This window comes from Halomonas organivorans (assembly GCF_014192055.1).
Taxonomy (GTDB): domain Bacteria; phylum Pseudomonadota; class Gammaproteobacteria; order Pseudomonadales; family Halomonadaceae; genus Halomonas; species Halomonas organivorans.
Genome location: NZ_JACHXM010000014.1, coordinates 1 through 56,707, shown reverse-complemented (window position 1 = coordinate 56,707; position 56,707 = coordinate 1). Strand labels below are relative to the sequence as shown.

Genomic DNA, 56,707 nt, shown 5'->3' with positions numbered 1-56,707 from the left:
TGTAGCGGGAGGCCCCGATGCCCAAGGCCCAGCCGATCAGTGGGGTGAGGCCCTCGACGACGCCGAAGATCAGGCCGGTGCGCAGCGCCTCGCGAAAGCGGGGATGATCGACGGCGGCACCCTTGCCGATGGCGGCGGCGAAGGCGTCGGTGGACATCGAGAAGGCCAGCAGGGTGGTGGACAGCAGGGTCATGGGAGTCACGGGTCCGGCCGGGCGATTTACCACGACGATACGACACGCCCGGCCTTGGGCGCCGTACCGTCGATGGTCTCGCCGACTGGCGCGGTCGCGATACGAGAGCGTATCGAGCGACGCGCCGGCGCACCTGCCACGGCATCTGGCCGACTATGTTGACAGGCGCTCTCACACATCGGTGTGAGCCAGCTACTCCCCAGCGAGGGTAGTCCGGCCTGACGGGGCGATAGCGTGAGCCCATGACCGGAATGGGCGTAGCCTACCATCGCCGCAAGGCGGATGCATCTCGCGCGTCGCTGTGAAGCGTCCGGGCGTCGCTCACACCAGCTTGCTGTTGCGCAGCTGCTGGAGGTCGACCGGGGGCGCCCAGCTGTCGGCTGTGGCCGCGTCCCAGTAGTCCGCAAACACCGGGTGTCGGGAGGCGCCGCCTTCCAGCAGTGCGTCGGGCGCCACCAGGTCGAAGAGGGTCGAAAAGCTTCTGACCTCGTGCCGCGAGACTCGGCGGATGATGTGCTCTGGGCCCAGTTGGGACGGGTGGGTCAGGCCGGCGGCGCCCAGCATCTCGCCCAGGGCCTCGCGGGTGCTGGCCTGGAAGCGATGTACTCGCTCGGCCTTGAGCGGCACGTCGAGTCGGCTGCCGCGCAGCCGGTTCTGGGTGGCCACGCCGCTCGGGCAGCGGTCGGTATGGCAGCTGCGTGCCTGGATGCAGCCCAGCGAGAACATGAAGCCCCTTGCCGAGTTGCACCAGTCGGCGCCCAACGCCAGGGTGCGGGCGACGTCGAAGGCGCTGATCACCTTGCCGGCGGCGCCGACATGGATCCGTTCGCGCAGTCCGGCACCGACCAGGGCATTGTGCACCAGCAGCAGGGCGTCGGTGAGCGGCATGCCGAGCCGGTTGACGAACTCCAGCGGTGCGGCCCCGGTGCCGCCCTGGCCGCCGTCCACCACCACGAAGTCGGGGTGCTCGCCTTCCTCGCGCATTGCCTTGACCATCGCGAACCACTCCCAGGGATGGCCGATGGCCAGCTTGATGCCCACCGGTTTGCCACCCGAGAGCTCGCGCAGCCGGCAGATGAAGTCGATCATCTCGCGGGGGGTGGAGAAGGCGCTGTGGGATGCCGGCGACACCACGTCGCGCCCCTCGGGCACCTCGCGGGTCGCAGCGATCTCTGCGGTTACCTTGGCCCCGGGCAAGATGCCCCCATGGCCTGGCTTGGCCCCCTGGGAGAGCTTGATCTCGATCATCTTGATGGCGTCGTCGGTGGCCTGCTCGGCGAAGCGCTGGGCGTCGAAGCCGCCCTGTGCGTCGCGGCAGCCGAAGTAGCCGGAGCCGATCTCCCAGACCAGGTCTCCGCCGCGGCGATGGTAGGGCGAGATGCCGCCTTCGCCGGTGTCGTGGTAGAAGCCGCCGCGCCGGGCGCCATCGTTCAGGGCACTGATGGCATTGGCCGACAGGGCGCCGAAGCTCATCGCCGAGATGTTCAGCACGCTGACCGCGTAGGGCTTCGCTCGACCGGCGCCGACGGTGACGCGAAAATCGTCGTCGTCGATCGCTACCGGCGCCAGGGAATGGTTCATCCACTCGTAGCCGGGCGCCTGCATGTCGCGCAGCGAGCCGAAGGGCTGCTTGTCGATGGTGCCCTTGGCGCGCCGGTAGACCAGGCTGCGCTGCTCGCGAGAGAAAGGCACTTCCTCGGTGTCGCGCTGAATGAAATACTGGCGGATCTCGGGGCCGAAGGACTCCAGCAGGTAGCGCAGGTGGGCGGTCACCGGATAGTTGCGGCTGACCGTGTGCCGGCGCTGGACGAGATCATGGGTGCCCATGGCGGCCAGCGCGGCGCAGGCCAGGGTGGCGAGCCCCCAGCTCCAGCCTGGTGCCAGGGCCAGGCCGAGCAGACAGGCGGCGAGCCCGAGCAGGCTCAGGGCATAGACGAGAAAGCGGCGCGGCGGTCGAGACATGTCGCACTCCATTGCGGCGGAATGCCTGCCATTGCATGCCTCGGATGCGCGGCTGTCAATCACGATGCTGTGGCGTCGAATCTCTTAAGGTTCTCTTAAGCTGGGGAGGTCCAGTGTGGGGGTAACCCGGCGTGACTTGCCGGTGATGCCCGTCACAGGAGCCAAATCATCATGCCTACCCTGACTACTTCCCCCGCACGCCTGGATACTCTCTCGGCGCACACTCCGATCGCCAAGCCGGTTCCTCCGCGGCTCTCGCCGGACAGCCCGGCACTGACGGTACTGACGGATTTCCAGCACGTCGCCCCGCTCACCGTACCGGCCGACACCTCGATCATCGACGCGCGCAAGGTCATGGAACACGGCGGCGTACGCCTGCTGCTGGTGGTCGACCACGACGGCGCCTGCGTCGGCGTGCTCAACGCCCGCGACGTGATCGGCGGTCGCCTGACCACCCAGGCCATGCAGCGTCGCGGCATTGCCCGCGAGGACGTGACCGCGCGCATGGTGCAGACCCCTTGCGCCGAACTGCGAGCGCTGTCGATGGAACGCCTGGCGACCCTGACCATCGGCCAGCTGGTGCGCGACCTGGAGACCTTCGGCGATCAGCACCTGCTGGTCACCGAGACCGATCGTCGCCATCAGCAGCGCATTCGCGGCGTGATCTCGGCCGCCGACATCGGCCGGGCGCTGGGCAGCGACATGACGAAGCTGCCGGAGGCGCGCAGCTTCTCGGACATCTGCCGCGTGGTGCTGGGTCACGAACTGTGAGATGACGCTGTGGCCTCGACCAAGGCAGCAGTGACAGGACGTTGAGGTCGCGCGACGCTGGGCGCCGGAGTCGACAAGGAGGCTGTCCCCGTGAGCGTCGTCGCGACCTTCGACCATATCATCGTGGGCGCCGGCACCGCCGGCTGCCTGCTCGCCAATCGCCTTAGCGCCGATCCCCGGCGGCGTGTGCTGCTGATCGAGGCCGGTGGCCGCGATCGCTATCCGTGGATCCACATCCCGGTGGGCTATCTCTACTGCATCGACAACCCGCGCACGGACTGGCGGTTCCGCACCGAGCCGACGCCGGGGCTCAACGGCCGTTCGCTGCTTTATCCTCGTGGCAGGACCCTGGGCGGCTGTTCGAGCATCAACGGCATGATCTATATGCGTGGCCAGGCCCGCGACTACGATCATTGGGCCGAGATCACCGGCGATGAGGCCTGGCGCTGGGACAACTGCCTGCCCGACTTCATGCGCCACGAGGATCACTACCGGCTGGATGCCGAGGGCGACGCCGATGCGGCCCACCGCGACTTCCACGGCCACGGCGGCGAATGGCGGGTGGAGCGACAGCGCCTCAAGTGGCAGGTGCTGGACGACTTCGCCGAGGCCGCCGTCCAGGCGGGCATCCCGCGCACCGACGACTTCAACCGCGGTTGCAACGAGGGCGTCGACTATTTCGAGGTCAACCAGCGTTCGGGCTTTCGCTGGAACACCGCCAAGGCCTTCCTGCGCGGCGCCGAGAAGCGCTCCAACCTGACCCTCTGGCATTCCAGCCAGGTGCAGCGGCTGATCTTCACGGCAGGGGAGGGCGGCCGACCCCGCTGCAGCGGCGTGCGCATCATCCGGGGAGGCGAGGTCGTCGAGGTGGCGGCGAACCGGGGCGTGGTGCTGTGCGCCGGGGCCATCGGCTCGCCGCAGCTGCTGCAGCTTTCCGGTATCGGGCCGGCGGCGCGGCTCGCCGAGCATGGCATCCCACTGGTGCACGACCTGCCCGGGGTAGGGGAGAATCTCCAGGATCATCTGCAGATCCGCGCCGTCTATCGGGTCACCGGCGCTCGCACCCTCAATACCCTGGCCGGGACCTGGGCCGGCAAGACGCGCATCGGCCTGGAGTACCTGCTCAAGCGTTCGGGGCCGATGAGCATGGCGCCCTCCCAGCTCGGCGCCTTCGCCCGCAGCTCGCCGGAGCGCCCGCACCCCAACCTGGAATATCACGTCCAGCCGCTGAGCCTGGAAGCCTTCGGCCAGCCGCTGCACGACTATCCGGCGATCACCGCCAGCGTGTGCAACCTCAATCCCACCAGTCGCGGCACGGTGCGACTCGCCTCGAAGGATCCGGCCGCGGCGCCGCGCATCGCGCCCAACTATCTGGATACCGAGGACGATCGCCGAGTCGCCGCGGATTCGCTGCGCCTGACTCGGCGCATCGTCGCCCAGCCGGCCTTCGCCCGCTATGCGCCCGAGGAGGTCAAGCCGGGAGCGCAGTACGAAAGCGACGAGGAGCTGTCCCGGCTGGCCGGTGAGATCGGCACCACCATCTTTCATCCTGTGGGCACCACCGCCATGGGCCGTGACACCGACCCCATGGCAGTGGTCGATTCGCACCTGCGGGTGCGTGGCGTGGAGGGGCTGAGGGTGGTGGATGCCGGCGTGATGCCCACGATCACCAGCGGCAACACCAACTCGCCGACCCTGATGATCGCCGAGAAGGCGGCCGCCTGGCTGTGTGCAGAAACGTAACGGGGTTGTCATGCGATGCAAATAGTGTTTGACCTGTGCCCCGGCAGGGCGCATGCTGGACGCAGTTGGTTGGCAAGTCGAACATCGCAAGTGGTCATCGAAGGCTGAATAGCGTCGGTCGCCCGGTGAAAGTTTCTTGTTTACCCACTGCAACTCGGGTATTCCCCCGGCTACAAATCACGCTATTCGAGGCATTCGAAACATGGCTACCGGTACCGTCAAGTGGTTCAACGACACCAAAGGCTACGGCTTCATCTCTCCGGACGACAACGGTGACGACCTGTTCGCTCACTTCTCCGAGATCCAGGCCGATGGCTTCAAGTCCCTGCAGGACGGCCAGAAGGTTTCCTTCGACGTCACCCAGGGCAAGAAAGGCCTGCAGGCGTCCAACATCAAGGTCATCGACTAAGCGTCTGACCGCGATGAGCGCTACTCCCGGGTAGCGCAAGCCAGGGCCCGCTTCGGCGGGCCCTGTGCGTTTTGGCCTCGTCTCACACTCTGCCCTTCCCCCTTCCCCCTTCCCCCTTCCCCCTTCTCTTTTTTATCTCCTTTTCTTCTAGATCAATTTCTACAAATAACTTTCAGGCATATTCGCGTGCCGTCACAATGGGGCGATTTCTCATTTTGTACGTGGATGCCTCATGTCTGTGGATGCCTGGCTGACGATCGCCGTGGTGGTCGTCGTCTTTACCCTGATGGCGATGACGCGGATCGGAACCGACATGATCCTGCTCGGTGCCGTGATCGTGCTTCTGACCCTGGGGGTCATCGACCCGGACCAGGCTCTGGCGGGTTTTTCCAACAGCGGCCTGTTCACCGTGGCCTTCATGTACGTGCTGGTGGCCAGCATTCGCGAGACCGGCGGTATCGACCTGATCATCCGCTACGTGCTGGGACGGCCCGCCAGCGAAGCCGGGGCGCAGTGCCGGCTGCTGTTGCCGGTGGCCTCCATCAGCGGCTTTCTCAACAACACGCCCGTCGTGGCGACCTATATTCCCGCGGTGCTCGGCTGGAGCCGGCGCTTGGGGCTACCGGCCTCACGCTTCCTGATGCCGCTGAGCTTTGCCTCCATCCTCGGCGGCACCGTGTCGCTGCTCGGTACCAGTACCAACCTGGTGGTCAACGGCCTGCTGATCGAGCGCTATCCGTCGCTGGCCATGGGACTCTTCGATATCGCTTGGGTCGGGGTGCCGGTGGCGGTGGTCGGCGTCGTCTACCTGCTGGTGGCGGGTCGCCACCTGCTCGCCCAGCGCGGCAGCGCCACCCAGGTGTTCGAGAATCCTCGCGAGTTCACCATCGAGATGGAGGTCGACCCAGAGGGGCCGATGGTCGACCGGACGGTCGAGGAGGCCGGCCTGCGTCATCTCCAGGAGCTGTTCCTGGTCGAGATCGAGCGTGGCGGTAACGTGGTCAGCGTGGTGGGCCCCGGCGAGAAGCTCAAGGGCAATGATCGCCTGGTGTTCGCCGGGACCTCGGCGGGCGCGGTGGAGCTGCAGCAGATCCGCGGCCTGATGCCCTCCCACCAGGGCGAGTCGAGCCTGGAGAAGGACTTCAAGGAACGCCGCCTGGTCGAAGCGGTGGTCTCGGATCAGTGCCAGTTCATCGGCCAGCGTATCCGCGAGGGACACTTTCGTACCCTCTACGGGGCCGCGGTGCTGGCGGTGTGTCGAGGCGGCGAGCGCGTCGCCGGCAACCTTGGGCAGATTCGCCTGCAGCCGGCGGACGTGCTGTTGCTCGAGGCGCGCCCGCCGTTCATCGAGCGCCACCGTCAGTCGCGGGATTTCCTGCTGATCAGTCAGGTCAACGGCTCGGCGCGCCCCAATCACGAAAAGGCCTGGCTGGCGTGGAGCATACTGCTCGGCGTGGTGATGCTGGCCACCCTCGGCGTGATGAGCATGCTCAACGCCGCCATGCTCGGGGCGGCGGCCTCGGTGCTTACCGGCTGCTGCTCGGTGGGCGCTGCCAAGCGCGGCATGGATACCCGGGTGCTGCTGACCATCGCCGCCTCCTTCGGATTGGGAGCGGCGCTGGAGAGTTCCGGCGCCGCGGTGAGCATGGCCACTGCCGGCCTGGCCTATGTCGATGGCAGCCCCTGGCTGCTGCTGGCCGGCGTCTACGTGATGGTGGCGCTGCTGACCTCACTGGTCACCAACAATGCCGCGGCGGTGATCACCTTCCCCATCGTCACTGCTGCCGCCGAGAACCTGGGGGTCAGCATCATGCCCTACGTGGTGGCGGTGATGTTTGCCGCCTCGGCCAGCTTCCTGACGCCGATCGGCTATCAGACCAACCTGATGGTCTATGGCCCCGGGGGCTACCATCTCAAGGACTACCTGCGTGTGGGCGGGCCGCTGAATCTGCTGACCGCGGCGGTGGCGCTGGTGTTGATTCCCATGGTCTGGCCGTTCTGACACCCCTCGCCGACGTGGGCGCTTTGCGCTAGGGTGTCGCTTTTGTGCTGGAGACGAGCCCATGAGTACACCCGACGAGCTGATCATCGAGCCGCGTAGCGGTCGACCCGCCGATGCCTGCGTGTTCATCCTTCATGGCCTGGGGGCCGACGGACATGACTTCGAGCCGCTGGTACCCGCCCTGGGGCTGCCCGAGGGGCTCGACGTCCGCTTCATCCTGCCTCACGCGCCGCGCTTGCCGGTGACCATCAACGGCGGCATGGTCATGCCGGCCTGGTACGACATCAAGGAAATGAGCCTTGATCGTCGGGTCGACGAGGCGCAGCTCAAGGCCTCCGCCGAGCGTATCCAGGGCCTCGTTCGCGAGCAGATCGCGCACGGTATCCCCGCCGAGCGGATCATCGTGGCCGGCTTCTCCCAAGGCGGTGCCGTGGCATACCAGGCGGCGCTCACCTTCCCCGAGCGGCTGGGCGGGCTGCTGGCGATGTCCACTTACCTGGCCACCGTGGACAGTCTCGAGCCCGCCGAGGCCAATCGCGATCTGCCCGTCGAGATCCACCACGGCAATCTCGATCCGGTGGTGCCCGAGGCCCTGGGCCTGGCCGCTCGCGACCGTCTCGAGGCCATGGGCTATCCCGTCCACTATCGCCAGTATCCCATGGCCCATGCGGTCTGCCCGCAACAGGTCGCCGATATCGGTCGCTGGCTGGCCGAACGATTGACGCGCTGAGACGCACCAGCTCAGCAACCGCGGCCCCTTCAGCTGGCCGGGTGGTGCCCTGTGCGAGCGTGTCGAGACGGGACTCCCTGCAGCGACTGAGCGATGGTGAAGAAATCCAACGTCTCACTCATTGCAAGGGAGTCTCTGGATATCGTGCCAGCACGATAGGCGTCACCGACCCGTTGGCTCACCGCTGGCCCAATGCACTATCGGCTGGCCGGTGCCGCGTGAGCATGGGGCATGAGAGGGCGGCGTCACCCATGCCAGCAAGGAGGTGCCGCAGAGGTCTAATGACTGACTTTCTATCCAAGTAGTGTTGGTCAATGGATATCGTAATTCGCATAGAGAATGCTTGTTCTTCTTTCTATTCACCGAAACGTGACGCCATTGCATTAGTGAACTATTATGAACTCGGCCGCCTGATACATCGTGAGGGGGGCGAGGAACATTTTGCAGTGTCATCTTCCTGCTTCACCTGGATGACCGACTCCTTACGGTTTGAAGGCTGTCCTGGCGAGGTGAGTGGGAAATTTCGGTTTCAAGACGAAGACGGAAGAGGCGTCGAGGCTTTCCGGCTTTTCTCATGCGCCATTTGACACTATGGATGGGTGGTGAGGAGTCTTTTGCCATGGGAACGGATGCCAAAACGGTGCTTCCTGATATTTTTCAGGAGAGGTTGGATCGTTTCGCTCACGATCTTATAGAACAGAATGATAACGGAAAGCACCTGGTGTTGGGAAAGCGGCCCTCCCGAAATGATATCGTGCTGCAAAGCAATGATTATCTTTGCCTGGCCAATCACACCTCGATCCAGGCTCGTTTGAAAGGTGCGATTGAGAAGAGTCAGGATAGCGTGTTCATGTCCGCTGTCTTTCTGCAAGATGAGGCGTCAAAGCCTGGCCTGGAGCATCAGCTTGCCGACTATGTGGATTTCGAGTCCTGTCTCCTCTCGCAGTCGGGGTGGAATGCCAATGCCGGGCTTTTGCAAACCGTGTGCCCTCCCGGATGCAATGTCTACATAGATTTTTTTGCGCATATGTCGATGTGGGAAGGGGCGCGCTATGCCAATGCCAGTATCCATCCATTCTTGCATAACAGCTGTGATCACTTGATAAAACAGATCAAGCGCCATGGCCCTGGGTTGATCGCAGTCGACTCTATCTACAGTACTATTGGCACGGTTGCACCCCTCGTCGATCTGGTGAAAATTGCCAAGGATAATGGCTGTGCCATTCTGGTGGATGAGTCGCATTCCCTTGGCACGCATGGCGAAAAAGGGGCTGGCCTGCTCTCTGAGTTAGGGCTTTCTCGCCAGGTCGATTTCATGACAGCCAGCCTTGCCAAGACATTTGCCTATCGCGCGGGCGCGATATGGGTCAACAACAGTGCCAATCAATGCATTCCCTTTGTCGGATTTCCTGCCATATTCAGTTCTTGCATATTGCCCTATGAGATAGAGGTCATAGAGGAAACGCTCGATATCGTCAAGAAATCGGATGAAAGAAGAAGTCGGCTTTTCAATAACTCACGTATGCTGGTCGAAGGGCTGAAGGGGATAGGTGTCGAGACTCGCAGTCAGTCACAGATCGTGGCCCTGGAGACGGGGGAGAGAAGAAACACCGAAAAAGTGAGGGATCATCTGGAGGATAGCGGTGTCTTTGGGGCGGTTTTCTGTAGCCCCGCTACTGCCGAGAAAAAGAATCTCATTCGTTTTTCATTGAACAGCTCTGTCACCGATGCCCAGATTGACCATATCCTGTCGGTGTGCCAAGGCATAGCGAATGACAGCGACCTGTTTATCAAGACATCGGCAGGGTAAGTCCATTCGTTGGTTCAGGCCTGGGGATAGACATGACGCGTCCCATCGTTGCTGACGATGGCTGGCGTTCATGGCGCGGGATGGCTCCGGAGCCTTGGATGATCGGTCGATGCCCACCATGGCCGGGAATCGACATCGGTCGTCACCGCCGGCTCCTGTCATTCGCGCACACGAGCTTGCACGCCGGTGCCCACAAGGGGAGAGCCATTGCGGCGACCGACTTCCTCGTCTCCAGGACGAGACGACTGGCCTATGCGGTGTGGGCTGGGGCAGGATAGGACGGTGTGATCCATGTCGACGAGGAGGAGCCGATGACACTCTCCGAGGATTTTCGCTTGCCCGTGGCCTGCCCCAACTGCGGCAGCCACCGAATGCGAGTCTCCAGCGTGAAGAACCCCGATGACCACGTGCACTGCGCTTCCTGCCAGCGCTTCGTGTGTCTTTACCATGAGGCGCAGAAGGTGCTGCGCAAGGGGCCCGGCAGCGAAAGCGAGGCGGTGATCGAGAAGGCGGTCAACCGCGGCGGCTGACCGATTCGACGTCTGTTGCCTGCGCGACCTTGGCCGTCACGCAGACGGGCCGGCGCCCTTTCGGCGTCGGCCCGTATCGTTTCAGTAGCGGAGAGTGGGACTAGAGCAGTTCCTCGCCGGCCAGCGCCAGGCGTGAACGTTCCACGCTCTTCAGGGTGACATGCCCGGCGTGGGGCCAGTCGCGGAAGCGCTGGACCACCGCCGCCATGCCGCAGGTGTTGGCAGTGAGGTAGGGCGTGTCGATCTGTCCCACGTTCCCCAGGCAGACGATCTTGGTGTTGCGCCCGGCGCGGGTGAGCAATGACTTGAGCTGCTTGGGCGTGAAGTTCTGAGCCTCGTCGATGATCAGGAAGGTGTCGTTGAGAGTGCGGCCGCGCATGAAGCCCGGTGCGCGAATCTGTACCCGCGAGCCGAGCAACTGGCGAGTGGCTTCCTGGTTCCAGGCGGTGCTGCCGTCGTGCTCGTCGCGCAGCAGGTTGTCCATGTTGTCGTGGAAGGCGCCCATCCAGGGCGACATCTTCTCCTCCTCCGTGCCGGGCAGGTAGCCGATGTCCTCGCTCATCGAGATTGGTGCCCGGGTGAAGACGATGCGCTCGAAGCGCTTGGCGTCCAGGGTCTGCTGGAAGGCGGCGGCGAGCGTCATGAAGGTCTTGCCGGTGCCGGCGCTGCCGGCGATGGTGACCAGGTCGATGTCGTCGTCCATCAGCAGGTTCAGGGTGAAGTTCTGCCGGCTGTCATGGGCGTGTACCCCCCATACGCTGGCGCCGTGCCGATAGTTGGTGAGCAGCTCGAGATGGGCGTGTTTCGGTCCGAGCTCGCGGATTACCGCCTCGAAGCTGGCCTCGTCGTCGCTGTCGGAGACCAGCATGCCCAAGTGCCAGTCGGCGGGGATCTCGCCGGCCAGGCGATAGACCACGCGGCCGCTATCCTCGCGATCGACCTTTACCTCAGTCTTGAGGCTTTCCCACAGGCCGCTGCCGTCGTGGCCGGCCTCGGGATAGATGCGGGCGCCGCCCAGCATGGCATCGCTGTCGTCGAAGGCGCGATCGGTGAGATAGTCCTCCACCGGCACGCCCACCGCCGCGGCCTTGACCCGCAGGTTGATATCCTTGGTGACCAGGATCACCGAGGCATCGGGGCGCTCGTCGCGCAGGCGGCAGGTCTCGGTGAGCAGTCGGTTGTCGGGGCTGTCCTCCAGATGGTCCGGGGTCGAGAGGTCGTCGTAGCAGAGCAGGCGCAGCCGGCCTTCGGGGCCGGTAAGGCGCGGAATGGGAATGCCATCGCGGATCTGGCCGAGATCGACGTTGGCGGTGAGGTCCGAGAGGGTCCGGCTGACCTGCCGGGCGGTACGGGCGATCTCGCGGATGCCGTTCTTGTGCTTGTCGAGCTCCTCGAGCACGGTCATCGGGATGACCACTTCGTGCTCATCAAACTGATAGAGGGCGGCGGGGTCGTGGATCAGGACGTTGGTGTCCAGCACGTAAAGCCGGGTGGCTTTCTTGTCGATGCGTACCATCGGCGCAGCTCTCCTGATAGTCACCGGATCGACGTCAAAAAACGATGACGCCTCGATGTCGACACTGTCAGCGCGGGGTGTCAGTTCCGTGACAGGCGCGACGTGCAGGGCTGTGGGATAGTGTCGTGCTCACCTCCGTTTTCATGGGACCGTCACAAAGGGATTACGCTCCAAGCATGGCCTAATCCCGCTGCTTTGCACAATCGTTCGACTCAACGCTGGAAGTGTACGAGTGCTGTACGAAACGTCGGCGAGCGGCGCCCAGGGCTAGGCCCGTCCCCTACGGGCCAGCGCATTTGCCGCATCCGTGTGGCTCGCTAGATGAAAGCGATCGAAGAACGGGCCGGGCTCGCGCGCGAGCCGATTTCAACGCCGCATCATCGAGCGCAGACGGTCTTCGTACAGCGCCTACGGCCGGTGGCCGTTTACGCCAGGATCTCCACCTTGTCGCCGTCGAGGCGCAGCGGCCAGGTCCTGAGACGGACCGTTTCATCCTCCAGGCACTGGCCATCGGTGAGGCGGAAGTGCTGCTTGTAGAGCGGCGAGGCCACCACCGGCTCGCCCTGGACGTCGCCGACGATGCCGCGGGCGATGACGTTGGCCCCGGAGAAGGGATCGTGGTGGTCCACGGCGTAGAGCTCGGGCGAATGGCCGGGCTGCGGCGTGTTCGAGCCGGGTACTGTCTTTTCCGGCGTGTTCGGGCCGGGTAAATAGAACAGCGCGACCTGGGCCGGACCGTCGGCGGTCTCGATCCAGGCGGCGACGCCGGAGTGGGGGACCAGGTCGGCCTTGGTGCACAGGGTCTGCCAGGTCTGGGTCATGGTCGGTGCTTCTGCGGTTGCGGTGGACATTAGGGATTCCTCGTAACTCACTGCCGGAAGTCAGGGAAATGAGCGCCGGGGACAAGCCTAAGCGAGGGGTTTTTGGCCATGGATGGCCAAAGTAGCGCCCATGGATGGGTTCATAGCGCCCTCGCGGTGGTCCGGCACTCCGGGGCTTGTCGCCGGGCAAGCTCATCCCGGTGATTGCACGATTGATGCCTTACGCGGGTCGGAGCTGGCCGCGCTCCTCGGTCACGATGATGTCCGGGTCGGGACGCGCGTCGTTGACGAAGCTGCGGAAGCGCTTGAGCTTCTCCGGATCGTTGATGGCGCCGGCCCACTCGCACTCGTAGTTGTCGATCACGGTCTGCATCTGTGCCTCGAGCTCGTCGCCGATTCCCAGGCTGTCCTCGAGCACCACGGCCTTGAGGTAGTCGAGGCCGCCTTCCAGGTTCTCGCGCCACACCGAGGTGCGCTGCAGGCGGTCGGCGGTACGCACGTAGAACATCAGGAAGCGGTCGATGGCCTGGATCAGCGCCGCGTCGTCGAGGTCGGTGGCCAGCAGTTCGGCGTGGCGCGGGCGCATGCCGCCGTTGCCGCACACGTAGAGGTTCCAGCCGTGCTCGGTGGCGATCACGCCGACGTCCTTGCTCTGTGCCTCGGCGCACTCACGGGTGCAGCCGGAGACCGCGAACTTGAGCTTGTGCGGCGAGCGCAGGCCCTTGTAGCGGTGCTCGAGCTGGATCGCCATGCCCACGCTGTCGGCCACCCCGTAGCGGCACCAGGTGCTGCCCACGCAGGACTTCACGGTGCGCACCGACTTGCCGTAGGCGTGGCCGGTCTCGAAGCCGGCCTCGATCAGCTCGCCCCAGATGTCGGGCAGGTCCTCGAGGCGGGCGCCGAACAGGTCGATGCGCTGGCCGCCGGTGACCTTGGTGTAGAGCGCGTACTTCTGCGCGACCTGGCCGAGCACCACCAGCTTGTCGGGGGTGATCTCACCGCCGGGGACCCGCGGCACCACCGAGTAGGTGCCATTCTTCTGCATGTTGGCCATGAAGGTGTCGTTGGTGTCCTGCAGCGGGATGTGCGCGGCGTCGGTGATCGGCTCGTTGAAGCAGGAGGCCAGGATCGAGGCCACCGCCGGCTTGCAGATGTCGCAGCCCAGGCCTGGCGATTGCGGAGAGCCATGGCCGTGCTTGTCGATCAGCTCGCCGAAGGTCTTGATGCCCTCGACGCGGACGATGTCGTAGAGCTCCTGGCGAGTGTGGGCGAAGTGCTCGCAGATCGACTGGTCGACCTCCACGCCGCGGGCCTCGAGCTCGTGGTCGACCACGCTCTTGAGCAGCGCCGCGCAGCCGCCGCAGCCGGTGCTGGCGCGGGTGGAGGCCTTGACCGCGCCAAGATCGGTGGCGCCGGCGTCGATGGTCGCGCAGATCGCCCCCTTGGTGACGTTGTGGCACGAGCAGATGGTCGCGCCGTCGGGCAGGGCGTCGGCGCCCAGGGTCGGTGCACCCTCGGTGGAGGGCAGGATCAGCGCCGCCGGGTCCTCGGGCAGTTCCATGGCGTTGGCGTAGTACTGCATCAGGGTGTCGTAGTAGGCGTTGTCGCCCACCAGCATGGCGCCGAGCAGCTTCTTGCCGTCGCTGGAAACCACCAGCTTGCGGTATTCCTGCTTGATCTCGTCGAGATAGCGGAAGGTCCGCGCGCCGGGGGTCTGGTTGCCGTGGGCGTCGCCGATGGCGCCCACGTCGACGCCGAGCAGCTTGAGCTTGGTGCTCATGTCGGCGCCCTCGAAGGTCAGCTTTCCGCCCAGCAGGGTATCGGCGGCGGCCTTGGCCATCTGGTAGCCAGGGGCCACCAGGCCGAAGATGCTGTTGTTCCATAGCGCCACCTCGCCGATGGCCAGGATCGCCGGGTCGCTGGTCAGGCAGCGGTCGTCGATCACCACGCCGCCGCGCTCGCCCATTTCCAGCGAGCAGTCGCGGGCCAGCTCGTCGCGAGGCCGGATGCCCGCGGAGAACACGATCAGGTCGGTCTCCAGCACCTTGTCGTCCTGGAACACCATGCGATGGAAGCTGGCCTGACCGTCTTCGATGTGCTGGGTGGCGCGGTCGGTGAGCACTTGCACGCCCAGGGATTCGATCTTCTCGCGCAGCAGCTCGCCGCCTTCGGCATCGACCTGCATGGGCATCAGTCGGGGAGCGAATTCGACCACGGCGGTGTCGAGGTCGAGCCCGCGCAGGGCATTGGCTGCCTCGAGGCCCAGCAGGCCGCCGCCGACCACCACGCCGGTGGTGGCGTTCTCGGCCGCGGCGCGGATGGCGTCCAGGTCGTCCAGGGTACGGTAGACCAGGCAGTTGTCGCGCTCGTGGCCGGGGATCGGCGGCACGAAGGGATAGGAGCCGGTGGCCAGCACCAGCCGCGCATAGGGATAGCGGCCCTGGTCGGTGACTACCTCGCCGACATCGCGGTCGATGGCGGTGACCGACTCCGAGAGGCGCAGCTCGACGCCGCCGTCGGCATAGACGTCGGCGTCGCACATGGCCAGCGACTCGGCGTCACGGCCGGCGAAGTATTCGGAGAGGTGGACGCGGTCGTAGGCGCGATGGCGTTCCTCGCCGAACACCGTGATGCGGTACTGCTCGGTGGCGCCGCGTTCGATGAGCTGTTCGACCAGATGATGGCCGACCATGCCGTTGCCGATGATGATCAGCTGGGGTTTCGCTTGACTTGGCGTGTTCATGCGGCTTCCTCCTGCGGGGAGCTGTCCTGGTGATGAGGCGTCTTGGATGTCGTGTCGTCGAGCAGGGCCTTGGCATCGGCCTGGCCGAACAGCAGCGCCTGGCGACAGGCGGAGAGGTCGCGGCCGGCCAGCGACTGCTCGAAGTACCAGGGGCCGGCGGCGGTGTCGCCGTAGAGCACGGCGCCCTCGAGGCGACCGTTGCGCAGCAGCAGCCGGCGGTAGTCGCCGTGTTCGGGATCGTGATAGGTCAGCACTTCATGACCGTCCTCGGCCTCGATGGCGCCGAAGGCGTACAGCGACACGCCGCTGACCTTGAGCTTGGTGGCGCATGGCTTCTCGACGTAGCGGGCCTGTGCGTCGTCGCCGGCGTTCTCGCCGGCCAGTCGGGCGGCGAGCACCTCGACCTGGCGCCAGATCGGCTCGACCAGCCCGTAGGTCTGGCCCGCGAACTCGCAGCATTCGCCCAGCGCGTGGATCGCCGGGTCTGAGCTGGTAAGCAGGGCGTCGACCACCACCGCGCGGTTGACGTCGAGGCCGGCGGTTCGGGCAAGCGCTACGTTGGGCGCGATGCCGATGGCCACCACCACGCACTCGGCGGGCAGCCGGCGGCCGTCGGCCAGCAGGGCGGCGGTGACATGACCTCGGCCGTTGTCTTCCAGATGGTCGAGCTGGGCGCCGGTGACGATCTCCAGGCCGCGGCCGGCGAGTTCGCGCTCGAGCAGGTCGGCAGCGGTGACGTCGAGCTGGCGGTTCATCAGCCGGTCGTCGCGCTGGATGATACTCACCGTCATGCCGCGCTTGCGCAGGCCTTCGGCGGCCTCCAGGCCCAGCAGGCCGCCGCCGATGACCACGGCGCGGCCGCCGTTCTCGGCGCGGCGGGTCAGCGCGGCGGCGTCGTCGAGGTCGCGAAAGGCATGCACGCCGTCGAGCTCGAGCCCGGGAATCGGCGGCATGGCGGGGCGCGATCCGGTAGCCAGCACCAGGCGGTCGTAGTCGATCTCGCGACCGCTCGTGGTGGTCAGGCGCCGCGCCACGCGATCGATGGTCTCGACCCGCTCGCCGAGCACCAGCTCGACGCCGTGTTCGACGTACCAGTCCGCATCACGAAGGGTCAGGTCCTCGCGTTCCATCTCGCCGGCCAACAGCGGCGAGAGCAGGATGCGGTTGTAGGCGGGGCAGGGTTCTTCGCCGATCAGGGTGATGCGACGCGGGGCGCCGTTCCGGCGGACCAGGCTTTCGACCAGCCGCTGGCCGGCCATGCCGTTGCCGACGATCACCAGGTGATCGATGGGGCCTGACGTTGCCTGAGGGCTTGAGGAGCCATCGGGGCACATGGGATGTCCTCCTGAAACGCAGAAGACGCCTCGACGCTCCCCGGCAGTGGGGAGCGTGGAGACGTCTTCGTCTGGCATTCGATGTGCGATCGCCGTTGACCGCCGGGGGCACTGGCCCTCCGTTCGATCAGTACCAATCAATTATCGGGCCAGTTTTTGGTAAATCCCTTTAAATACAGATTTTTGTAGGGATGATCGGTTTGAGTGAGGACCAGTGGCGTCGCCTCGATTCGGACGTCATGCACATCCCTGGTGCGTGGCGGCATCGAAATGCACGGGGCTGTAGCAGGCATCGATCCGGTCGCGATCGAGGGGGCCGTCGAGCTGCTGGGCCAGGTGCTGCACCACGGAACGCAGCTGGTTGGCCTCGGGGCGCAGGCTCGTGAAGCGCTGGTCGACCGGTGCCTCGCCCAACGGGAGTGTCGGCAGGTGGTCCAGGGCGCGATCCAGATAGGGCGGCAGGGCCAGCCAGTCCCGCGCCTCACGGCGATGCTCCGGTGCTGTGGCCAGCCAGTCGGCGGCGGCGACCAGGGCGCGGATCATCGCCGTCAGGGTGGCCGGGTAGCGCTCGGCCCAGTCACGGGTCACGCCGAGCATCTTCTCGGGATGGCCGGGCCACAGCTGGGCACCGGTGGCGACGATATGGCCTCCGCCGCGATGGGCGGCCTGACTGCCCCAGGGCTCGCCGACGCAGAAACCGTCGATGCGCCCCTGCTCCAGCGCCTCGACCATCCGCGACGGCGGCAGGGCCACCAGCTCGGCCTCGGTATCGGGGTCGATGCCACCCTGAGCCAGCCAGTCGCGCAGCTGGTAATGGTGGCTGGAGAAGGGGTGCACCATGGCCAGCCGTGGGCGCATCGGTCCGCGGTGCTGCAGTCGGGCGGCGAAGTCCCGGGCGTTGACGGCGGGATCGCGCCCCCCGGGCGTGTCGTCGAAGGGGGCGGCCATGCCCTCCGCCCAGCGGTGCGACAGCACCAGGGTGTTGCCGTTGCGACCGAGCACCAGCGGGGCCAGGGTGTCACAGCGAGACCCCGAGGCGCCCAGGCTCATGGCCAGCGGCAGGGGGGCCAGCATCTGGGCGCTGTCGATCAGGCCGGCGGCGAGCTTGTCGCGCAGGGTCGACCAGGCACTCTCCCGTGACAGGGTGACATCGAGCCCTTCGGCGGCGAAGAAGCCGCCTTCCCGGGCGATGATCGGCAGGACGGCGTCCAGTAGCGGGACGAACCCCAGGGTCAGGCGGGGGCGCTCGGGGGCGTGGGACATGCTCATTGGCCTTTCTCCAGTCCTTCGAGGATATCGATCACGTTGGCGGCCACTTCGCCGATGCGCTGGCCGCGGTCCATGGCCAGCTTGCGCAGCATCTGGTAGGCCTGGGGTTCGTCGCAGTTCTGGTGCTTCATCAGCAGGCCCTTGGCGCGTTCGATGCGCTTGCGGTCGGCGAGCTGGTTGCGCGCACGGTCGAGCTCGGTGCGCATCGATTGGAAGGCATCGAAGCGCGCCACGGCGACCTCGAGGATCGCCTTGACCCGGCTAGGTACCAGGCCGTCCACCACGTAGGCGCTGACGCCGGAGGCCAGCGCGGCCTGCATGGAGTCGGGGTCGTGCTGATCGGCGAAGAACACCACCGGGCGCGGGTTCTCGCGGTTGAGCAGCGACATGCTGTCGAGGGTGTCGCGGTCGGGGGATTCCATGTCGATGATCACCACGTCGGGGGCATGGCGGGCGACCATCTCATTGAGGCTGGCCGGGCTCTGTAGGTGGCAGATGACCTCGTGTCCTTCCTGGCCGAGGGCCTCCTCGACCATGGCGGCGCGAACGCTCTCATCGTCGACCAGCAGGATTCGCAGTGGCTGGGGCATGGGGTCTGGCTCGTGATGGCGGAGATTTCCCAGGAGGATGCAACTTTCATTCCAGGCGGTGCGGGCGCCGGTTTCGGCGGTCCACTCTCTCCGGATTGCACCGTCGGGGTGCGTGGCGTGCGTTCGGCGCCGCCGGTTGGTGCAAGATGCTGCTTCGGGGACAGAGGCAGCCCCGTCATGGCGGGGCTCGTCGAAGATGGCACGCCCTTTGCTTCAATCTTGTCAGATCAGGTATACCATCCCGGGCCGCCGTGTCGGTGGTCCATGGCAACGACGCCCACCCTCGCGCTTACCCGGCGCGGCGGTGGGCGTCGTCGTTTCGGGATCCGCGATGGCGATCGAGGAGCGCACTTTTTATGCATCAGGCTCGAACCACTTGCCCCTACTGCGGCGTCGGCTGCGGCGTGAGGGCCGACATCGAGGATGGGCGCCTCACGGGCGTGGAGGGCGACGGCGACCATCCGGCCAACTACGGACGGCTGTGCGTCAAGGGCTCGGCGCTGGCCGAGACCCTGGGCCACCACGGCCGCCTGACCCAGCCCCGGGTCGACGGCGTCGAGGTCGACTGGGACACCGCACTCGACGCCGTGGCCGAGCGGATCCAGGCGGTGCGTGAAGACGCCGGCGATCATGCAGTGGCGGCCTATCTGTCCGGTCAACTGCTCACCGAGGACTATTACGTCGCCAACAAGCTGTTCAAGGGCTTCCTCGGTACGCCGCACCTGGATACCAACTCGCGGCTGTGCATGGCCTCGGCGGTGGCCGCCTACAAGCGTTCGCTGGGCGCCGACGCCGTGCCCTGCAGCTACGAGGACCTGGAGGAAGCCGAGCTGGTGGTGCTGGTGGGGTCCAACCTGGCCTGGAATCACCCGGTGCTCTACCAGCGGCTGCGCACCGCCAAGAGCCGCAACCCGCTGATGCGGGTGGTGGTGATCGACCCGCGGGTCACCGACAGCTGCGAGATCGCCGATCTGTACCTGGGCCTGGCGCCCGGCAGCGATGCCCGGCTGTTCAACGGCCTGCTGGGATGGATGGCCGACAAGGGCAAGCTCGACGACATCTACCTGGAGCACCACACGGAGGGGCTCGACGCGGCGCTCGCCGCGGCCCGCGAGGACGACTGCCGCATCGAGGCCATCGCCGCCGACTGCGACGTCGACGCGGAGCGCCTGGAGACCTTCTTCTACTGGTTCGCCAGCCAGCTGCACGTGGTGACCCTCTACTCCCAGGGGATCAACCAGTCCTCGAGCGGTACCGACAAGTGCAATGCCATCATCAATTGCCACCTGGCCGGCGGCAAGATCGGCCTGCCCGGCGCCGGTCCGTTCTCGATCACCGGCCAGCCCAATGCCATGGGCGGTCGCGAGGTGGGGGGGCTTGCCAACCAGCTCGCCGCCCACATGGACTACCACACTCCAGGCGCCATCGACCGGGTGACGCGCTTCTGGACCACCGAGACCCTGGTGCCGAGCCTGCCCGAGGCGCCCGGCCACAAGGCCGTCGAGCTGTTCGAGGCCATCGAGCGCGGCGAGGTCCAGGCGCTGTGGGTGATGGCCACCAACCCGGCGGTCAGCCTGCCGGACGCCAATCGCGTGCGTGCGGCGCTCGAGAAGTGCCCGCTGGTGATCGTCTCCGAGTGCATGGCCGACACCGACCTGCTGCCCTATGCCGACATCGTGCTGCCGGCCTCGTCGTGGTCGGAGAAGGACGGCACCGTGACCAACTCCGAGCGACGCATCTCGCGCCAGCGCGGCATGCTGCCGCCGCCCGGGGAGGCGCGCCACGATTGGTGGATCGTCAGCGCGGTGGCGCGTCGCCTGGGCTATGGCGAGGCCTTTGCCTACGACCATCCCGCCGAGATCTTCGCCGAGCACGCGCGGCTGTCCGGCTTCGAGAACCGGCCCGATGCCCCGGACTCGCGGGTGTTCGATATCTCGGCGCTGGCCGAGCTCGATCGCTCGGGCTACGACGCCCTGGCGCCGATCCAGTGGCCGGTGACCGCCGAGTCGCCACGCGGCACTGCCCGGCTGTTCGAGGACGGCTGCTTCGCGACCCCCAGCGGCCTGGCCAAGTTGATTCCGGTGCGCCCGCGCGGCCCCGAGCAGGCACTCTCCGAGGCTCGACCGCTGCGCCTCAACACCGGCCGGGTGCGCGACCAGTGGCATACCATGACCCGCACCGGTCGCGCCCCACGGCTGATGAACCACCGTGCCGAACCGTTCATCGAGATCACCCCCGAGGATGCGGCGGCGCTCGGGGTTGGCGATCAGCAGCTGGCGCGGCTGACCGGGGCCGGCGGCGAATACCGTGCCCGGCTGCGGCTGACCAAGAGCCAGCGTCGCGGCGAGGTGTTCGTGCCCATGCACTGGACCGACCGCTTCAGTGGGGCGGCGCGCATGGGCAGCCTGCTGGCCGCCCACCTCGATCCATTGTCAGGCCAGCCGGAATCCAAGCACGGCGCGGTGGCGCTGGAGGCGCTGGAGGTCGGCTGGGAGGCCACCCTGCTGGTCGCTTCCGACGAGGGCGGCGACTTCGCGGGCCGCGACGACGGCAGCTATTGGGCGCGGATCCCGCTGTCCCACTGCCAACGCTGGCAGCTCGCCGGCGGCGACGCTCCCCGCGACTGGCTGGCCTGGGCGCGGCAGTGGCTACCCACGGCGCCGACCCTGTGGAGTGACGACCCGACCGGCGGCCGCCTGCGTGCTGCGGGCATCGAGGAGGGGCGACTGCGCTGGTGGCTGATGGTGGCACCGCCCGCCGAGCTGCCGGGCCTGGCCTGGCTCGACGAGCGCTTCGCGGAATCGCCGCTGGGGAGTGACGTTCGTCGCCGCCTGCTGGCCGGCTGTGAAGCCGGGGAGGCGGATGCCGGACCGCTGGTGTGCAGCTGTCACCAGGTTGGCCAGAAGGCCATCGTCGAGGCCATCCAGTCCGGTGACGCCAGCGTCGAGGCGCTGGGTGCGCGGCTCGCCTGCGGCACCCAGTGCGGCAGCTGCATTCCCGAGCTCAAGTCCCTGATCGAAGACAGTGCTGACGTCAACGCTGAACCCAACATCGAAGAGGTGAGTGGCCATGCGCACGCTGGACAAGCCCCGCAAGCCGTTCAAGTTGCTTGATGGCATCCGCCCCATCGCTGCCTTGGCGCGCCTGGGGCAGGGCGCCTCGCGCTGGCTGGAGGGGCTCAAGACCGGTCAGTCCGACGACGATGCCGCCCGCCTCTCACTGTACGGCGAGTGTCGCCCGGGGCGCGTCTACCTGGTCGGTGCCGGCAGCGGCGATGTGGAGCTGTTGACCCTGAAGGCGGCACGTCTGCTCGCCCAGGCCGATGCCGTGGTCTACGACCGGCTAGTGGGGGAGGAGGTACTGGCGCTGATTCCCGCCGGGCGCGAGCGCTACTACGTAGGCAAGGCTCGCGGCCACCACAGCGTGCCCCAGGCCGAGATCGGCGCGCTGTTGGTCGAACTGGCGGAGCAGGGCAAGTCGGTAGTGCGCCTCAAGGGCGGCGACCCGGGCGTGTTCGGGCGCATGGGCGAGGAGCTCGCTGCGCTGGCCGGGGGCGGGGTGTCGGCGGAGATCGTGCCCGGCATCACCGCCGCCTCGGCGGCCTGCGCCGGCATGGGTATCCCGCTCACCGATCGTGCTCACGCCCAGCAGCTGCGCTTTATCACCGCCCAGCTGTGCCGCGAAGGCGGTGCGCCCGACTGGGACGCGCTTGCCCGCCGCGACGAGACCCTGGTGTTCTACATGGGGCTGGCCAAGGTCGAGGCGATCTGCACCGGCCTGCGCGGTGCCGGGCTGCCCGACGACTGGCCGATCATGCTGGTGGCCAACGCCAGCCTGCCCGAGCAGGCGGCGCTCGCCGGCACCCTGGCCGACATGCCGGGCAAGCTGGCCGACACGCCGCTGCCGTCGCCGTGCCTGATCGTGGTGGGCAGCGTGGTGCGCATGGTCGAGACCAGCCCGGCGGCGCCACGGGTCCGTGAAGACGCCGCCTGAGCCGTTTGGGCATCAGGCTGGCTCAGCTCAGCCGTAGCCCCATGCTGATGCGTTCCTCGGTGGCGAAGCCGAGCCGGCGGTAGAAGTCCGCCACCTCGTCGTTGCCGCCGCGGATCTGCAGGTTGACCTTGACGCAGCCCATGGCCCGCAGCTGCTCGATGGCGTGCTCGACGATCCGCTTGCCGAGTCCTTGCCCCTGTCTTTCCGCCGCCACCGCCACGGCATACAGCCAGCCGCGATGGCCGTCGTAGCCGACCAGGCAACTGGCGACGAGCTCTCCGGCGTCCTCGATCACGTAGACGTGATCGTCCACGGCCAGCTTGGCCGCGAGGATGGCCTCCGGGGCGTTGTAGCCGGTGTAGTCGGGAAAGCTGGCCTGCCACAGGGCGGCCAGTCGACGGGCGTCGCTCGGGCGGTACTTCCTGGGTGTCATGGGTCGATCCTGGCGGCGGTGGGACATCGGCGCGGGCGCGTCGAAGGCGCAGCATAAACGCAGTACCCGAGGACTGCCAGCGGCTTGGTGGGGCCTCTGACGCGACGGCCAGGCGGTGAGCGCTAACTCGCTCGAGGCGGCCCCGATGGTATGGGGCCGCCTCAAGTGTCAGGTATCGCGACGCTCGAAGGCCTCGAACACCTCGCGACCGGTAAGATCCTTGGTGGCGTTGCCGAAGTGGTACCAGGGCGGTTTCTCGTCGATGAAGATCTGGCTGTCGAAGGTCCAGGCCTGGCCCTCGTCGACCAGCCCTGCCGGCACGGCATAGTGCTCGCCAGTCTTGAGGCGGTAGAAGAGATGGGTGCCGCAGTGGCGGCAGAAGGCGCGCTCGGCCCAGTCCGAGGAGGCGAAGACGGTGACGCTGTCCTCGCCCTCGACGCTGACGCGTGAGACCGATTCCAGCGCCAGCAGCGGGCCGCCGCCCCAGGTGCGACACATCCGGCAGTGGCAGGCGCCGATGTTCTGGCGCGAGGCCTCCACGGCAAGGGTCACGGCGCCGCACAGGCAGCTGCCGGTCAGGGTCATGGCATCCGTCATGTCTCGCCTCCCGGTGCGGGGATCAGCCCTTGAGCTGGTTGAGGATGGTGTCGGCGCTGCTGGCCTCGATCACGCCCTTCTGGGTATCGACGCCGAGGTATTCCACCACGCCGTCGTTGGCGATCAGCGCGAAGCGCTTGCTGCGGGTGCCCATGCCGCCGGCGCTGGCGTCCATGTCGAGTCCCAGGGCGCGAGTGAACTCGGCGTTGCCGTCGGCCAGCATGGTCATCGCCTGGGCGTTCTGGTCCTGCTGCCAGGCGCCCATCACGAAGGCGTCGTTGACCGCCAGGCAGCCGATGGCATCGGCGCCGGCGGCGAGGATATCGTCGGCATGTACCACGAAGCCGGGCATGTGGGTGTTGGAGCAGCCGGGGGTGAAGGCGCCGGGAACGGCGAACAACACCACCTTGCGGCCGGCGAAGAAGTCGCCGGTGGCGAGATCCTCGGGGCCCTTGGGACCGTTGGTCTTGATCGTGATGTCGGGCAGGCGGTCACCGATGGCGATCGTCATGGGGAAACTCCTTTTCGGTCGGATGAAGTGGGGTCAGTCCTCGGCCAGCGGCGGCGTGGGGCGCACCAGGATCTCGTTGACGTCCACGTGGTCGGGCTGGCCCAGGGCGTAGAGCACGGCCGCGGCGATGTCCCGGGCCTCCAGGGCATGCTCGGGCGCCTCGTCGAAGAAGGGCGTGTCGACCATGCCGGGCTCGATCAGGGTCACGCGAATACCGCTGCCACGCAACTCCTCGCGCAGATTGTAGCCGAGTCCGGTCACCGCCCACTTGGTGGCGCCGTACATCGAGCCGGGAATGGTGGCGCGCCCTGCGGCCGAGCCGGTGAGCAGCACGTGACCACGCGTCTTGCGCAGCGCCGGCAGGGTCGCCTGCACGGTGAGCCCCACGCCGTAGACGTTGGTCAGGATCATCTCGCGCCAGGCCTCGTGGTCGGCGCCGCTGAAGCCCCCCGGCGAGCCGCCGCGGCCGGCGTTGGCGAACACCGCGTCGAGACGGCCGAAGCGCTCCAGGGCCTGTTCCACCATGGCCCGCTGGGCGCCCATATCGGTCACGTCCATGGCCACGCTCTGCACGTTCTCGGGGCCGAGTTCCTGGCAGAGCCCCTCCAGGCGTTCGCGCGAGCGGGCGGCCAGCACCAGCTTGTAGCCCTCCCGGGCAGCGGCTCGGGCCGTCGCCGCGCCGATGCCGCTAGAGGCACCGGTGATCAACAGTACGCGTTGCATCCGGCTCTCCCTGTCTGGGGTCACATCGCCTTCAGCATGGCCACAAGCGTGATCGCCTGCAAACGTTGGCGCCCCGTCGCGGAACGACGGGGCGCCAGTCAGGCAGCGGGCCGATGGGATCAGCGCAGCGACAGGGCGTCGCCGTCGTGCACCGCCCCGACTGCATCGCGGTAGGCCTCGGCCTCGCGGGCCTCGTCGGCCGCGGAGAAGCGCACCAGCAGGGCGCAGGAGGCCAGGACCAGCACCACCAGCCCGAGGATGAACAGCCCCTGCTGGTAGCCGATCGCTTCGTTGCGCAGCAGGAAGGCGGCGGCCACCGCGCCGACGTTGCCGCCGGCACCGACGATACCGGCTACCGTGCCGAGCCCTTCGCGGTTGAGGAACGGTACCACGCCGAAGGTCGCCCCGGAGGACATCTGCGAGCAGAGCCCCAGGACCATCAACAGGGCGATAGCCAGCGGCAGGTACTGGGCCTGGGAAAAGGCGACCAGGGCGATGCCCGAACAGCTGAGGGCCACGAACAGCCAGCGTACTCGTCCCTTGAGGCCGGCCTGGCGGGCGCTGAGGTCGGAGACGATTCCCCCGAGGGTGCGGGCGAACAGGTTCATCAGGCCGAACAGGCCAGCGATCAGGCCGGCGCTGGCCAGGCTCAACTCGAAGTGATCGAAGAAATAGATGGCGCCGATATTGTTGATGGTCAGCTCGACGCCGAAGCTCAGCGCATAGGCGAGACCGAGTGCCCAGATGCGTGGATCCCGGGCCACGCGCAGGAAGCCGGGCTTGGTCGCGGCAGGCGCCTCGCCTCGCTCATCGGCGCGCTGCAGGTCGCTGAAGTCGCCATCGGGAGCGTCCTGGGTGAAGCGCCAGTAGGCCAGCCCGGTGATGACCATCACCACGCCGGGCACCAGCATGGCCAGCCGCCAGCCGAGGGTCTCGCTGACGCCCAGCATCATCAGGCCGGCGAACAGCAGTGGCATCAGGATCTGGGTGGTGCCCCCGCCCAGGTTGCCCCAGCCGGCGGTGGTGGCGTTGGCGGTACCCACCACGTTGGGCGCGAACATGGTGCTGGTGTGGTACTGGGTGATAACGAAGCCCGCACCGATGGCGCCGATCGCCAGTCGAGCCATCAGGAAGGCCTCGAAGCTGTCGGCCAGGCCGATGGCCATCACCGGCACTGAGCCGAGCAACAGCAGCCCGGTGTAGGTGCGTCGTGGCCCCAGGCGATCGCACAGCACGCCGATCACCAGGCGCACCAGCACGGTGATGGCCACCGAGGCGATGATGGTGTTGCCGATCTGGGTCTTGGTCAGGCCCAGATCATCGCGGACCACCGCCATCAGCGGCGCGATGCCGAACCAGCCGAAGAAGCAGACGTGAAAGGCGAACCACGAGAAGTGGAAGGCACGCATCTGGGGGGAGGTGAGGCTCAACAGGCGAATGCGGTTTGCCTTGTGGCGGATCTGCATGGACAACCTCGTGACGTGACGAATACGGGAACGGTGCCACCGGCGTTGGGGCGCGGTTCGACGCACTCGTGCTCCAAGGAGCCTGGTCCACGTCTTGCCTGGTCTCGATGTCCGTTGTTAAGCAAGAAAATTGCCAGATTTAAAAAATCTTTTTATGTCAGTGGGTTGTTTTTTAGGGCTGGCCAGAATGGCGAGGCCCCGACCTGGGCCGGGGCATCGGGATGGTGCAGCTCGAGTACGCGGGGCCCGTCGATGGTGCGGCCCCGTAGACTCAGCGCAGTGACAGCGCGGCGGAGGGCGTGCTGCCGGCGGCATCGCGGTAGGCGGCGCCTTCCTCGGCTTCTGCCTCGGGCGAGAAGCGGACCACCAGGGCGCACAGCGAGGCGATGATCACGGCGATGCCGAGGTAGAACAGCCCCTGCTGGTAGCTGAGCTCTTCGGAGCGGAACAGGAAGCCGGCGGCCACGGCCCCGGCGTTGCCACCCGCGCCGACGATGCCGGCTACGGCGCCCAGCGCCTTCTTGTTGATGAAGGGTACTACCCCGAAGGTCGCGCCCTCGGCCATCTGCACGAACAGGCTGAACACCAGCATGATACCGATGGCGAGCGCCAGTACCTGCATCTGGGAGAAGAACATCAGCGCCACGCCTTCGCAGAGCATGGCGATGAACAGCCAGCGCACGCGGCCCTTGAGCCCGCCGTTTCTGGCGAACAGGTCGGAGAAGATGCCGCCCAGGGTGCGGGCGAACAGGTTCATCAGGCCGAACAGGCCAGCGATCAGGCCGGCGGTGGCCAGGCTCAGGTCGAAGTTGTCGAAGTAATAGATGGCGGCGATGTTGTTGATGGTCAGCTCGACGCCGAAGCAGGCGGCGTAGACCACGAACAGCGCCCAGACCCGGATGTCCTTGGCGGCGGCGGCGAAGCTGGCACCCATGCCGTGCTCACCGCTGGCGGCGGGCAGCTCGCCGCGGGCACGCAGCTCGTCGAAGTTGCCGTTCGGGGCGTCCTGGGTGAAGCGGTAGTAGGCAATGCCGGTGAGGAACAGCACCACGCCGGGCACCACCATGGCCAGGCGCCAGCCGAGGGCCTCGTTGACGCCGAGCATCATCACGCCGGCGAACACCAGTGGCATCAGGATCTGGGTGGTGCCGCCGCCCAGGTTGCCCCAGCCGGCCGAGGTGGCGTTGGCGGTGCCGACCACGTTGGGAGCGAACATCACCGAGGTATGGTACTGGGTGATCACGAAGGAGGCCCCGATGGCGCCGATCGCCAGGCGCGCCAGCAGGAAGCTCTCGAAGCTGTCGGCCAGGCCGATGGCCATCACCGGCAGCGAGCCCAGGCACAGCAGCCAGGTGTAGGCACGGCGGGGGCCGATCTTGTCGCACAGCACGCCGATCGCCAGGCGCACGACAACGGTGATGGCCACCGAGGCGATGATGGTGTTGCCGATCTGGGTCTTGGTCAGGCCCAGGTCATCGCGGACGACCGCCATCAGCGGCGCAATGCCGAACCAGCCGAAGAAGCAAAGGTGGAAGGCGAACCAGGAGAAGTGGAAGGCGCGCATCTGCGGCATCTTCCAGTTGAGCAGTCGAATCCTGTTGGCCTTGTTGTGGATTTCCATGGGGATACCTCGTCGAATGACGTTCGAACACACGATCTCTTGGGCCTTCGCCGTTGAAGGTCGGGTCCGACGCACTCGTACCCCAGGGGCCTGGTCCACGTCAGGGTGTCACTGTCTCCTGTCATGCATATGTATTGCCATGATGATGAAAATCTTTATTTTTCATGTGATTACGTCTACGAAGGGCGGAAAGGGGCCGTCGCCCAGGGTGACGCTTGCTGCATGGCAGCTCATGGGCACCGAGGCGTGCCCCGCCTTGGTGCCCGATGCCGCCCGCCTGTGAAGGCCATCCTGTCGGTGGAGTCAGCGCTGCATGGCCAGATGCTGGCCGTCGCGGGGGCAGCGCAGGAAGGCCGATTCGGCCAGCCATTCGGGGTCGGGGTAATAGGTGAACAGGTACTGGCTGTCCTTGAGGCTGTCGATCAGCGGCACCGCGATTTCGTCGCGTACTGCCGGGCAGCCGTAGCTTCGACCCAGGCGACCGGTGCGTTCGATGAAGGACTTGCTGACGTAGTCGGCGCCGTGGATGACGATGGCGCGCTGGAAGGCCAGGTCGTTGACGCCCGGCTCGAGGCCTTCCAGGCGCAGCGAATAGCCGTTGCTGCCCTCATAGCTGTTGAGGGTACGAAACAGGCCGATGCTGGACTGGTGGCTGTCCGGGATATTGGAAAACTCGCTGGCCATGGCGTCACCGGAGCCCTGGCCGTGGGAGACCAGCTCGCGGAACAGCAGCCGATCTCGCGCCAGGTCGAAGACCCACAGGCGTTGCTCGGTGGACGGCAGCGAGAAATCGATCACCGCCAGGCGTTCGGCGCCGGGATCGGCGCAGCTCAGGGCTCGGGCCGCCAGGCGCAGCACCTGGGGATCGGCCCGGGGGGCGAGGCGAATCAGACGGCTCGCCAGCGGTGACGGCGGGCTCGAGGGCGTCACCGCCCGGGAGAGAAAGTCCCGCGCCGAGGTGGGGGCGGCCTGGAGCAGCAGCGTGGCGGCCATTAACACAGCCGCGGTGAGGCCTGGTAAACGCAGCGATGGCATGCGAAGTCCCATGGAGTGATGGCTTGCGAAATCGGTGGTGTTCTTGTCGTCGGGCCCTGGCGCGACGGCGCGTGAGCCTTCCGTTTTGACGTATTATGGTCGTAACGGTCAGGAAGACCAGCCACATTAGACGAATGCCAGGAGGCCGAGTCATGCGAACCGCGGATACCCTAACACGAGGCATGCAGCGTAGCGGTATGATCCTTGTGATGACGCTGCTGCCGCTGGTCGCGGGCGCCGACACGACGCCTCCAGACGTGGCGTCCGCCGAGGCGCTCCCGGCGCCGGCCGTCGATGCCGTTACGACGCCTGGCGTCGCGGCACTGGCCGACCGCCTGAGGGGGGCGTCGCCGCGATTGGCGCGTTTCTATGCCCTGAACGGCGATGCGATGGTTTGGCAGGATCGCGACAGGGTCGCCAGTCTGATCGAACTGCTGAATGCTCTGGAAGAGGATGGGCTGTCCCCGGCGGACTATCGTCCCGGGGAATTGGAGCAGGAGGCGCGGGCTGCCCTCGATCCGGCCGCCGACGCCGACGGCCGGGCCCGCTTCGACCTGGAGGCCAGCCGGACCCTGCTGACGGCGCTGACCCATCTGCAGCGTGGCCGGCTCGATCCCCATCGCGTCTATCCGGATTGGGAAATTCCCGTGGCAGCGCCAAGGCTGGACCTGGTGGGCATCAGCCGGGCCCTGGACGCCGGCGATGTGCCGGCGGCGCTGGCCCTGGCGCGTCCGTCCGGTGACGCCTACTCGTCATTGCATCGTGCCCTGGTGCGCTATCGCCACATCGTGCGCCTGGGCGGCTGGCCGACGCTGCCGTCGCGGGAGGCGGCGCTGCGCCCGGGCGATACCGACCCAGACGTGGCCTTGCTGCGTCAGCGGCTGGCGATGATCGGCGAGCTGGAGGTGATGGCCGCCGATGTGACGCACTATCCGGACATCGCCCTGGAGGCACCGGCCCAGAATCGCTATGACCCCGCCCTCGAGGCCGCGGTGCGCCGCTTCCAGCGCCGCCACATGCTCGCTGACGATGGCGTGATCGGGCCACGCACCCGGGCGGCGCTCAACGTACCGGCACGGCTTCGCGTGGCCACCCTGCTCGCCAACCTGGAGCGGGCGCGCTGGCTTTCCGGCAGCGGCCCCGAATGGCGGGTGAAGGTGGACCTGGCCGGCCAGCGCCTCCGCTATCGCCGTCCCGATGGAGAAACCTGGGAGTCGCGGGTCATCGTCGGTCAGTCGGGGCGTCCCTCGCCGGTACTGCAGTCGTCGATCACCTACCTGACGCTCAATCCCACCTGGACGGTGCCGCCGACCATCCTGCGCGAGGATGTGTTGCCCAAGCTGCGTCGCGATCTCGGCTACCTGGCGGAGCACGATATGGAGGTGCTCGACCCGCAGGGGCGACGACTGGATCCCCGGGAGATCGACTGGCGTCGCCCGGGGGCGGTGATGCTGCGTCAGCGTGCCGGTGCCCACAACCCGCTGGGGCGGCTGGTGCTGCGCTTCCCTAACGACCATCTGGTCTATCTCCACGATACCCCGGCGCGATACCTGTTCGGCGAGCCTCAGCGAGCGCTGAGCTCCGGCTGTATTCGCGTCGAGGGCGTCGCCGAGCTGACTCGCATGCTGATCGCCGACAGCGGCTCCGCCATCGACATGGACGGGCTGCTTGCCAGCGGTGAGACGCGCAACGTTTCCCTGGCCCGGCCGGTGCCGCTGGCCCTGCACTACTGGACCGCCAAGGGCGAACCGGGCGGCCTGGCGAGCTTCCGGCCCGATGTCTACGACCGTGACCCGGCGCTGATCGCCGCCCTGGCCGGGCCGCCGACGGCACTGCAAGCGAGTGCCCCGTCAGACCGCTGATCCGACATGCCAGCCGGCGGCGGTACGGCGCAGGATCTCGCAGAAGCCGCTGACCGGCTCGCCCTGGAAGGTGTCCTTGCGAGTCAGCAGGCCGAAGGGGGTCAGGGCGCGACCCAGCGACAGCGGCAGGCGAGTAATCAAGCCCGCGTCGAGATGATCGCGCAATACGGTTTCCGCCATCACCATCAGGCAGTCGCTCTGCTGCACCAGCTGCAGGGCGGCGAAGATCGAGCCGCACTCGATGATGTCACGGGGCGAGACCAGCCCCGCTGATTCGAACTCCTTCTCCAGCGCCTGGCGGGCCGGCGTGGCCATGGGCTGCAACAGCCAGGGCCATTCCTCCAGCAGCCTTGCCAGCGGCGGCAGCGGTTCCCGACACAGCGGATGATCTCGACGCACCACGGTGACCAGGGTCTCGTTGCCCAGCGGTTCGAAGTCGAACTGGTTGTGCTGGATAGAGGTGGCATAGCGGGCAATGGCGATATCGATCTTGCCCTGCTCGAGCAGCTCGACGAGCTGGTCGCTGGTCTCGCCCATCAGGCGGATCTGCAGCATCGGACGTTCACGCTTCATCTGGATCACCGCCTGGGCGACCAGGTCAGGGGCAGCGCCCATGATGGTGCCCACGGTCAGCTGTCCACGGCCGCCGAGCTGGTAGCGGTGAATCTCCTCGGCGCAGCGGTCGAGGCGCGTGAGGGCGTTGTCGGCGAAATCGATGAGCATCTCGCCCACGGTGGTGGGCGTCATGCCGCGAGCGGTGCGCTCGAAAAGCCGGCAACCGAAGACCTTCTCGATCTCGCTCAGCATGCGGGTGGCTGCCGGCTGCGACATGTGCATGACGGCCGACGTCTGGTGCAGGTTGCGCAACCGCCCCAGCGTCGCCACCAGCAGCAGGTGCTTGTAGCGCAGTCGCGCCAGCAGTGCCTGGTAGCCTTCCATGGTGAGACCTCATCGATACCTGGAAATTATGGCGAGGCGCCAAGGTTGGCGGCTACGACATTGGTCGAATGTCGAAAGATCCGCCATCTATCCGCAACCATCGCCAACCAGCCTAGCATGCGGGATTCGGCTTTCCGATAACGAAAAGGTATCAGGTGGGCCGTGATTCTCATTGGTCGACCTCGACACCCTTGGGTAGAACTTCCCCCAGCACCTACTTGCGTCCAACTCCAGAGGGGAAGCCCATGAGCGAGGTCACCATCAAGCAGGTTCGCGCCTTCACCGTTCGCGGTGGTGGGGCGGACTATCACGACCAGGCCGAAGGACACTGGATCGACTCCCAGATCGCCACGCCGATGAGCAAGTATCCGGAGTACCGCATGAATCGCCGTAGCTTCGGCCTCAACGTGCTCGGCACTTTGGTGGTGGAGCTGGAGGCCAGCGACGGGACCACCGGCTTTGCGGTGACCACCGGCGGCGAGATCGGGGCCTGGATCGTCGAGAAGCACCTGGCGCGCTTCATCGAGGGCCAGCGAGTCACCGACATCGAGAAGATCTGGGACCAGATGTTCAATGCCACGCTGTTCTACGGCCGCAAGGGGGTGGTGATCAACACCATCTCCTGCGTCGACCTGGCGCTGTGGGACCTGCTGGGCAAGGTGCGTGGCGAGCCGGTGCACCAGCTGCTGGGTGGCCCGGTGCGCGACGAGCTGACCTTCTATGCCACTGGTGCGCGGCCTGATCTGGCCAAGGACATGGGCTTCATCGGCGGCAAGATGCCGCTGGTCCATGGTCCCGCCGAGGGCGAGGAGGGGCTCCGCCGCAACCTCGAGCACCTGGCCGAGATGCGCAGCGCCGTGGGCGATGACTTCTGGCTGATGTACGACTGCTGGATGAGTCTCGACCTCAACTATGCCACCCGCCTGGCCCAGGGTGCCCGGGAGTACGGCTTGAAGTGGATCGAGGAGGCACTGCCGCCCGATGACTATTGGGGCTATGCCCAGCTCAAGCGCGACGTGCCCAAGGGCATGCTGGTCAACACCGGCGAGCACGAGGCCACGCGCTGGGGCTTCCGGATGCTGATGGAGATGGACTGCTGCGACGTCATCCAGCCCGATGTCGGCTGGTGCGGCGGCATCACCGAGCTGATCAAGATCTCGGCACTGGCGGATGCCCACAACAAGCTGGTGGTGCCGCACGGCTCCTCGGTCTACAGCTACCACTTCGTGATCACCCGCCACAACAGCCCCTTCGCCGAGTTCCTGATGATGGCGCCCAAGGCGGACGAGGTGGTGCCGATGTTCAATCCGCTGCTGCTCGACGAGCCGGTGCCGGAGAACGGCCGCATGGCGGCGTCGAAGCTGGACAAGCCCGGCTTCGGCGTGCGCCTGAATCCCGAGTGCGAGCTGGCAAGGCCCTACACCCACTGAGCCGCCACGACAACGACGAGCAGGAGAGGACGACATGCCGATCCACGCCTTTCGCATGACCCTGCATCCCGGCCAGGAAGCCGAGTACCGGCGTCGGCATGATGCCCTGTGGCCGGAGCTCGCCGCGGCGCTGGGCGAGGCCGGCATCGAGGACTACCGCATCTTCCTCGACGCAGAAACGCAGCACCTGTTCGCCATCATGGTGCTGCGCGAGGACCACCGCGTCGACGCGCTGCCGGACCTTCCGGTGATGCGCCGCTGGTGGGACTACATGGCCGACATCATGGACACTCATGAGGACAACGCCCCCGTCAGCGTGCCGCTCGACGAGGTATTTGCGTTCCGACCCGGAGACCAATGATGCAAGTGATCGACCCCCATGTGCACTTCTGGGACCTCGCCCAGGGCAATCAGCCCTGGCTCGAGCATCCATCTCCCAACCTGCTCGGCGATTATTCGCCCATGGCCCGGGACTATGGGCCGCGGGACCTGCTGGCCGACGCCGCTGACATCGAGCTGCTCGGCGCCGTGCACGTCGAGGCCGATGCCGTCGATCCGCTGGCCGAGACCCGCTGGCTGGCCGGGCTGGTCGAGGAGAGCGCTGCGCCGGTGCTGCCCACCGCCCTGGTGGTGGGGGCCGACCTGTCCCGGTCCGATGCCGGCGAGCTTCTCGCGGCCCAGTGCCAGGCGTCGGACCGGGTGCGAGGCGTGCGCCAGATCCTCAACGTCCATGCCGACCCGCTCTACGACTATGTCGGCCGCCACTACATGGGCGAGTCGGTCTGGCGCGACAACTTCGCCCTGCTGGCGCGTCATGGGCTGTCCTTCGACCTGCAGCTCTACCCGTCGCAGATGCCGCAGGCGGTGCGTCTGGCCGAGGAACATCCCGAGATCCCGCTGGTGATCAACCATGCCGGCATGTACGTGGATCGCCATGGAGTGACCGGCTGGCGCGAGTGGCGCGACGGACTGCGCCGGCTGGCCGCGCATGACCACGTCAGCCTCAAGCTCAGCGGTTTCGGCATGCTCGATCACCGCTGGACGGAGGGCAGCATCCGCCCGCTGATCCTCGAGGCGCTCGATGCCTTCGGGGTGGAGCGCTGCATGTTCGCTTCCAACTTTCCGGTGGATGGCCTCTATGCCCGCTATCCGGCGATCTGGCGGGCCTATGCCGAGATCGTCGCCGACGCCTCGCCTCACGAGAAGCACGCGCTGTTCGTGGGCAACGCTCAACGCACTTATCGCCTCTAGAAACGACAACGCCCTTGCATCCGGTCCCGCCTCCGCGAGGTGGAACCGGCTTAAACCGACAATGTCAGGAGCCCGTCATGCTGCTCAACGATAAATCCGTCATCATTACCGGCGCCTCGCGTGGCATCGGGCGGGCCGCCGCCCTGGAGTGCGCCCGCCAGGGCGCCAACGTGGTCATTGGCTACAGCGGCAGCGCGTCCAGCCGCCCCGGGGTCGAGGAACTGATCGCCGAGATCGAGGCGCTGGGCCGCCGTGCCTGCGCCGTCGGCGCCCCGGCCGGAGATCCCGATACCGGCGACAAGCTGGTCGAGGCGGCGGTGGAGCACTTCGGCGGCGTCGACGTCTTCGTCAACAACGCCGGCATCTGCCCCTTCCATGCCTTCCTCGACATGCCGAAAGAACTCTACCTGGAGACGGTCAACACCAACCTCAACGGCGCTTTCTTCGCCGTCCAGGCGGCCGCCAACCAGATGAAGCGCCAGGGGCGCGGCGGCGCGATCATCGCCGTGAGCTCGATCAGCGCCCTGGTGGGCGGCGGCATGCAGACCCACTACACGCCGACCAAGGCCGGGCTGTTGTCGCTGATGCAGTCCTGCGCCATCGCCCTTGGGCCCTACGGCATCCGCTGCAATGCGCTGCTGCCCGGCACCATCGAGACCGACATCAACAAGGACGACCTGGCCGACGTCGAGAAGCGTGAATACATGGCCAGCCGCACACCGCTGGGACGCCTGGGGCGCCCGGACGACCTGGCCGGGCCCATCGTCTTCCTGGCCTCCGACATGTCGCAGTACGTCACCGGCGCCTCGCTGCTGGTCGATGGCGGCATGTTCGTCAACCTGCAGTAAGCCTGTCGCCCCGTCTTACCTTCGCTCATTCGCTGGCCGCGCGCCGAGGACACCCGATGCAGATGCCCCCCAACGCTTTCAAGGCCGCCCTGACCCGGGCGGACACCCAGTTCGGCCTGTGGGCCGGTTTCGGCACCGGCTATGCCGCCGAGATCTGTGCCACCACCGGCTATGACTGGTTGCTGATCGACGGCGAGCACGCCCCCAACAGCGTGCCCTCGGTCCTCGCCCAGCTGCAGGCCGTGGCGCCCTATGACACGGCGCCGGTGGTCCGCACCGTCAACCAGGATCCCGCGCTGATCAAGCAACTGCTGGACATCGGGGCCCAGACCCTGATGGTGCCGATGGTCGAGAGCGCCGAGCAGGCCGAGGCGCTGGTGCGCGCCATGCGCTACCCGCCCCATGGCATCCGCGGCGTCGGCGGCGGGCTGGCGCGGGCCACGCGCTGGGACGGGGTCGCCGACTACCTGGCCAACGCCCACCAGGAGCTGTGCCTGATCGTGCAGGTGGAATCGCGGCTCGGCGTAGAGAACGCCGAGGCGATCGCCGCCGTGGAAGGTGTCGACGCGGTCTTCGTCGGCCCCGCCGACCTGTCCATCAATCTCGGTTATCCCGGCGATCCGGGGCATCCGGCGGTGCAGGAGCAGATCGCCCATGTCATTGGCGTGGGCCAGGCCGCCGGCAAGGCAGTTGGCATCCTGGCGCCCCAGGAGGACGACGCTCGCCACTACGCCTCTCAGGGCTGTCGCTTCATCGCCGTGGGCATCGACATCAGCCTGCTGCGCCAGGCCGCCATCGCCAACCTGGGACGCTACCGGGAACAGGGCGAGGCCGCAGCGCCTTCGCGCCTGTACTGAAGCCGCAACGTACCACATCCGCCAACAACGCCAACGGAGACTTCGTCATGTCCAGCCAGCAACCGGTCTACCAGAACTACATCAACGGCACCTTCGAGGCGGCCAGCGAGCACCTCGAGGTCTTCAACCCCGCGACCGGCGAGACGCTGTCGCGGGTCCCCGAATCGCGCGCCGAGGACGTCGAGCGTGCCCTGGCTGCGGCCCGCGGCGCGCAAAAGGCCTGGGCGGCCAGGCCCGCCGTCGAGCGTGCCGCCTACCTGCGCCGGATCGCCGCGAAGATTCGCGAGGACGTGCCGCGGCTGGCGCGCATCATCACCCAGGAGCAGGGCAAGGTCACGGCGCTGGCCGAGACCGAGGTCAACTTCACCGCCGACTACCTCGACTACATGGCCGAATGGGCGCGGCGAATCGAGGGCGAGATCATCGAGAGCGACCGCCCCAACGAGAACATCTTCCTGTTTCGCAAGCCGCTCGGCGTGGTGGCCGGCATCCTGCCCTGGAACTTCCCGTTCTTCCTCATCGCCCGCAAGATGGCGCCGGCGCTGGTGACCGGCAACACCATCGTCATCAAGCCCAGCGAGGAAACCCCCAACAACTGCTTCGAGTTCGCCAGGCTGCTCGACACGGTCGGCCTGCCGGCGGGGGTATTCAACGTGGTCAGCGGCAGCGGTGCCACCACCGGCAACGCCCTGACCGCCAGCCGCGAGGTCGACATGATCAGCTTCACCGGCAGCGTCGCCACCGGTTCGCGCATCATGACCAGCGCCGCCGACAACATTACCAAGCTCAACCTGGAGCTGGGCGGCAAGGCGCCCGCCATCGTCCTCGACGACGCCGATCTCGACCTGGCGGTACAGGCGATCCGTGGCTCGCGCATCATCAACAGTGGCCAGGTCTGCAACTGTGCCGAGCGGGTCTACGTGCAGCGCGGCGTCGCCGACGAGTTCATCGAGCGCATGGCCCGGGCGATGGGAGCGACCACCTACGGCGATCCGCTGGCCCAGCCCGACGTCGAGATGGGACCGCTGATCAACCAGGCCGGGCTCGACAAGGTTGGCGCCATGGTCCAGACCGCGCTGGCCGACGGCGCCGAGCTGGTCACCGGTGGCGGCCTTGGCGATCGGCCTCGCGGCTATCACTACCAGCCCACCGTGCTGACCGGCTGCCGGCAGGACATGCAGATCATGCGTCAGGAGGTGTTCGGACCTGTGCTGCCGATCCAGGTGGTCGAGGACATGGACGAGGCCATCGCCCTGGCCAACGACTCCGACTATGGCCTGACCTCGTCGATCTACACCCGCAACCTGGCCAGTGCCATGCGCGCCTGTCGCGAGATCGACTACGGCGAGACCTACATCAATCGCGAGAACTTCGAGGCCATGCAGGGCTTCCACGCCGGGGTGCGCAAGTCGGGCATCGGCGGCGCCGACGGCAAGCACGGCCTCTACGAGTACACCCACAGCCACGTGGTCTACCTCGAAGCCTGAGCTCACGCCTTCCCAACAATAACCAGAGGTGCACGCCATGAGTGACGACATGCAGGCGTCGGCGGCGGGTGAGACCCCCGCCGTCGGCGGCGAATACGAACGACATCCCGTTCCCGGCCAGGCGCGGATGGGCTTCAAGAGCTTTCTCGGCATGTACGCCGGCGAGCATACCGCTGGCACCGAGCTGATGATCGGGCCGCTGTTCGTGCTGGCGGGCGTGGCCGCCTTCGACGTGGTCATGGGGCTGCTGATCGGCAACGCCCTGGCGGTGCTGAGCTGGCTGCTGCTTACCGCACCCATCGCCACGCGAGTGCGCCTGACGCTCTACTATCAGCTCGAGAAGATCGCCGGTCGCTACACCGTGATCCTCTACAACCTGGCCAACGGCCTGGCCTTCTGTTTCCTGGCCGGTGCGATGATCACGGTGTCCGCCACGGCCGTGGGGGTGTGGTTCGGCTTTCCGCTGCCGACGCTCTCGGACCTGATGCCCAACAGCGTCGGCTGGGTACTGAGCGTGCTCGGCGTGGGCATCGTGATCACCCTGGTGGCCGCCTACGGCTATCGTTTCGTCTCCTGGTTCGCCAACATCGCCGCGCCCTGGATGGTGCTGATCTTCCTGGGCTTCGGCATCGTCTCGCTGAAGTGGTTCATCGATGCCACGGGCACCGGGGTGGGATCTCCCGCCGACCTGTGGGCGCTGGCCGAGACGGCGATCTGGACCGGCGTACAGGTGCCCGGGCAGCCGGATTTCACGATCTGGCATGTGATCTTCTTCGCCTGGTTCGCCAACATGGCCATGCACGTTGGCATGTCCGACCTCTCGGTGCTGCGCTTTGCCCGCAAGAGCTGGTACAGCATCGCCTCGGCGGCGGGGATGTACGTCGGCCACTTCATGGCCTGGCTGGCCGCCTCCATGCTGTTCGCCTTCCAGATGTACGAGGCGGGGTTGACCTCCGACCGCGCCATGATCGCCGCGGCAGAGGCCGGGCAGATCCCCAATCCGCTGCCCGGCCCGCTGGCCGATCAGGCGTTGGGCGTGGCGGGACTGATCTGCGTCATCATCGCCGGCTGGACCACCGCCAACCCGACGATCTACCGCGCCGGGCTGGCCTTCCAGGCGGTGATTCCTCGGGTCTCCCGTTTCAAGGTGACCATCGGCACGGGTCTGTTGACCACCTTCGTGGCGATGTTCCCGGGCGTGGCGATGCAGCTGCTGGGTTTCGTGGCGCTCTACGGCCTGCTGCTGATGCCGATCGGCGCGGTGATCTTCATCGACTTCTGGGTGCTGCCGAAGCTGGGGCTGAAGAGCTTCTATGCCGAGCATGCCGGTCGTCGGATCACCTATCCGGTACTTGGCACCTGGCTGATCACCCTGGCGATCTGTCTCTTCCTGGTGAAGTTCGCCGAGATCGAGATCTTCTTCGTCGCTCTGCCGGGCTGGTTCATCGCCGCGGCGCTGTTCATCGGCCTGAGCCTGCTGGCGCAGCGATCGAACGCTCGCCCTGCCGGCGAGGAAATCCGGGTCGCCGGCAACGCGTCTGCCATCGCCACGAACGCCTCGGGAAAGGAGTAACCTCATGCGCAAGCTGCTTCAGACCATCTCGATCGCGATGCTGGTGTTGACCGTGCTGTTCCCCGTGCTCTACCTGGTCGACACCATGGGCGAAACGACGATGAAGTGGGCCATGCTGGTGGTCACGGTCGTCTGGTTCGCTGTCACTCCCCTGTGGATGGGCAGGGAAGAACGCTCCGACGCTGTCTGAGCGCCTACCGCGGAATGACCGCTCCGGGATCGCCGTCATCACGGCGTTTCCCGTTTGCCAAGACTCTCGCTCATGCCCTCGCCAACACGGCGAGGGTAGGGGCCGCTGTTGCCATGGAACGCCAATAACGCATTACTGGAGCACCACCCATATGGAAATCATGCATTTGGCGATCGCCATCGCCCTGATCCTGCTTTTGATCCTGTACGTCAAGTTGAATGCTGCCATCAGCCTGATCATCGGCAGCCTCTATCTGGGGCTTGCCATGCAGCTGGGCATGACCGGCACGGTCGATGCCATCAGCAGCGGTTTCGGCGGCATCATGGCCGGAATCGGGCTGCCGATCGGCTTCGGTGTGATCATCGGCCAACTGATGAGCGACTCGGGCTCGGCCCACAAGATCGCCCACACCCTGGTGGCGAGCGCGCCGCGCAGTGCGGGACTCTATGTGCTGGGGCTGACGGGCTTCCTGCTGTCGATCCCGGTATTCTTCGACGTCACCTTCGTGATCCTGGTGCCGCTCGGAGTGGCGTTGGCCCGAACCCTGGACAAGCCGCTGCCCTATGCCATCGGAGCCTTGGTCATCGGGGCTGCGACGTCGCATACCATCGTGCCGCCCACGCCCAACCCTTTGGCCGCCGCCACGATCCTGGACTTCGATATCGGCGTCATGACCTTCGCCGGTCTGGGGGTGGGGCTCATTACCTCGCTGATCGTGATGAAACTCTATTTCCTGCTGCTGGACTGCGGAATCTGGAATCGGCACAAGGATGAAATGGGCGTGGCCCAGCAAGCGCCGCAAGACGACAGCCGTCGGGAGATTCCCGATATCCCGCTGTGGATGGCCCTCACGCCGGTGGCACTGCCCATCCTGTTGATCCTGAGTGGCACCGTCTACGACTACTGCCAGCAACTGGGCCTGGTGGCGGGAGACGAGCTGCCCGCGTTCATCGCCTTCCTGAGTGACCGTATCGTCGCCTTGATGGCCGGCGCCCTGGCGGCCTATGCGGTGGCGGCGCGCGACATGGGTCGCCAGGCACGCGACGATTCGGCCTCGCGCGGCCTGCAGACTGCCGGTGTGGTGCTGCTGGTCACCGGCGCGGGAGGCTCTCTGGGCAAGGTGATCGAGACCACCCAGATCGGCCAGATGCTGGTCGATGGCCTCTTCCAGGAGACCCAGTCGGCGCTCGGCATGATCCTGCTGACCTACGCCCTGGCCGCCATCTTCCGCATCGCCCAGGGGTCCGGTACCGTCGCCGGCATCACCGCCATGACCATCATGGCCGGTGCAGCGTCGACGGGCGTCGTCGATCCGCTGTGGATCGCGCTGGCGGCCTTGTCCGGCGGCATCAGCATCGGCCACGTCAACGACAGCGGCTTCTGGATCACCACCCAGCTTGCCGGGTTCAGCGTCCGCGGTGGCTTCAAGACCTACACCTTGGGCGAGGCACTGGTGTCGCTGATGATCCTGGCGCTGACGCTGGTCGGAGCCACGCTCTGGCCTTGAGCCTGTCCAGCCTCGCCGAGCGGTCGACCGGGACGCTGAAACGGCTTCAGGGAAGGAGGCTTCCTTGGAGCCGTTTCAGGGGAGCGAAGCCTGGACGGTGGCTGCCTTTATCCTCCATCACAGTCTGGCGAAGTCGGGCCGGAATCGATTCAGGAAGGCCATGATTTCCTCGAGATCGGAGAGCTCGACCTCGTCCAGGATAACGTTGAGATTCGGCTTGCGAGGGGCCAGCCACTCGAACAGGAAAGCATAATCCAGCAGGCCCTGGCCGACGGCAGCAGGCTTCAGAGCGCCCCCCGCGACTCGAACGTCCTTGGCATGCATGACGGCAATGCGGTCTCCCCAAGAATCGAATGCCTCGCGGAAGATATCCCGCTGTCGTTCGTAGTTGTCGATAGTGAGGAAGTTGACTGGATCGAAGATGATCTGCAGGTTAGGGGAGTCCACGCTGTCCAGCAACCGCCTGACGGTCTCGGGTGAATAGATGGGGTGATTGACCCCGGGTTCGATGCCGACGACCACACCGAAGCGTTCCGCCTCATCGACCAGCTCCCTGACACTGTCGATGACGGCTGTCAAAGGAGCCTCGTGGAAATTTTCTTCGGTATAGATGATGTCGGCATTGACGTTGCCCGTCTCCGTGCCCACGATGCCGCAGCCGAAGTCGCGGGCATGGCGCAAGTGTTCCTTGAAGCGATTCAAGGCACGGCGTCTCTCGTCTGGATCGGGATGAATGATGTTGACATAACATCCCAGCACAGCGATCTGTACATCCTGACGACGAAAGGCGCTGGCGATACGATGCGCCAGGCCTGGCGTCAGGCTTCCCGGATGAGCAGGAATATCGAATGATTTGCTCGGCGCCAGCTGCACCGAACCGAGTCCGCGTTGCGCGATGTCCGCAACCAGGTCGTCAAGAGGTTGTGTCTTCAGGTCGTGTGCCCGAATACCAATGTTCACGCTTTTCTCCTGTTGGCTTGTGATGATGTCGTGGTCGATGTCAGCGGATGGAAAGGGCGCATTCGGTGCCGCGCTGGCTGAATGCATCTCGAAGGGCATGCATCACTCAAGGCGAAGCTCATGCCGTGGGGAGTGACGGAGGGCTGCCGAATGATACGGGCAGCCCAGGTGCGCGGCGTTACTTGTTGCTTAACTCCTTGATCTGTTGATAGAGCGCATATTTCTCGGGTTCATCCTGAAGACGGTCGTACATCGGCTGAACGGCTTCCTGGAAGGGGGCGATATCGACGTCATTGATCTCGACCCCGAACTCGTTACGGATCCGGTCACGTGCCGTGTCGACGGCTTCCGACCAGCGCTCGATCTCGAACTCGGTCGATGCCTCGATAGACTCCATGACGGCAGACCGCTGAGCGTCCGATAGCCTGGAGAGCGTGTTGTTGTTGAACAGGATGATGTCGGGAATGCGGGTGTGACCATCCAGCGAGTAATGGCTGACTACTTCGCCATGACGTGCCGTGGTAAGGGCAAATTCATTGTTTTCGGCTCCGTCCAGGATGCCCTGTTGGAGCGCTGTGTAGACTTCCTCCTGGGACATCACGACCGGTGAGGCGCCCAGCAGCTTCATGGTGTCCACCGCGGTCTGGCTCTGCATGACCCGAATCTTCTTGCCTGCAAGATCCGAGACTTCATTGATCGGGGTTTCTGCGGTGTAGAAGTTGCGCTGACCCGAGTCGTACCAGCCGATACCGACGAAGCCTTGATCCTGGGTAGATTGGTAGACGTCATCCATGATGGCATCGCTGTCCATGACCCTGTAGAAGTGGTCCTGGTCATCGAACAGGTAAGGCATGGAGAAGACTTCATAGACTGGTGAGAAACTTCCCATCAGGCCACCGGAGACCTTGGTCATGTCGATAGCGCCGGTTTGTAACATCTCGACCAGCTCGCTTTCGCCACCCAACTGGCTATCCGGGAAGTAGGTGACCGTGATCGAGCCATCCGATTTCTCTTCCACGAGTTCACCGAACCTGGCCAAGGCATCCTTGACCGGCTGTGAGTTCTGGGCGTAGGCCAGCTTGATGTTGACGTTGTCATCGGCCTGTGATGAAACAGATCCCAGCGAAATGGTGGTGATAGCGGCAGCCAGAATGGCCTTGGTGTGATATGGCGTGCTCATGGTCAACTCCTTGGTTTGGTCTTGTTGGATCGAGCAGGACTCCTCTCTGGCTCGGAGAGAAGATCAGAGATATGTTCTCATGTATTCGGAAAGACACAGGATGGCCATGGCCTGGCCATAGGGCATGGAAGTCAGGGGGATGCTCCGGTAGTAGTCGAGGTCATCCCCCATGGCGGTGCCGAAGGATACCTGGGCAAGCTCGCCGTCTTCATTGATGTTGGCGATCACGCCTCTAACGGCCTTCTCCGCCATGTGGTAGTAAGAGGCATCGAGGTATCTCATCCGCACGCCCTTGAGAATGCCGTAGGCGAAACCAGCCGTAGCGGAAGCCTCCTGATAGGAAGACGGATCATCGAGAAGCGTGTGCCAAAGGCCTGAATCTGCCTGCCACTTGGCCAGCGAATCGACCTGTGACTCCAGGACCTGCAGCAGGTAGCGGCGAATGGGATCGTGGGTCGGAAGATCGAGTAGTTCCAGGAACTCGGGAATGACAATGGTAAGCCAGCTATTGCCACGTGCCCATCGAGCGTTGGCAAAATTATGGTGACCATCGAATGTCCAGCCATGGAACCAGGCTCCGGTCTCGCGATCCATCAGATACTGTACATGGACAAGAAACTGGTACTTGGCCTCCTCCACGTAGTCTTCACGATCGAGCAGGCGTCCGATCTTGGCCAGCGGAAGCACGCTCATCATCAGTGTGTCATCCCACAGCTGCTGGTGGTTTTCGCTGTTGTAGACAACGTGTTGCAGACCGCCCTTGTCGGTGCGAGGCATATCATGCATGACCCAGTCAGCCCAGGCCTCGAGGTAAGGCAACCACTCCTTGCGACCCGTTTCCTCATAACGGTATGCGAGAGTCAGAAACGGGCAGACAGTATTGACATTCTTGGTAGCCAGGCGCTCCGCGAATCGGTCATGGAACCAGGCATCGATAATGGAGAGGGCCTCTTTATCGTTGGTTTGCTCATAGTACTTGTAGATGCCGTACAGGCCGATACCATGTGTCCATTCCCAGCCGGCCCAGCCCTTGGTATCGATGGTGCGTCCATCGTCAAGGTGAAGCAGGAATTCTCCACTCTCATCCTGGATGTTGATCAGGTTGTCGATGGTTGTCTTGATCAGTGCTGTTACTTCATCTCGGCTGATGAAGCGATCTTCCTGCCTGAGCAGTGGGCTATGGTTAACGCTGAATATTTTCATGTGTTTCTCGCATGCTGTGTGAATTAATCGAGATTTACAGTCCCATGGCACGGGGAAGGAACATTGTGATCGAGGGTACGTACGTGATGAGCAGAAGCGTGACCAGAATTACCAGATAGAATGGAAGCAGTGGGAGTAATAGATTCTCGACTTTCTCTTTGGCGATCCCAGCCCCGATAAACAGTCCTGTTCCAACGGGAGGGGTTATGGTTCCTATACAAAGGTTGAACACCATGATGATGCCGAAATGCACCGGATCAACGCCAATCGCAGAGGTGATTGGTAGCAGGATCGGTGTGAAAATCAGGATGGCCGGTCCAATATCCATGAAGCAGCCTATAACCAATAGCATGGCAGTGATGATAAGCAAAATGATGACGGGATTGTTGGAAACTCCCAGGATCATGGCGCTTAGAGTGGCAGGCAACCCGGTGATGGACATGGCAAAAGACATCGCCGAGGAAGCGGCAAGCAATAGCATGATAACGCCGGTCGTTTCGATGGCCTTGATCAGCGAGCCTATGAAAGCCTTGAAGTCGATGGTCCGATAGATGAGTATCGTCAAGAACATCGTATAAAGAACCGAAATGGCTGAGGCCTCGACCGCCGTGAAAATGCCGAAAACGATACCGCCAATGATGATGGCTATCAGCGCCAGGCTGGGAAGAGCCTGAACAATGATGGCCCGTACCGAGCGGTCTCGAAGGTCCAGTCTGGTCGTATAGTGCCGAGACTTGGCAACCAGGTAAGCAACTAGCATACAGCCGGCGCCCCACAGACACCCTGCGATAAGACCTCCGGCAAAAAGTGCCGATATTGAGGTGCCGCCACTAGCCAAAGCGTAGAGAATGAAGGCGGTCGTCGGAGGAATCAACATGCCGGTCGGTGCCGATGCGATATTGGCTGATGCCGAGAAAGGACGGCTGTAACCCTCTTTTACCCCCATGGGAACCATGACGCCCCCTATGGAAGTCGAAGCGGCGATTGCCGAGCCGGAGATAGCCCCGAACATCATGTTACCAACGATATTGGTATGGGCCAGGGATCCAGGGATCTTGCCACTGAAAAGCTTGGCAAAGTTGACTAGCCTCAGGGCGATACCGCCATTGTTCATCAATACACCGGAGAGGATGAAGAAGGGCACTGCCAGTAAGGTGAAGCTGTCGAGGCTGGAGACCATCTTCTGTGCCGTGGTGAAGATGGCAATATCCACAGGAAGCGCCAGCAGTATAGTGACTGCTGATGAGGCCGCGATGCAGATCCCGATGGGGATCCCGGCGATCAGGAATCCAAGGAATGAGAGAATCAATACTAGTCCAGCATTCAGCATCATTATGATTGGCTCCTGAAGCTATAGGAGTCTTGAAGTATCTGCTGGCAGTTCATCAGGCAGTAAATAACGATAATGGATCCCGAGACAGGCAACGACATATAAAGGACCCCTTTGGGGATGCCGAGCATGGGATATATCTGGCTCATGGTGTTGTAAGCTGCCTGTGTTCCGCCATATATCATCACGAAAACGGCGAAAAAAATGAACAGGATCTCTATCGAAATTTCCAACATGACTTTCCAGAGGCCATCCAGCTTGTCGATAAACAATGTCAGGCTGACATGCTCACGAAGGCCTGCTACGTAAGCGATGGCGATCATCGACATCCACACCAGGGAAAATCGAAGAAAAGCTTCCGAAATGGTGCTGGGGCTGTTGAGGGCATACCGGCTGATGACCTGCCAGCTGGCCGCCATCACCATGGTGATAAAAAGTCCGCAGCAGACGGTCAGGATGACCCTGTCGAGCAGGGTACGTACGTGTTCCATTTCGACTTCCTCATTGATCGGGAGTTTTGGTATGTCTATTGTCTCGTAACATAACACCCTATCTCTGGTCCATCGCCTGAGTTCAAGGGAAGGGATATCCTCCCCTCCCTGGTCGATCGAGATCAGAATTTATATTGGTAGCCGATCAGCCATGAGTTGACACGCTGGTCAGGATCCGTGCTGGATTGACTGCTGTTAGGTGCGCGACGAATGTAGCCACCGAAGAGGGTGTTATTGGCATTCAGCTTGCGAAAGGCCAGAAATTCCTGCTCCAGATAGTCGCGGTCTCCGGTGCCAAAATCAGGAGAGTCGTTCTCTTGCTTGAAGTGATAGTGGGGGTTGTAGAGAAGCGTCCAGTCATCAGTGATGGCGTAGCTGGCATAGAGGTCGACGCGCCCGGCTCGACCTTCGACTGCTGTTTCATGGGTCGTTTCATGTTCGTAACGATAACGACCCGACAGGCTCCAGCCGTCACCTCGAAAGCCGAGCTTGAGGGCGGCCAGGGCTCGAGTCACGTTGGAGCGAAACTTGGCGCCAAGCTGAGGCGTCAGTGTCCAGCGATCCTGGCTGCCGAACTTCCAGCCGGGCAGAGAGTAGTTGACGAAGCCTTCGTCATGCTTTGGCCAGCCGCTCTCATGCACTCCTTCCTGCCAGAACCATGATTTCTCCAGGGTAAGTGACGAAGCATCGTCGAATACTCGAGTGATGGCGATCTTGGGCAGGGTCAGTGCATGGTCATTGGTCGTGTGCTCGAGCTTCATCGTCAGGATATTTTCGGCGGCGACCGCAGGACCCGTCAGGGTTAGGGCCAAGCAGGTCGCGGCGGCACCGGTAACGCGTTTCGATGTGTGGATGGCTCGCATGTCGTCTCCATTGTTGTTTCTTGTGGGTTGTCCGAGCTGCGACTCCCGCTGTACCTGCGTGGAGCGGGTGTGCTCATTTTCGGTATTGTGCTTCAAATAAAATGTATCGCAGTGCCAATAAAAATGAAACGGTGTTCCTGATAGACTTTGGTCGATGATCACCTGGCCTCTCGGGTGACCCGAAGCATGGGAGGAGTAGCGGGAGAAGGCGTTTTGCGTTAAATTTAGACCGATATTCCGATTTTTATGAAACGAGGTGCTCAGGGTTATGGCTACATCGCAGAAACCCGACAATGTGGCGGCCGTCATGAAGGTATTCTCGATTCTCGAGGGGCTGGCCGAGCAGCGAGATATCGGCCTTTCCGAGCTGTCTCAGCGCACCTTCATGTCGAAGAGCACGGCCTATCGCTTCCTGCAGACCATGAAGGAGCTGGGCTACGTGACTCAGGAGGAAGAATCCGAGAAGTATGCGCTGACTCTCAAGCTTTTCGAGTTGGGGGCCACGGCGCTGCAGAACGTGGATCTGACCCGCCTGGCCGATGCCGAGATGCGCGAGCTCTCCGAAGCGACCCACGAAGCGATCCACCTGGGTGTGCTGGATGACGATCCCCGACAGATCATGTACATCCATAAGTACAACTCTCAGTTCAACCTGTGCATGCAGTCGCGCATTGGCCGTCGGAACCCCGTTTATTCCACTGCCATGGGCAAGACCCTGTTGGCGTGGATGGATCCCGAGCGTGCGCGCAAGGTGTTGAACACGGTCGACTTCGTGCCGCATACCCAGCACACCCTTGCCAGCGTCGAGGCCGTGATGGACGAGCTGCCGTCGATTCGGGAGGAGGGGGTTGCCGAAGACCGGGAGGAGGCAGAACTCGGCGTACGCTGCCTGTCGGTACCGGTATTCGACCGCTTCGGCCAGGCAGTGGCGGCACTCAGTCTGTCGTTCCCGGTAGTTCGTTATGACGAGCAGAAACGGGCGGAGTACGTGCGCTTGTTGCACCGGGCCGGTAGGCGGGTTTCCGCTGGCCTGGGCTTCCATGACTATGCCTTCCCCGGTGATGTCGAGACGGACTGACTCGACGACTGACGATAAAAAACAGGACGCGGCCCCGGGGCCGCGTCCTGCTATATGGGAAACTCAGAAAAGGTGCATGGCGTTATCGTGCCAGCCAGCCACCGTCCACGGCTAGGGTATGGCCGTGGACGTAATCCGAGGCCGAGGAGGCCAGGAAGACAGCGGCCCCGGCCAGGTCCTCGGGGTCGCCCCAGCGTCCGGCCGGAATCCGGCCCAGTATTTCGCGGCTGCGCTCGGGGTCGTGGCGTAATGCCTCGGTGTTGTTGGTGGCCATGTAGCCGGGGGCGATGGCATTGACGTTGATGCCGCGGCTGGCCCACTCGTTGGCCATCAGACGTGTCAGGCCCAGTACACCGCTCTTGGAAGCGGTGTAGGAGGGGACTCGTATGCCGCCCTGGAACGACAGCATGGAGGCGATGTTGATGATCTTGCCGCGGCGACTGCCGTCGATGCAGTGGCGGGCAAAGGCCTGGGAAAGAAAGAACAGGCTCTTGAGATTGACATCGAGGACCTCGTCCCAGTCCTGCTCTGTGAATTCCAGGCTATCGGCACGGCGGATGATGCCGGCGTTGTTGACCAGGATATCGGCACCTCCGAAGCGAGCTTCGGCCTGTGCGAGGATGTCGTCGATTGGGGCGGTGCTGGCCAGGTCGGCATCCACGGCCAGAAAGCCTGTGCCCAGCTCCTCGACGCGTCGCCGAGTCTCCTCGGGGGCGCGACGGTTGACCGCGACGATGTTGCATCCGGCAGCGGCCAGACCCAGGGCCATGCCCTGACCCAGGCCGGTGTTGCTGCCGGTGACAATGGCGGTCTTGCCGCGCAAGTCGAAAAACGATGCACTCATGGATCCTCCTCGCGGTTCAGCGCAGGTCCGCCATGGCGACATGATCCATGTCGGGAAAAGTCTGGTTTTCGCCGACCATGGCCCAGATGAAGGTGTAGCTGCCGGTGCCGACGCCGGAGTGCAGCGACCAGCTCGGCGACAGCACTGCCTGACGGTTGCGCACAATCAGGTGCCGGGTCTCCTGGGGTTCGCCCATCATGTGGAAGACCAGATTGTCGTCTGCCATGTCGAAGTAGAAGTAGGCTTCCATGCGCCGCTCGTGGGTATGGCAGGGCATGGTGTTCCACAGGCTGCCTTCCTCGAGCCGAGTCATGCCCATCAGCAGCTGGCAGGTGGGCAGTACATCTGGCACCAGGAACTTGTAGATGGTGCGCTTGTTGCTGTTGGCGGCGTCGCCGAGGGTCTGGGGCGAGGCGTCTTCGAGGGTGACCTTGCGTGTGGGATAGGCTTGGTGAGCCGGGGCGCAGGCCATGTAGAAGGCCGCCGGGTTGGCTGGGTTAGTGCTCTCGAACTGGATGTCCCGGCTTTCCTTGCCGATGTAGAGGCCTTCGTGGGTGCCGATCTCGTGACGAGTGCCGTCGACGATGATCGCTCCGGGACCGCCGATGTTGATGGTGCCGAGCTCGCGGCGCTCGAGGAAATAGTCGGTACCGGTCTGCTTGCCCATCGAGGTGGGCACAACCACGGTTTCCCCGACGGGCTGAGCCCCCCCGACGATGATACGATCGATGTGGCTGTACACCAGTTTGAGCTCGTTCTCGACGAATAGCTCTTCGATCAGGAATTGGTCGCGCAGGCCCTGGGTGTCCAGGGTCTTGGCGTGTTCGCTGTGAATCGCCTGACGAATTTCCATGCGGCCTCCAGAACCATTGGTTTTATAAAATCAAAACGAAGGTTCAAAATACCATCGGCGCTGTTTTGCTTCAAGCGTGCTACCGACTCGTCACCGATCGTCGTTCGATAGCGCCGGGATGGCTTGGCAAGACGGTCGAGCCGGCTTGGCGTGCCGCGGTGAGAGGGTGGGGGGACGCTGGCTCCCTGAAAGGAAGATCCTGCGTCCTGGAATTGCGGGTCAGCGGTAGCCCTGGGCCTGCAGCCGGAACAGCCGCGCATAGCGGCCGTCGAGTTCCATCAGGCTGTCATGGTCGCCGCGCTCGAGAATGCGCCCACCGTCGATGACCAGTATCTGGTCGGCGGCGCGCACGGTGGAGAAGCGGTGCGAGATCAGCACCGTCATCTTGTCCCGGGCGTGGTCGCGGAAGTCGGCGTAGACCGCGGCCTCGGCGGCGGCGTCCATGGCGGCGGTCGGCTCGTCGAGCACCAGGATATCGGCCTCCTCGCGCATGTAGGCGCGGGCCAGGGCGACCTTCTGCCACTGGCCGCCGGAGAGCTCCTGGCCGCCCTTGAACCAGCGGCCGAGCTGGGTGTGGTAGCCACCGGGCATGTCGGCGATGAAGTCCTCGGCCAGCCCGCGCCGAGCCGCTTGCTGCCAGCGTGCTTCATCCTCGAAGGCGGCTACGTCGCCGGCGCCCAGATTCTCGCCGACCTTGAGCTGATAGCGCACGAAGTCCTGGAAGATCACGCCGATGCGTCGGCGCAGGACCGCCAGGTCCCAGTCGCGCAGGTCGCTGCCGTCGAGCAGGATGCGCCCCTCACTGGGGTCGTAGAGTCGGGTGAGCAGCTTGATCAGGGTGGTCTTGCCTGAGCCGTTGACCCCGACCAGCGCCAGGCTGAGGCCGGGGGCCAGGTGCAGGTCGATGTCGTCCAGTGCCGGCCGCTCGGCACCGGGATAGGTGAAGCCCACGCCCTCGAAGCGGATGCCGTCACCGGGCCGGGTGCCGACGGTGAGCCGGCCGGGCTCCTCGGGCACCGGCTGCTCCAGGTACTCGTAGAGGTTGGAGAGGTAGAGGTTATCCTCGTACATGCCGCCGATGGCGGTGAGACTCGCCGATAGTGCCGCCTGTCCCTGCTTGAAGACCATCAGGTACATGGTCATCTCGCCCAGCGTCAGTCGGCCGGCCACGGTGTCCGCCACCACCCAGGCGTAGGCGGCGTAGAAGGCCAGGGTGCCGAGCAGTCCTAGCAGGAAGCCCCAGGTCTCGCGACGGATCGTCAGCCGCCGGTCTTCGGCGTAGAGGGTCTCGAAGATGCGCCGGTAGCGGTCGAGCAGCAGCGGCTCGAGGCCGAACAGCTTGACCTCCTTGATGCTGTCCTCTCGGGCCAGCACGGTCTCCAGGTACATCTGCATGCGGGTCTGCGGCGAGCGCCAGCGGAACAGCCGGAAGGCGTCGCCGGAGAAGCGTGCCTCGGAGAGGAACACCGGCAGGGCGCCGATGACCAGCACCAGCAGCGCCCAGGGCGAGAAGCGCACCAGCAGCACCGCGAAGCTCGCCAGCGAGATGGCGTTCTGCAGCAGCGAGAAGGTCTTGTTGACCAGCCCCAGGGGGCGGGTCGAGGCCTCGCGTCGGGCGCGGGTCAGCTTGTCGTAGAATTCCGAGTCCTCGAACTGGGCAAGCGACAGGGTGCCGGCCTTCTCGAGGATCATGACGTTGACCTTCTGCCCGAGCAGGGCGCGCAGCAGCGACTGCTGGGCCGCCAGGCCGCGCTGGGCCAGTGCGATGAGTGCCACCACCGCGGCTTCAAGCAGCACATAGCGCAGCACCGGCCACAGCAAGTCGGTCAGCGGCGCCGCGCCTTGCTCGTGTCGATCCATCGCCGTCACCACGCCGTCGACGATCAGTTGGCCGACCCAGGCGACCACGGCAGGCAGCACGCCGGCGACCAGGGTGCACAGGGCGAGGCCGAGGGTCAGGCGACGCGAGGTCCGCCAGACCAGCCCCAGGGCCCGATGGCTGTAGCGAAAGACGCCCAGCATGGCCAGGGGCGAGGAAGTGGATGGCGCGGCGGGGCTGGGCAAGGGGGGCTCCGTGACGAGAAGAAAGGTCCAGTCTAGCGGAAGGGGCCGTCAGTGGGAGAGGGCTGAAGACGACGACGCCCCGCGTAGGGCGGGGCGTCGTGCGGAGCGGCGAGCGCCGAGGTCAGCTTTCGTCGTCGGGGCCGGCGACCTCGGTGTCGGTGCTGGCCACTCTGGTACCGGTCTCGCCGCTTTCCAGCGCCGTCAGCATGGGGCCTGCCTCGCGCTTGAAGTCGGCCAGCGCCTGGCCGGTGAGACCCTGGTGCTCCGGTAGTGCCACCTTCATGGCATCCACCTGGTTGTCGTTGACCAGGATCTCGTAGTGCAGGTGGGCTCCGGTACTGCGGCCGGTGTTGCCGGACATGGCGATCCGTTCGCCGCGGGTCACCCGGTCCCCGCGGCTGACCAGCGGGCGGGAAAGGTGGAGGTAGCGGGTCTTGTAGCCGTTGTCGTGGCGGATGACGATATAGCGGCCGGCCAGGGGGTGGTTGCCCACCAGCTCGACGCGTCCGTCGGCCGGGGCGTCGACGGGGGTACCGGCCGGCATGGCGAAGTCGGTCCCCTTGTGCGGGCTGATGCGGCCGGTGATCGGGTGATGGCGCCGTAGGTTGAAGGGCGAGCTGATACGGTAGTGGCCGGCGAAGGGATAGCGATCGAAGGCCGGGTCCAGGCTCTCACCGTCCGGCGTATAGAAACGGTTGTCCTCGGCGTTGCGCACCAGGGTGAGATCCATGCGCGAGCCTTCGTAGCTGACCGCCAGCACGCGCGGATCGAGGTGTCTGCCGTCGATGAGGTCGGATTCCACCAGGACCCGGAAATGATCGCCGCGACGAGTGTCGCGGCGAAAGTCCAGTTTCTTTTCCAGCACGTGGGAGAGTTCGGCCACCTCGGCGCTGGTCAGGCCCGTGGACTGCGCCGAGCGCGCGAAGCTGCCGCTGATCGTGCCGGCATAGAGGCGCTGAGTGGCTTCGCCGGCCCGCTCGATGGTGGCCACGTCGAGGCCGTCATCGCCGCGCTTGATCAGATAGCCGTCGCGGGCGTTCTTCATCAGGCGCAGGGCGAGCAGTTCGCCCTGTTCGTCAAGCTGGTACTCGAAGTGATCGCCCGCACGCCACTGGGTCAGCAGCTCCGGCTCGGGCATTGCCTCGAGCAGCGACGTCACTTCGCTGTAGCCCATGCCCAGGTTTTCCTGGGCCATGATCGCGAAGGTGTCGCCGGATTCGACGGTGTAGGCCAGCCACTCGGGAACGTAGGGTTCGTCGGCGTCGATCTCTTCCTCGAGCACGATCGGCCCGTCGTCGAAGAGCTCGAGCTCATCCTCGGAGACGTCCTCGTAGGAGGTGGCGCTGGCGACCAGGCGTTCATTGGCGGCCAGCATGCCGCTGGCTACCGTGCCGATCACGATAGCCAGGTGGCGGGCGCCGTCGTCGAGTCGAGGGCCATCGTCGCCCGCGGGAGTGGCGTCGGAGGAGGCGCGGTTCGGTGTCTCGAGATAGCGTACGTCGACGATCTCTGACGCGGGCAGCTGGGAAAGCGGCACCGGGTCGCGGGTCGCATCCATGGCCCGGGAAGCCAGCTGAATGGCCTCGGCGACCGGTGCACGGTCCAGGCTCAGGGAGGGAACCCCGGGGGAGGTGTCAGCGCCGAGGGGCACCAGGACGGTATCCTGATTCTGCCGGTCATGCCGGGCATCCTCGACGGTCGTGAGAATCTTGTGGGCGCCCAGCACGGTGACCATGGTGGCAACGGGTAACAGCAGTAACTTGTGCGTGCGGGGCAGCGAACGGAGGATTCGCATCATTTAATCGGCCGTGGTGAATAGATGTAAAAAGAATAAAAAAAGGCAGTAGAACCTTAACCCATGATCATTAAGGTGCCTAGTCTGTACATCTATACAGCACGCATTGCCCCGGCCCTCTGTCGCGAGGACCGGGATCAGTGAACACTGTTTACTAACTGTACGATGCCATGCGATGTCGATGCCTGGCAACCCCGGCGGTCAGTCGGTGAAGGTGCCGTCGCGATAGTCGCGCAGTGCCTGATCGAGCTCGTGGCGATGGTTCATCACGAAGGGACCGTAGTGGGCGATCGGCTCTCCATGGGGCTCGCCTGCCAGCAGCAGCGCCTGGCCACCCTGGGGACTTTCCAGGTACAGGCGATTGCCCGGCCCCAGCCGTGCCAGCTCGCCTCGGCCGATGCCTTCGCCGGCTACCGCCAGCTCGCCGTCGAAGACGAACACCAGCAGGGTAGTGGCATCGGCTTCGAGCGATAACGTGCCGTCGGGCTCGATCGTGGCGTGTGCCACGCCTGCCCGACCCGCCAGGGCATCGAGTGGCCCGCTGACGGTGTCGCCATCGGCGAGCTGCCAGGCGCCGCCGAGCGCCGTCAGGCGGGCGCCTGGCCGGTCCAGGCTCGGCATTTCATCGGCGCGCACGTCACGGTAGGTGGGAGCGCTGAGCTTGTCAGAGGCCGCCAGGTTGAGCCACAGCTGGAAGGCGTGGAGCCCCCGATCGTCGGCGAAGGGCGTTTCGCCGTGGATGATGCCGCGGCCTGTGTGCATCCATTGGGCGTCACCGGCGCCGATGCTGCTGTGATGGCCGAGGTGATCCTCGTGACGCAGGCCGCCATGCAAGGCGTAGGTCAAGGTCTGGATACCGCGATGCGGGTGGGGCGGGAAGCCACCGATGTCGTCATCGTCAGGCGCCGCGACCAATTCATCAAGCATCAGGAAGGGATCGAGGCCGCCGCCGAAGTCGTGCAGGCGCCGGATGGCGACGCCGTCGCCGTCCTGGCTGGGTTGGCTGTGCAGCCGACGCTGGATATGGCGAAGTTGGACGTGGGTCATGTCGGTTTCCTCGAACGGGACGCGAATGACTGGCATTCTAGGCCGATTTTTTCGAAAATTAAGCGCAACATTTCGCGCGTTTTTTTCGAGGAAATCGAATATGTCCCGCGTCACCCTCGCCCAATGGCAGATGCTCGCCGCCGTGGTCGACCATGGCGGCTTCTCACGGGCTGCCGACGCCATCCACAAGAGTCCCTCGACGCTCAACCATGCGGTGCACAAGCTCGAAGAGCAGCTCGGCGTCTCGGTGCTGGAGCCTGTGGGGCGCCAGGTGCGCCTGACCGAAGCCGGCGAGATGCTGCTGCGACGGGCGCGACAGTTGCTGGAGAATGCCGATTCCCTGGAGGATGTGGCGTCGCGGCTGGCCGAGGGGCTGGAAGCCGAGATCGCGCTGGCCATCGACCAGATCTTCCCGCCGGATGCCCTGGCTCGAGCGCTGGATGTTTTCTCCGCGGCCTTTCCCCATGTCCGTGTGCAGCTCCACGAGACGGTGTTGCACGGTGGCGTCGAGATGCTGCATGACGGCCAGGCCGACCTGTTGATCTCCGGGCTTGGCGCCCAGGGCTTTCTCGGTGAGCCGCTGGTGTCGGTGCGCTTCATTGCCGTGGCGCACCCCGAGCATCCCCTGCACGGGTTGGGGCGGGAGCTGGACCTGCGTGACCTGGAGCAGCATCGCCAACTGGTGGTGCGCGACTCCGCCCAGCGTCAGTCGCTGGATTCCGGCTGGCTCAAGGCCGAGCAGCGCTGGACCGTGAGTCATCTCGATACCTCCATCGGCATGCTGGAGCGCAACCTCGGCTTCGCCTGGGTGCCCGAGACGCGCATCCGCGATGCCCTGACGAGCGGGCGGCTCAAGCCGCTGCCCTTGGCGGCCGGTGGGGTGAGAGAGGTCCCCATCCAGCTCATTCACCGCGACCAGGATCGCGCCGGCCCGGCGACCCGCGCCATGGCCCAGCAACTGCGTGACAGTGTGGCGCTGTGTGCCGCCTCATCATTCGATAAAAACGAATAATAGCGGCCAAAAAGTGCGCTGGATCGTCGATTTTATCGGTTTACTCTAGGGATAGATGCTTCAACCGAGGAGACCGGCATGGGACTGTTGATCGATGGCCAGTGGCACGACCATTGGTATGACACCAAGGCGCACGGAGGCGAATTCGTACGCGAGTCCGCCAAGCTGCGCGACTGGATCACCGTCGATGGGGCGGCGGGGCCGGACGGCCAGCCTGGCCGGCCCGCCGAGGCCGGACGTTATCACCTCTACGTGTCGCTGGCCTGCCCGTGGGCGCATCGTGCCCTGATCATGCGTCGCCTCAAGGGGCTCGAGTCGTTGATCGGCGTCTCCCACACCAGCCCGTTGATGCTCGATCAGGGCTGGAGCTATCGGCGCGACGAGGGATCGAGTGGCGATGCGCTGAACGGCGTGGACTTTCACCACCAGCTCTACACCTTGACCGATCCTCACTACACCGGCCGGGTCACGGTGCCGGCGCTGTGGGACGGGCAGGCCGGCGAGATCGTCAACAACGAGTCGGCGGACCTGGTGCGGATCCTGAATGGCGCGTTCGACGATCTGACCGGCAACCGCCTGGATCTATACCCGCAGGACCTGCGTGAGACCATCGATGCCGTCAATGCCGATGTCTACGATCACATCAACAACGGCGTCTACAAGACTGGCTTCGCCACCGATCAGGCCGTCTACGAGAAGCACGTCGAAACGCTGTTTGCCGCCCTTGATCGCCTGGAAACGCGGCTGGCCGAGTGGCGCTACCTGGCCGGCGAATGGCTGACCGAGGCCGACATTCGGCTGTTCACCACCCTGGTGCGTTTCGATGCCGTCTATCACGGCCACTTCAAGTGCAACCTGCGCCGCCTCGAGGACTACCCGAATCTCGCGAACTACGTGCGCGAGCTCTACCAGTGGCCGGGCGTGGCCGAAACGGTCGACATGGACCACATCCAGCGCCACTACTACATGAGCCACGCCAACATCAATCCCAACGGCATCGTGCCGGCGGGCCCGCTGCTCGGCCTCGACCGGCCCCACGACCGCGAGCGGCTGCCGGGGCGGGGAATTCGCGAGAAGGGCTGATCAGGGGCAAGCCACGGGCTTCGAGCTTCGAGCAGTTGGCAGCCAGCCCGTTATGTCTGAGACTGCCCGCAGCCCGCAGCCCGCAGCCCGCAGCCCGCAGCCCGCAGCCCGCAGCCCGCAGCCCGCAGCCCGCAGCCCGCAGCCCGCAGCCCGCAGCC

Annotated in this window: 49 protein-coding genes (1 of these 49 cut by a window edge); 22 read left to right on the top strand and 27 right to left on the bottom strand. The window is 65.1% G+C overall.

The genetic code is table 11. The features are described from left to right. Both mntP and FHR96_RS13750 read right to left on the bottom strand, forming a co-directional pair. On the bottom strand, nt 1-193 hold the 5' portion of the coding sequence (gene mntP, locus FHR96_RS13755) for a manganese efflux pump MntP (protein WP_183388262.1). 386 nt of this gene lie to the left of the window's left edge; the window shows 193 of its 579 coding nt (coding positions 1-193); the start codon lies at nt 191-193; the stop codon falls past the left edge of the window. Between the two features lie 321 nt (nt 194-514). Then, nucleotides 515-2,155: an FMN-binding glutamate synthase family protein gene (locus FHR96_RS13750; protein ID WP_183388261.1), complete on the bottom strand. Its 1,641-nt coding sequence runs from the start codon at nt 2,153-2,155 to the stop codon at nt 515-517. Nucleotides 2,156-2,326: 171 nt separating this feature from the next. On the opposite strand from FHR96_RS13750, the gene FHR96_RS13745 reads away from it, so the two are divergent. The 7 genes from FHR96_RS13745 (at nt 2,327) to FHR96_RS13715 (ending at nt 10,150) form a co-directional block, all read left to right on the top strand. Further along, nucleotides 2,327-2,926 (top strand): CBS domain-containing protein, encoded by a 600-nt coding sequence (locus tag FHR96_RS13745; RefSeq protein ID WP_183388260.1) that lies wholly within the window; start codon nt 2,327-2,329, stop codon nt 2,924-2,926. A gap of 90 nt (nt 2,927-3,016) precedes the next feature. Further along, a complete protein-coding gene (locus FHR96_RS13740; protein WP_183388259.1) occupies nt 3,017-4,669 on the top strand; it encodes a GMC family oxidoreductase N-terminal domain-containing protein in 1,653 nt (550 codons plus the stop codon). Nucleotides 4,670-4,871: 202 nt separating this feature from the next. Next, a complete protein-coding gene (locus tag FHR96_RS13735; protein ID WP_183388258.1) occupies nt 4,872-5,078 on the top strand; it encodes a cold-shock protein in 207 nt (68 codons plus the stop codon). A gap of 232 nt (nt 5,079-5,310) precedes the next feature. Beyond that, nucleotides 5,311-7,080 carry an SLC13 family permease gene (locus FHR96_RS13730; protein WP_183388257.1) on the top strand — a complete coding sequence of 590 codons (1,770 nt, stop codon included), beginning with the start codon at nt 5,311-5,313 and terminating at the stop codon, nt 7,078-7,080. A 61-nt stretch (nt 7,081-7,141) separates the two neighbouring features. Then, nucleotides 7,142-7,810, top strand: coding sequence for an alpha/beta hydrolase (locus tag FHR96_RS13725; RefSeq protein WP_183388256.1), 669 nt, complete (start codon nt 7,142-7,144; stop codon nt 7,808-7,810). A 619-nt stretch (nt 7,811-8,429) separates the two neighbouring features. Further along, complete coding sequence (gene cqsA / locus FHR96_RS13720; protein ID WP_183388255.1) at nt 8,430-9,620, top strand: alpha-hydroxyketone-type quorum-sensing autoinducer synthase; 1,191 nt, start codon at nt 8,430-8,432, stop codon at nt 9,618-9,620. A gap of 311 nt (nt 9,621-9,931) precedes the next feature. After that, a complete protein-coding gene (locus FHR96_RS13715) occupies nt 9,932-10,150 on the top strand; it encodes a hypothetical protein (protein ID WP_183388254.1) in 219 nt (72 codons plus the stop codon). 100 nt (nt 10,151-10,250) lie between these two features. On the opposite strand, the gene FHR96_RS13710 is transcribed toward FHR96_RS13715, so the two are convergent. The 6 genes from FHR96_RS13710 to FHR96_RS13685 form a co-directional block, all read right to left on the bottom strand. Next, nucleotides 10,251-11,666 (bottom strand): PhoH family protein, encoded by a 1,416-nt coding sequence (locus FHR96_RS13710; RefSeq protein WP_183388253.1) that lies wholly within the window; start codon nt 11,664-11,666, stop codon nt 10,251-10,253. Between the two features lie 425 nt (nt 11,667-12,091). Continuing rightward, a complete protein-coding gene (gene nirD / locus FHR96_RS13705) occupies nt 12,092-12,517 on the bottom strand; it encodes a nitrite reductase small subunit NirD (RefSeq protein WP_183388252.1) in 426 nt (141 codons plus the stop codon). A 190-nt stretch (nt 12,518-12,707) separates the two neighbouring features. Further along, complete coding sequence (gene nirB / locus FHR96_RS13700) at nt 12,708-15,230, bottom strand: nitrite reductase large subunit NirB (RefSeq protein ID WP_183388251.1); 2,523 nt, start codon at nt 15,228-15,230, stop codon at nt 12,708-12,710. Then, entirely contained in the window at nt 15,227-16,564 is a 1,338-nt protein-coding gene (locus tag FHR96_RS13695) for an NAD(P)/FAD-dependent oxidoreductase (RefSeq protein WP_183388250.1), read from the bottom strand. The genes nirB and FHR96_RS13695 overlap by 4 nt, the downstream gene beginning before the upstream one ends. A 237-nt stretch (nt 16,565-16,801) precedes the next feature. Further along, the gene (locus FHR96_RS13690) at nt 16,802-17,833 is read right to left on the bottom strand and encodes a CmpA/NrtA family ABC transporter substrate-binding protein (RefSeq protein WP_183388249.1); all 1,032 of its coding nucleotides are present in this window, start codon (nt 17,831-17,833) and stop codon (nt 16,802-16,804) included. Continuing rightward, a complete protein-coding gene (locus FHR96_RS13685; RefSeq protein ID WP_183388248.1) occupies nt 17,830-18,423 on the bottom strand; it encodes an ANTAR domain-containing response regulator in 594 nt (197 codons plus the stop codon). The genes FHR96_RS13690 and FHR96_RS13685 overlap by 4 nt, the downstream gene beginning before the upstream one ends. Nucleotides 18,424-18,779: 356 nt before the next feature. Between FHR96_RS13685 and FHR96_RS13680 the strand changes: the two genes are divergently transcribed. Further along, nucleotides 18,780-21,536 carry a nitrate reductase gene (locus FHR96_RS13680; protein WP_183388247.1) on the top strand — a complete coding sequence of 919 codons (2,757 nt, stop codon included), beginning with the start codon at nt 18,780-18,782 and terminating at the stop codon, nt 21,534-21,536. Next, entirely contained in the window at nt 21,493-22,416 is a 924-nt protein-coding gene (gene cobA, locus FHR96_RS13675) for a uroporphyrinogen-III C-methyltransferase (protein WP_221195829.1), read from the top strand. The genes FHR96_RS13680 and cobA overlap by 44 nt, the downstream gene beginning before the upstream one ends. Nucleotides 22,417-22,438: 22 nt before the next feature. Here the strand turns inward: cobA and FHR96_RS13670 are convergent, their stop codons facing one another. The 7 genes from FHR96_RS13670 to FHR96_RS13640 form a co-directional block, all read right to left on the bottom strand. Beyond that, a complete protein-coding gene (locus FHR96_RS13670) occupies nt 22,439-22,849 on the bottom strand; it encodes a GNAT family N-acetyltransferase (RefSeq protein ID WP_183388246.1) in 411 nt (136 codons plus the stop codon). A 168-nt stretch (nt 22,850-23,017) separates the two neighbouring features. Then, nucleotides 23,018-23,446, bottom strand: a complete 429-nt coding sequence (locus FHR96_RS13665) for a GFA family protein (protein WP_183388245.1) — start codon at nt 23,444-23,446, stop codon at nt 23,018-23,020. Between the two features lie 22 nt (nt 23,447-23,468). After that, entirely contained in the window at nt 23,469-23,957 is a 489-nt protein-coding gene (locus FHR96_RS13660; protein WP_183388244.1) for a peroxiredoxin, read from the bottom strand. A gap of 33 nt (nt 23,958-23,990) precedes the next feature. Then, nucleotides 23,991-24,680, bottom strand: a complete 690-nt coding sequence (locus FHR96_RS13655; protein WP_183388243.1) for an SDR family oxidoreductase — start codon at nt 24,678-24,680, stop codon at nt 23,991-23,993. Between the two features lie 119 nt (nt 24,681-24,799). Further along, nucleotides 24,800-26,146: an MFS transporter gene (locus FHR96_RS13650; RefSeq protein WP_183388242.1), complete on the bottom strand. Its 1,347-nt coding sequence runs from the start codon at nt 26,144-26,146 to the stop codon at nt 24,800-24,802. Between the two features lie 271 nt (nt 26,147-26,417). Continuing rightward, nucleotides 26,418-27,767 (bottom strand): MFS transporter, encoded by a 1,350-nt coding sequence (locus FHR96_RS13645; protein WP_183388241.1) that lies wholly within the window; start codon nt 27,765-27,767, stop codon nt 26,418-26,420. Nucleotides 27,768-28,070: 303 nt separating this feature from the next. Then, nucleotides 28,071-28,760, bottom strand: a complete 690-nt coding sequence (locus tag FHR96_RS13640; RefSeq protein WP_246392953.1) for a murein L,D-transpeptidase catalytic domain family protein — start codon at nt 28,758-28,760, stop codon at nt 28,071-28,073. A gap of 194 nt (nt 28,761-28,954) precedes the next feature. On the opposite strand from FHR96_RS13640, the gene FHR96_RS13635 reads away from it, so the two are divergent. Continuing rightward, the gene (locus FHR96_RS13635) at nt 28,955-30,664 is read left to right on the top strand and encodes a L,D-transpeptidase family protein (RefSeq protein ID WP_183388239.1); all 1,710 of its coding nucleotides are present in this window, start codon (nt 28,955-28,957) and stop codon (nt 30,662-30,664) included. Here FHR96_RS13635 and FHR96_RS13630 read toward each other — a convergent pair. Next, complete coding sequence (locus tag FHR96_RS13630; RefSeq protein WP_183388238.1) at nt 30,653-31,603, bottom strand: LysR family transcriptional regulator; 951 nt, start codon at nt 31,601-31,603, stop codon at nt 30,653-30,655. The genes FHR96_RS13635 and FHR96_RS13630 overlap by 12 nt on opposite strands. Before the next feature lie 245 nt (nt 31,604-31,848). Here FHR96_RS13630 and rhmD point away from each other — a divergent pair, with 245 nt between their 5' ends. The 9 genes from rhmD to FHR96_RS13585 all read left to right on the top strand — a co-directional run bounded on the left by rhmD (nt 31,849) and on the right by FHR96_RS13585 (nt 40,746). Then, complete coding sequence (rhmD, locus tag FHR96_RS13625) at nt 31,849-33,033, top strand: L-rhamnonate dehydratase (RefSeq protein WP_183388237.1); 1,185 nt, start codon at nt 31,849-31,851, stop codon at nt 33,031-33,033. A gap of 34 nt (nt 33,034-33,067) precedes the next feature. After that, nucleotides 33,068-33,394: an L-rhamnose mutarotase gene (gene rhaM, locus FHR96_RS13620; protein WP_183388236.1), complete on the top strand. Its 327-nt coding sequence runs from the start codon at nt 33,068-33,070 to the stop codon at nt 33,392-33,394. Beyond that, the gene (locus FHR96_RS13615) at nt 33,394-34,284 is read left to right on the top strand and encodes an amidohydrolase family protein (RefSeq protein ID WP_183388235.1); all 891 of its coding nucleotides are present in this window, start codon (nt 33,394-33,396) and stop codon (nt 34,282-34,284) included. Before rhaM ends, FHR96_RS13615 begins: the two co-directional genes overlap by 1 nt. A gap of 77 nt (nt 34,285-34,361) precedes the next feature. Further along, complete coding sequence (gene lra1, locus FHR96_RS13610) at nt 34,362-35,132, top strand: L-rhamnose 1-dehydrogenase Lra1 (protein ID WP_183388234.1); 771 nt, start codon at nt 34,362-34,364, stop codon at nt 35,130-35,132. Between the two features lie 56 nt (nt 35,133-35,188). Then, a complete protein-coding gene (locus tag FHR96_RS13605; protein ID WP_183388233.1) occupies nt 35,189-35,989 on the top strand; it encodes an HpcH/HpaI aldolase family protein in 801 nt (266 codons plus the stop codon). 47 nt (nt 35,990-36,036) lie between these two features. Further along, entirely contained in the window at nt 36,037-37,476 is a 1,440-nt protein-coding gene (aldA, locus tag FHR96_RS13600) for an aldehyde dehydrogenase (RefSeq protein ID WP_183388232.1), read from the top strand. A gap of 37 nt (nt 37,477-37,513) precedes the next feature. Beyond that, complete coding sequence (locus tag FHR96_RS13595; protein ID WP_221195828.1) at nt 37,514-39,049, top strand: purine-cytosine permease family protein; 1,536 nt, start codon at nt 37,514-37,516, stop codon at nt 39,047-39,049. Between the two features lie 4 nt (nt 39,050-39,053). After that, complete coding sequence (locus tag FHR96_RS13590; RefSeq protein ID WP_183388231.1) at nt 39,054-39,239, top strand: hypothetical protein; 186 nt, start codon at nt 39,054-39,056, stop codon at nt 39,237-39,239. A gap of 151 nt (nt 39,240-39,390) precedes the next feature. Then, entirely contained in the window at nt 39,391-40,746 is a 1,356-nt protein-coding gene (locus tag FHR96_RS13585) for a GntP family permease (protein ID WP_183388230.1), read from the top strand. A 117-nt stretch (nt 40,747-40,863) separates the two neighbouring features. Here the strand turns inward: FHR96_RS13585 and FHR96_RS13580 are convergent, their stop codons facing one another. From FHR96_RS13580 to FHR96_RS13555, 6 genes are all read right to left on the bottom strand, one after another. Then, nucleotides 40,864-41,805, bottom strand: coding sequence for a sugar phosphate isomerase/epimerase family protein (locus tag FHR96_RS13580; protein WP_246392952.1), 942 nt, complete (start codon nt 41,803-41,805; stop codon nt 40,864-40,866). 79 nt (nt 41,806-41,884) lie between these two features. Further along, nucleotides 41,885-42,886 carry a TRAP transporter substrate-binding protein gene (locus FHR96_RS13575; RefSeq protein ID WP_183388229.1) on the bottom strand — a complete coding sequence of 334 codons (1,002 nt, stop codon included), beginning with the start codon at nt 42,884-42,886 and terminating at the stop codon, nt 41,885-41,887. Nucleotides 42,887-42,949: 63 nt separating this feature from the next. Further along, a complete protein-coding gene (gene bglB / locus FHR96_RS13570; RefSeq protein WP_183388228.1) occupies nt 42,950-44,089 on the bottom strand; it encodes a beta-galactosidase BglB in 1,140 nt (379 codons plus the stop codon). Between the two features lie 34 nt (nt 44,090-44,123). Next, entirely contained in the window at nt 44,124-45,422 is a 1,299-nt protein-coding gene (locus FHR96_RS13565) for a TRAP transporter large permease (RefSeq protein WP_183388227.1), read from the bottom strand. Continuing rightward, on the bottom strand, nt 45,422-45,910 hold the full coding sequence (locus tag FHR96_RS13560) for a TRAP transporter small permease (RefSeq protein ID WP_183388226.1): 489 nt from the start codon (nt 45,908-45,910) through the stop codon (nt 45,422-45,424). Before FHR96_RS13560 ends, FHR96_RS13565 begins: the two co-directional genes overlap by 1 nt. Nucleotides 45,911-46,032: 122 nt before the next feature. Then, nucleotides 46,033-47,082 (bottom strand): oligogalacturonate-specific porin KdgM family protein, encoded by a 1,050-nt coding sequence (locus tag FHR96_RS13555; RefSeq protein ID WP_246392951.1) that lies wholly within the window; start codon nt 47,080-47,082, stop codon nt 46,033-46,035. Here FHR96_RS13555 and kdgR point away from each other — a divergent pair. Next, complete coding sequence (gene kdgR, locus FHR96_RS13550; protein WP_246392950.1) at nt 47,081-47,851, top strand: DNA-binding transcriptional regulator KdgR; 771 nt, start codon at nt 47,081-47,083, stop codon at nt 47,849-47,851. The genes FHR96_RS13555 and kdgR overlap by 2 nt on opposite strands. Before the next feature lie 82 nt (nt 47,852-47,933). Here the strand turns inward: kdgR and kduD are convergent, their stop codons facing one another. The 5 genes from kduD to FHR96_RS13525 form a co-directional block, all read right to left on the bottom strand. After that, nucleotides 47,934-48,695 carry a 2-dehydro-3-deoxy-D-gluconate 5-dehydrogenase KduD gene (gene kduD / locus FHR96_RS13545; RefSeq protein WP_183388223.1) on the bottom strand — a complete coding sequence of 254 codons (762 nt, stop codon included), beginning with the start codon at nt 48,693-48,695 and terminating at the stop codon, nt 47,934-47,936. 16 nt (nt 48,696-48,711) lie between these two features. Then, nucleotides 48,712-49,548: a 5-dehydro-4-deoxy-D-glucuronate isomerase gene (gene kduI / locus FHR96_RS13540; RefSeq protein ID WP_183388222.1), complete on the bottom strand. Its 837-nt coding sequence runs from the start codon at nt 49,546-49,548 to the stop codon at nt 48,712-48,714. Nucleotides 49,549-49,767: 219 nt separating this feature from the next. Then, a complete protein-coding gene (locus FHR96_RS13535; protein ID WP_183388296.1) occupies nt 49,768-51,570 on the bottom strand; it encodes an ABC transporter ATP-binding protein in 1,803 nt (600 codons plus the stop codon). Nucleotides 51,571-51,733: 163 nt separating this feature from the next. Next, complete coding sequence (locus FHR96_RS13530) at nt 51,734-53,410, bottom strand: peptidoglycan DD-metalloendopeptidase family protein (protein ID WP_183388221.1); 1,677 nt, start codon at nt 53,408-53,410, stop codon at nt 51,734-51,736. Between the two features lie 198 nt (nt 53,411-53,608). After that, the gene (locus FHR96_RS13525; RefSeq protein WP_183388220.1) at nt 53,609-54,454 is read right to left on the bottom strand and encodes a pirin family protein; all 846 of its coding nucleotides are present in this window, start codon (nt 54,452-54,454) and stop codon (nt 53,609-53,611) included. A gap of 100 nt (nt 54,455-54,554) precedes the next feature. Between FHR96_RS13525 and FHR96_RS13520 the strand changes: the two genes are divergently transcribed. Together FHR96_RS13520 and FHR96_RS13515 are read left to right on the top strand one after the other, a co-directional pair. Continuing rightward, a complete protein-coding gene (locus FHR96_RS13520) occupies nt 54,555-55,466 on the top strand; it encodes a LysR family transcriptional regulator (protein ID WP_183388219.1) in 912 nt (303 codons plus the stop codon). 78 nt (nt 55,467-55,544) lie between these two features. After that, nucleotides 55,545-56,549 carry a glutathione S-transferase family protein gene (locus FHR96_RS13515; protein ID WP_183388218.1) on the top strand — a complete coding sequence of 335 codons (1,005 nt, stop codon included), beginning with the start codon at nt 55,545-55,547 and terminating at the stop codon, nt 56,547-56,549. Nucleotides 56,550-56,707 lie beyond the last annotated feature (158 nt).

What these genes read in the sequence shown, in the direction of transcription:
- FHR96_RS13615 (WP_183388235.1), top strand. Translation starts at nt 33,394, where the DNA reads ATGCAAGTGATCGACCCCCATGTGCACTTCTGGGACCTCGCCCAGGGC.
- rhmD (WP_183388237.1), top strand. Translation starts at nt 31,849, where the DNA reads ATGAGCGAGGTCACCATCAAGCAGGTTCGCGCCTTCACCGTTCGCGGT.
- FHR96_RS13665 (WP_183388245.1), bottom strand. Translation starts at nt 23,446, where the DNA reads ATGACGGATGCCATGACCCTGACCGGCAGCTGCCTGTGCGGCGCCGTG.
- FHR96_RS13515 (WP_183388218.1), top strand. Translation starts at nt 55,545, where the DNA reads ATGGGACTGTTGATCGATGGCCAGTGGCACGACCATTGGTATGACACC.
- bglB (WP_183388228.1), bottom strand. Translation starts at nt 44,089, where the DNA reads ATGAAAATATTCAGCGTTAACCATAGCCCACTGCTCAGGCAGGAAGAT.
- nirB (WP_183388251.1), bottom strand. Translation starts at nt 15,230, where the DNA reads ATGAACACGCCAAGTCAAGCGAAACCCCAGCTGATCATCATCGGCAAC.
- FHR96_RS13640 (WP_246392953.1), bottom strand. Translation starts at nt 28,760, where the DNA reads ATGGCCGCCACGCTGCTGCTCCAGGCCGCCCCCACCTCGGCGCGGGAC.
- FHR96_RS13595 (WP_221195828.1), top strand. Translation starts at nt 37,514, where the DNA reads ATGAGTGACGACATGCAGGCGTCGGCGGCGGGTGAGACCCCCGCCGTC.
- FHR96_RS13750 (WP_183388261.1), bottom strand. Translation starts at nt 2,155, where the DNA reads ATGTCTCGACCGCCGCGCCGCTTTCTCGTCTATGCCCTGAGCCTGCTC.
- nirD (WP_183388252.1), bottom strand. Translation starts at nt 12,517, where the DNA reads ATGTCCACCGCAACCGCAGAAGCACCGACCATGACCCAGACCTGGCAG.
- lra1 (WP_183388234.1), top strand. Translation starts at nt 34,362, where the DNA reads ATGCTGCTCAACGATAAATCCGTCATCATTACCGGCGCCTCGCGTGGC.
- FHR96_RS13680 (WP_183388247.1), top strand. Translation starts at nt 18,780, where the DNA reads ATGCATCAGGCTCGAACCACTTGCCCCTACTGCGGCGTCGGCTGCGGC.
- FHR96_RS13630 (WP_183388238.1), bottom strand. Translation starts at nt 31,603, where the DNA reads ATGGAAGGCTACCAGGCACTGCTGGCGCGACTGCGCTACAAGCACCTG.
- FHR96_RS13735 (WP_183388258.1), top strand. Translation starts at nt 4,872, where the DNA reads ATGGCTACCGGTACCGTCAAGTGGTTCAACGACACCAAAGGCTACGGC.
- kduI (WP_183388222.1), bottom strand. Translation starts at nt 49,548, where the DNA reads ATGGAAATTCGTCAGGCGATTCACAGCGAACACGCCAAGACCCTGGAC.
- FHR96_RS13605 (WP_183388233.1), top strand. Translation starts at nt 35,189, where the DNA reads ATGCAGATGCCCCCCAACGCTTTCAAGGCCGCCCTGACCCGGGCGGAC.
- FHR96_RS13530 (WP_183388221.1), bottom strand. Translation starts at nt 53,410, where the DNA reads ATGATGCGAATCCTCCGTTCGCTGCCCCGCACGCACAAGTTACTGCTG.
- FHR96_RS13575 (WP_183388229.1), bottom strand. Translation starts at nt 42,886, where the DNA reads ATGAGCACGCCATATCACACCAAGGCCATTCTGGCTGCCGCTATCACC.
- FHR96_RS13690 (WP_183388249.1), bottom strand. Translation starts at nt 17,833, where the DNA reads ATGAGCATGTCCCACGCCCCCGAGCGCCCCCGCCTGACCCTGGGGTTC.
- cobA (WP_221195829.1), top strand. Translation starts at nt 21,493, where the DNA reads ATGCGCACGCTGGACAAGCCCCGCAAGCCGTTCAAGTTGCTTGATGGC.
- FHR96_RS13560 (WP_183388226.1), bottom strand. Translation starts at nt 45,910, where the DNA reads ATGGAACACGTACGTACCCTGCTCGACAGGGTCATCCTGACCGTCTGC.
- FHR96_RS13565 (WP_183388227.1), bottom strand. Translation starts at nt 45,422, where the DNA reads ATGATGCTGAATGCTGGACTAGTATTGATTCTCTCATTCCTTGGATTC.
- FHR96_RS13520 (WP_183388219.1), top strand. Translation starts at nt 54,555, where the DNA reads ATGTCCCGCGTCACCCTCGCCCAATGGCAGATGCTCGCCGCCGTGGTC.
- aldA (WP_183388232.1), top strand. Translation starts at nt 36,037, where the DNA reads ATGTCCAGCCAGCAACCGGTCTACCAGAACTACATCAACGGCACCTTC.
- FHR96_RS13655 (WP_183388243.1), bottom strand. Translation starts at nt 24,680, where the DNA reads ATGCAACGCGTACTGTTGATCACCGGTGCCTCTAGCGGCATCGGCGCG.
- cqsA (WP_183388255.1), top strand. Translation starts at nt 8,430, where the DNA reads ATGGGAACGGATGCCAAAACGGTGCTTCCTGATATTTTTCAGGAGAGG.
- FHR96_RS13695 (WP_183388250.1), bottom strand. Translation starts at nt 16,564, where the DNA reads ATGTGCCCCGATGGCTCCTCAAGCCCTCAGGCAACGTCAGGCCCCATC.
- FHR96_RS13730 (WP_183388257.1), top strand. Translation starts at nt 5,311, where the DNA reads ATGTCTGTGGATGCCTGGCTGACGATCGCCGTGGTGGTCGTCGTCTTT.
- FHR96_RS13590 (WP_183388231.1), top strand. Translation starts at nt 39,054, where the DNA reads ATGCGCAAGCTGCTTCAGACCATCTCGATCGCGATGCTGGTGTTGACC.
- kdgR (WP_246392950.1), top strand. Translation starts at nt 47,081, where the DNA reads ATGAAGGTATTCTCGATTCTCGAGGGGCTGGCCGAGCAGCGAGATATC.
- FHR96_RS13725 (WP_183388256.1), top strand. Translation starts at nt 7,142, where the DNA reads ATGAGTACACCCGACGAGCTGATCATCGAGCCGCGTAGCGGTCGACCC.
- FHR96_RS13715 (WP_183388254.1), top strand. Translation starts at nt 9,932, where the DNA reads ATGACACTCTCCGAGGATTTTCGCTTGCCCGTGGCCTGCCCCAACTGC.
- FHR96_RS13650 (WP_183388242.1), bottom strand. Translation starts at nt 26,146, where the DNA reads ATGCAGATCCGCCACAAGGCAAACCGCATTCGCCTGTTGAGCCTCACC.
- FHR96_RS13535 (WP_183388296.1), bottom strand. Translation starts at nt 51,570, where the DNA reads ATGCTGGGCGTCTTTCGCTACAGCCATCGGGCCCTGGGGCTGGTCTGG.
- FHR96_RS13635 (WP_183388239.1), top strand. Translation starts at nt 28,955, where the DNA reads ATGCGAACCGCGGATACCCTAACACGAGGCATGCAGCGTAGCGGTATG.
- FHR96_RS13525 (WP_183388220.1), bottom strand. Translation starts at nt 54,454, where the DNA reads ATGACCCACGTCCAACTTCGCCATATCCAGCGTCGGCTGCACAGCCAA.
- FHR96_RS13585 (WP_183388230.1), top strand. Translation starts at nt 39,391, where the DNA reads ATGGAAATCATGCATTTGGCGATCGCCATCGCCCTGATCCTGCTTTTG.
- rhaM (WP_183388236.1), top strand. Translation starts at nt 33,068, where the DNA reads ATGCCGATCCACGCCTTTCGCATGACCCTGCATCCCGGCCAGGAAGCC.
- FHR96_RS13580 (WP_246392952.1), bottom strand. Translation starts at nt 41,805, where the DNA reads ATGCCCTTCGAGATGCATTCAGCCAGCGCGGCACCGAATGCGCCCTTT.
- FHR96_RS13685 (WP_183388248.1), bottom strand. Translation starts at nt 18,423, where the DNA reads ATGCCCCAGCCACTGCGAATCCTGCTGGTCGACGATGAGAGCGTTCGC.
- FHR96_RS13660 (WP_183388244.1), bottom strand. Translation starts at nt 23,957, where the DNA reads ATGACGATCGCCATCGGTGACCGCCTGCCCGACATCACGATCAAGACC.
- kduD (WP_183388223.1), bottom strand. Translation starts at nt 48,695, where the DNA reads ATGAGTGCATCGTTTTTCGACTTGCGCGGCAAGACCGCCATTGTCACC.
- FHR96_RS13745 (WP_183388260.1), top strand. Translation starts at nt 2,327, where the DNA reads ATGCCTACCCTGACTACTTCCCCCGCACGCCTGGATACTCTCTCGGCG.
- FHR96_RS13555 (WP_246392951.1), bottom strand. Translation starts at nt 47,082, where the DNA reads ATGACGGCCGCCACATTGTCGGGTTTCTGCGATGTAGCCATAACCCTG.
- FHR96_RS13670 (WP_183388246.1), bottom strand. Translation starts at nt 22,849, where the DNA reads ATGACACCCAGGAAGTACCGCCCGAGCGACGCCCGTCGACTGGCCGCC.
- FHR96_RS13645 (WP_183388241.1), bottom strand. Translation starts at nt 27,767, where the DNA reads ATGGAAATCCACAACAAGGCCAACAGGATTCGACTGCTCAACTGGAAG.
- FHR96_RS13710 (WP_183388253.1), bottom strand. Translation starts at nt 11,666, where the DNA reads ATGGTACGCATCGACAAGAAAGCCACCCGGCTTTACGTGCTGGACACC.